The organism is Micromonospora sp. H61, from assembly GCF_018070325.1.
Lineage (GTDB): Bacteria > Actinomycetota > Actinomycetes > Mycobacteriales > Micromonosporaceae > Micromonospora > Micromonospora salmantinae.
On the sequence record NZ_JAGPXY010000023.1, the window covers coordinates 1 to 57,671 of the forward strand.

Sequence of the window (57,671 nt, forward strand, 5' to 3'; positions counted from 1 at the left end):
AGGGGGTGGTGAAGGTTTTGGTGATTGTTGCGCAGAAGGCGGGGAGGTCGTCGGGTTTGCGGCTGCTGGTCAGGTTGCCGTCGGTGACGCACTCCTCGTCCACCCAGGTGGCTCCGGCGTTTGTCAGATCGGTACGCAGGGTCGGCCAGGAGGTGATCCGCCGGCCCCGCACCACGTCCGCCTCGATCAGCGTCCACGGGCCGTGACAGATCACCCCGACCGGCTTGCCCGCGTCGAAGAACGCCTTCACGAACCGCACCGCGTCCGGGTCGCCCCGCAGAAAGTCCGGGTTCGCCACCCCTCCGGGCAGCACCAGCGCGTCGTAGCCGGCGGCGTCGGCCTTGTCGACTGTCACGTCCACGTCGTACGTCTTCGAGTGGTCCAGGTGGTTGAAGGACTGGATGGAACCGGGCTTCAGCGAAACCAGCTCGGCCGTCGCGCCGGCGTTCTCGACCGCCTCGCGTGGCTGGACGTACTCGACCTCCTCGACGCCGTCGGCGGCCAGGAAGGCGATCCGCTTGCCCTGCAATGTCGCTGCCATCTCGGTACATCTCCTTTCCGGGGTACCTCAATCCCCTTCCCGCCCTCGAACGCCCGAAACAGGTCGGACAGGGCTCGGACCGGTCAGGGCCCATCGAAGGCGACCTGACCAGCGGCGGGACCGGTTGGCGCGCAGGTTTGTCCGGCAGGCCGCTGGGGACCCGGGGAGGCATGGCAGGAGCAGCAGCGGAGCAGCGCCGGTTCGCCACCGTCGTGGAGAGCTGGCTCGGACGCCCAGTCCTGATCGTCGGTGACGCCATGTTGGACGAATGGCGGTTCGCCGACTCCGACCGGCTCTGCCGGGAGGCGCCCGCCCCGGTCCTCACCCTGCGTCGGCGGATCTCCGCCGCGGGTGGGGCGGCGAACACCGCCGTCAACGTCGCCGCCCTCGGCGGCCGGGCGGTGCTGGTGGCACCGGTCGGCGCCGACGTCGCCGGGGACGAGCTGCACGACTGCCTGGACCGCGCGAGCGTCTGGGACCGCACTGTCAACCAACCCGGGCGACCCACCCCGGTCAAGCGGCGGATGTTGGCCGGCAACCAGATCCTGCTGCGTGAGGACTCCGGCGACCCGGAGGACGTCCTGGACCACGACGGGGTGAGCCGGCTGCTCACCGCCCTGAGCTGCGCCACCGAGGAGTTGCGCGCCGCCGCCGGTGGGGAGGCGCCGACCCTGGTGGTCTGCGACTACGGCCTGGGCGCGCTGCCCGCGCCGGTCCGCGCGTGGCTGGTCGAGAACCGCCAGCGGTACGCCACTGTCGCGCTGGACGCCCACGACCTGGCCGACTGGCGGGGCCTCGCGCCGACAGTGGTCACCCCCAGCTTCGCCGAGGCGACCCGGCTGTTGGCCCGGGCGGGCGGTACGACCCGACTGACCGGCGGGACCGAACTGCACCTGGAACACCCGGACGGCGATCCGGTCGACGGGCCGTCCGAGATGACTGTCGGCGCGGCCCCGGGGGCGGTACGCGCCGACGACACCGCCGCCGAGTTGATCCGGGCCGACCGCCCGGGGCCGGTCGGCGAGCCCACCCCCGGCGAGGGACGGGTGGCCCTCACCGGTGACGGGCTCAGCGTCACCGGCACCGGCGTCACAGTGAACACCCGGGCCGGAGAGGGCGTCGACCGGGCCGTCCTGGCCAAGTCGCGGCTGGCCGAACTGCGTGCGCACACCGGTGCCGACGTGGTCGCGGTGACCCTGGACACCGAGGGCGCTGTGGTCGGCGGCGCCGACGGGGAGCCACGACGCAGCCACAGCACTCCGGTGCCGGCAAGCCACGCCGTGGGCGCCGGCGACGCGTACCTCGCGGCGATGACGTTGGCCCTGGCCGCCGACGCGCCCCTGCCCACCGCCGCCCAACTCGCCCAACTCGCGGCCACCATCACCGTCTCGGACACCGGCACCTGCGTGTGCCGACGGGACGACCTGCTCGCCGCGCTGGACCAGCCGACCGACATCACCAGCCACCCGGCGCTGGTCAGCGGCGACGAGTTGGACGCGATCGTCGCCGAGTACCGCGAGGCGGGACGATCGGTGGTCTTCACCAACGGCTGCTTCGACGTGCTGCATCGGGGGCATGTGCGCTACCTGGAGCAGGCCCGCGCGTTGGGCGACCTGCTCATAGTGGCGGTCAACTCGGACGGCAGCGTACGACGGCTGAAGGGCCCGGACCGGCCGGTCAACCCGGTCGAGGACCGGGCTGCCCTGCTCGCCGCGCTCGCCTGCGTGGACCACGTGGTGGTCTTCGAGGAGGACTCACCCGCCGCGCTGATCGAGGCGGTCCGACCCGACGTGTACGTCAAGGGCGGCGACTATCCGCCGGAGCTGGTGCCGGAGGCGCCGCTGGTGCGCCGGCTGGGCGGCCAGGTGCGCACCCTGGGGTACGTGCCGGACCGGTCCACCTCCGCGATCATCGAGCGGATCCGGTCGCACAGCCAGGACCCGTCGCCACACCTCGACGACCGGGAGCCCGACCCGTCGCTGCGCACCCGCACCCAGGCGTCGTGAACCGCCCCCTCGACCTCGGCACCCCGGAGGAGTTCCGCGCCGACCGGCTGGTGGACGTGCTGATTCCGACCCGGAACCGGCCCGCCGAACTGGCCGTCACCCTGGGCGGGCTCGCCGCCCAGGACGGGGTACCCGGCTTCGGCGTGGTCGTCAGCGACCAGTCCGACGGGGATCCGGCGTACACGCACCCCGCCGCGGCCACAATGGTCCGGGCGCTACGCCACCGGGGCCACCCGGTGCTGCTGACCCGCCGGCTGCCCCGACGGGGGTTGGCCGAACACCGGGCGTACCTGCTCGCCGCCTCGGCCGCCCGGTACGTCCTCAGCCTCGACGACGACATCTGGCTGGAACCCGGTGCGCTGCACCGACTGGTCACCGCGATCGGGGAGCTGGGCTGCGGGTTCGTCGGCAACGGCGTGCACGGGCTCTCGTACACCGATGACGTGCGACCGGAATCGCACGGCCACTACGAGGAGTGGGCCGGCCCGCCCACACCGGAGCGGATCCGACCCGACACCCCGGAGTGGAACCGGGCCCGGATCCACTCGGCCGCGAACCTGCTGCACATCACCGAGCAGTTGGCGCTGCCGCCGGGCGCGTGGCGGGCGTACAAGGTCTCCTGGATCGGCGGGTGCGTGCTCTACGACCGGGCCAAGCTCGTCGACGCCGGTGGCTTCGACTTCTGGCGGCGGGTGCAGGAGAAACACCAGGGCGAGGACGTGGCCGCGCAGCTCGCCGTGTTGTCCCGTTACGGCGGTGCGGGCATCCTGCCCAGCGGCGCGTACCACCTGGAGTCCCCCACCACTGTCACCGACCGGGACGTGGAGGCGTGGGAGGTCGTCCTCGCCGACGAGGACACCCCGCAGCCGGCCTGACCTACGGGGTGAGCAACTCCCGGGCGGCTTCCAGCACCTCGATCACCGGTACGTCGGTGACGAAGGAATCCCGGTGCGGGCAGTCACCGTCGCCGGGCCGGTGCGGATAGATGCCGGGTGTGCAGTCGACACCGCAGACCGGGCAGTGCACCGTCCACGAGCTGATCGGCCGGTGCCGGCTCCTCAGCGGGCTGGCCCCGTTGATCAGGTTGCCGACCCAGAAGATGCCCACAGTGGGCGCGTCCACCGCGGCGGCCAGGTGCAGCGGGCCGGTGTCGTTCGAGACGACCAACGCGCAGTCGGCGTAGCAGCCGACCAGCCCGCCCAGGCTGAGCGTGCCCACCTGTGGGCGCACCGGCACCTGCGCCGCAGCGACCACCCGGTCCACCACCTCCTGCTCGGAGGGCGTGCCGGTGACCAGCACCTCGTAGCCGTCCTCGTGCAGCGCCCGGGCCACCTCGGCGAATCGCTCGGCGGGCCAGCGGCGACGGGTGTCGGTGGCGCCCGGATGCAACGCCACCCGGGGACGGTTGGCCGGGCCGAGCACCTCGGCGGCCTCGGCCCGGTCGGCGTCGGTCACCGCCAGCGTCGGCGTGATGGTGGTGGCCGGCGCTCCCGCCAGCGCCACCACCTCCAGGTAGCGGATCACCTCATGCTGGTAGTAGACGTAGCGCAGCCACCGGTCCAGCGGCGGCGCGTCGTCGGCGCGCAGGCCCACCGTCAACCGGGCACCGAGCCGACTGATCAGCGGGTTGGAGTTGGCACCCCCGCCGTGGATCTGCACCGCCAGGTCGAATTCCGCACCGGCGGCAGCGGCCACGAAGTCGTCCATCGACGACTCCGGCTCGCCCGGCTCCGGCGTACGGATGCCGGCTGCCGGCGGCACCACCAGCACCCGGTCGACCGGGCCGGGCCGGTCGCGCCAGAGCTTCGCGTGCCACGGCGCACCGAGCAGCACGATCTCCGCCGAGGGGTACGCGCTGCGCAAGGCGTCCAGCGCCGGCAGGGCGAAGATGAAGTCGCCGAGCGCGTTGGCGCGCAGCACGGCGATCCGCCGCACGTCGGGAAGGCGCTCGGCGGTCGGGCCGAGCACGGACGGGGTGACCACCCGGCCCGCTACGGCCGGTCGATCTCGCCGGCGGTGTCCGGGCGGTGCAGCTCCCGGTCCGCTGCGGGATCGGCTGGCATCGGCGTACCCGTGGAAAGGTCGCCGGAGCGCGACCCGGTGCGACCGACGGTGATGGTGCGCGGCGCGGGCCGGGTCGCCCGCGGCAGCCGGACCCGGAGCAGGCCGTGGTCCATCACCGCGTCGATGGTGTCCGGGTCGACCCGCGCCGGCAGGTTGACCCGGTATTCGAAGCCGCGCGTCTCGAAGCCGCCGGGGATGCCCTGGTCGGCGTTGACCTCCGCCTCCGAGCGGGCCCGCACGCACAACTCGCGGTCGTCCAACTCGACGGCCACCTCCTCCGGCGCCACTCCGGGCAGCCGGACCACGACCTCCCAGCCGTCCGAGGTCTCGGTCAACTCGACGTCGGACGCCCCGCCGCGACCACCGACCAGGCGACTCAACTCGGAGCGCAGCGACTGCAACTCCCCCATCGGGTCCCAGCCCTGCTGCCGGCTACCGCGCCACCCCCGGCCGAAGCCGCCGAACTGCTGCTCGCTCATCACACCTCTCCGATCCGCTGGGTGGCCGTCGGCGGCCGTAGTGAGCTGGGCGCGTCCAGGCCGGCATCGCTGTCGACGCCCACACCGAGTCGGTCGACCAGCTCGCCACCGAGCCAGGCGCTGATGCCGAGAATCGCCAGCGCGACCACCTCGATGGCGACCAGTGCCCCGCCGGCGGCCCGGGAATCCGCGTTGAGCCGCACCGCCCACACGGCGGCGAAGAGCAGAATCACCGCGACGTTGGCGCCCGCGTGCAGCAGACCCACCCGCTTGGCGCGGGTGCCGGTCGGGATCGCCAGCAGGTCGAACGTGCCGGCCGCCGCGGCGAGCAGGCCGCCGATCAGCCCGACGGTGATGTTCCAGTACGCGACCTCGCCGAGGAAGTCGGGACCACCGACGGTGTCCACCACGTCGAACAGCACCGCCGTGGCCAGCAGCGCGACCGGGAACATCACCAGCATCGGATGGACTGGGTGACCCAGCACCTTGAGTCGGCTCTCCATCTCCCGGCCTCCCACTGGTCGGCGTCCTGCGGAACGGTCTCGTGCGGCGAGCGCGTCGGGTGAGGCCGTACCCCCGGCAACCAGGCACAAACCTCGCGCTGGTCACGGCGGCCTAGGCTGACGACGGTGGTGCCCGCCACCGGGTCAACGGCTGAGGGAGGATCAACGTGACGGTGGAGATCACCTCGCACGAGGAGTTGCGCGAGTTGCTCGGCGTGCCCAACGCGCGGGCCGCCGACAAGGAACGCACCCGGCTGCACGAACGGGACCGCGAGTGGCTCGGCGCCTCACCGTTCTGTCTGATGGCCACGGCCGGCGCGGACGGCAGCTGCGACGTCTCGCCCAAGGGCGACCCGGCCGGGTTCGCCCTGGTGCTGGACGACACGACCATCGCGCTGCCCGAGCGGCCCGGCAACAAGCGGGCCGACGGCTACCGCAACATCCTCGACAACCCGCACATCGGGTTGCTCTTCCTGATCCCCGGGCGGACCGACACGCTGCGGATCAACGGGCGGGCCCGCCTGGTCAGTGACGCGCCCTGGTTCGGCGACATGGTGGTCAAGGGGCACCGGCCGGTGCTCGCCGTAGTGGTGGAGATCAAGCAGATCTTCTACCACTGCGCGAAGGCGTTCCTGCGGTCCGCGCTGTGGCGGCCGGAGACCTGGCAGCCGGAGGCACTGCCGTCCCGGGCACGCCTGATCAAGGAGGTCGAGGCCCCGAGGGAGAGCCTCGAAGACCTGGAACGGCACTACGGCCCGGAGTACGCCACGAAGATCTACGTCTGAATCCGCACCGAGTGACCCGGGCTGGTGCCGGTCAGGCCGACCAGCCGGCCGGGTTGCCGAACGATTCCCGGGAGATCCCGGAGCCGGTCTCCGGCCACGCACCGAACCGGTCGTTGTGCAGGTGCGCGAAGAGATAACACATGCCTTCGCAGTCGGCGTCCAGCAGCGCCATCGCGGGGTTGGCGCGGACCGCTTCGTAGTACGCCCGCCCCAGGGCGACGATGAAACCTCGGGCATAGAGGAAGCCGTCGTCCGACCCGTCGGTCACCTCGTGGATGTCCTCCCGATCGATGTCGTGCAGCTTGCGCTCCACCACCCGGTCGAGGTCGGTCAGCTCCCGCCCGGTCATCTCGGCGGTCAGGTGCCCGAGGCGATCCAGAAAGGCATCAAGCCAGGCGTCGATCGCGTAGGACGGGCCGTCATCGTCATCGCCGCCGTCGTCGGCGGGGTCGCGCTCGATGAGGGCCTGCCGCAGCGCCAGGGGCTCGGCACCCAACTCGGCCCAGGCAGCTTCGATGAGTGCCCACAGCCGGGCCTCGTCGGCGGGGGTGGGCAGCGCCCCAGGGGCATCGGTGGTCACGGTCACTGCCGGACCCTAACCACCACCACCGACGGTTTCAGGACTCCGAATCGGCGGACACCATCCACAAGTGACCGTCCGGGTCCGCGAAGACGCCCGCGTACGCCCAGGGTTGGTCTGCCGCCTCGGTGATGATCTCGGCGCCGGCAGCGCGCGCCCGCTCGACGAGCGCGTCCGCTTCGGTCGGCGAAGCGACGCCAAGGTTGAGCAGACATTCGCTCTGGCCCCTCGGGGCGACCTCGTGCCGGCCGATCACCCAACCGAAGCCGCCGGTCGGGATGAGCATCAGCCGCAGCCCGTCGTTGACCACGAACTGCAACGGCTCCGGGATGCCGTCGTCGGCCAACTCGCCCACGGCGTCGAGGCCGAGCCCGTCGCGATAGAAGCGGTAGGAGGTGGCCCGGTCAGCGATGGGCAAACTCACGATCACCGGCGCGGAAGTCATGGGTGGACGCCTCCAAACTGTCGGTCCGGGTAGGTGAGGCATCAGTGTGTCGCTGAATTAACGTTGGACTCGTGACCGTAGACGAGTGGTTGACTGCGACCCGCACCTCCTACGACACGGTCGCGGTCAGCTACGCGCACCTGGTACGTGACCTCCTGGCGGAGGCACCGTACGAACAAGCCGCGCTGGCATCGTTCGCCGAGTTCGTACGGGGTGCCGGCGGCGGGCCGGTCGCGGATGTGGGCTGCGGGACGGGGCGAATCACCGCCCACCTGCACACGCTCGGCGTCGACGCCTTCGGGATCGATCTCTCGCCCGGAATGATCGACGTGGCCCGCCGTGACCATCCTGAGCTGAGGTTCGAGGTCGGCTCGATGACCGACCTCGATCTGGCCGACGGCTCGGTCGCCGGCCTGGTCGCCTGGTACTCCCTCATCCACATCCCGGACGACCAGATCGGCGTCGTGTTAGCGCACTTCCGGCGGGTGGTGCGCCCCGGTGGCCCGCTGCTGCTCGGCTTCCACGTGGGCGACGAGACCACCCTCAAGACCGACGGCTACGGCGGCCACCCGATGAACGTGCGCGTCCATCGTCGGCAGCCTGCCCAGGTGGCGGCCTGGCTACGCCAGAGCGGGTTCACTGTCGACTCGCAGACCACCGTCACCTCGGCGGAGAGCCGGCTCGGCGGCATCATCGTCGGACGACGGGAGCCCTGATCGCCCGTTGTCAATCCTTCCTCGTCACTGTTAGCCCGCCTGCCCAACCATGCCTGGCCGTACGACGTGGACCTTCGCATCGTGGTCGTCGACACCGAAACCGGCGCCAGCCGCACCATCACCCGGCACGACGGCGTCCCCCTGGTGAACGCCGTCGCCGCAAGCTGCGCCATGCCGACCTCCGCGGCCCCGGTCAGCATCGGCGACCGCCGCTACCTGGACGGCGGCATGCGATCGACCCTCAACCTCGACCTCGCCCCGGAAACGGCCCGGCCATCGCCCTCGCACCGAGCACCGCCGCGATCGGCCCGTGGGCGCGTATCGACAAACAGCGAGCGGCGCTCGGAACGGGCCGCCGGGTGGAGTTGCTGCTCCGGGATACGGCCTCCAAACGAGCGCAGGGGACCAGTGTGATGGACGATCCGTCGTGCCCGCGCTCGTGGCCGCAGCCCGCGATCAGGGCCGACGCGAGGCGCCCCGAGTGGCCGTCACCTTGCGAAGACAACGCCGGGGCGGGAAGCGCGAGGCTGATGCCTCAGCCTTCGGGTCGTGGCGGTCATCCACCGTCGAACGTGACGAGTCCTTGGAATCGAGGACCCGCAACGCGATGGCCAGGACTTATGCCGCTATCGCAAGTAAGTTCCACCTTCTCCTAAATGTACCCAAGTACGGCTAAAACCCCTCTCGACCGACCAATCGGTCGAATACGCTACGACTCGCCCAAGAAGTAACGTCAGGTGACTAATAGGTAGCTCTGGGTGCATCCGGGGTGGCTCTGGAGGGGTCATGAGTAACAATCGACGGCTGCGGCGCAGCCGGAACCATGGCCGGGCCGCTTCAGGGCTGAGCTCCGCCCTACTGGTAGTCGGAATGACGGGTGGACCCGCAGCCGCAGCTCCGCCGGTGGAGACGAAGGCGTCCGCACAGGACGTACACATCGGTACGCCCGGTCCGCTCGGCCAACACGGCGCGTGGCCGTCATCCTGGTCAACTGTTCGCCAAGACGACGACGGACCCGGCGATTCGTGGGACCAGTATCCCGACGGGCAAACGGACTACGGCCCACAGGGCTGGCAGAGCCCATGGGGTGGTCACGACAAGGACAAGGGCGACTACCCGCACGACAAGCATGGCACTCAAGGCCCCCAGGGTGCCCAAGGTGCCCAGGGCGACGCAGGCGCTCAAGGCGCGACCGGCGCTCAAGGCCCGCAGGGCGACGCGGGTGCTCAAGGCTTCCAAGGTGCCACCGGTGCTCAGGGCGACGCAGGCGCACAAGGCGCGACCGGCGCTCAAGGCCCGCAGGGCGACGCAGGCGCACAAGGTGCCACCGGCGCCCAAGGCGCCCAGGGCGACGCAGGCGCACAAGGTGCCACCGGCGCCCAAGGCGCGCAGGGCGACGCAGGCGCTCAAGGCGCGACCGGCGCTCAAGGCCCGCAGGGCGACGCGGGTGCTCAAGGCTTCCAAGGTGCCACCGGTGCTCAGGGCGACGCAGGCGCACAAGGCTTCCAAGGTGCCACCGGTGCTCAGGGCGACGCAGGCGCTCAAGGCGCCACCGGCGCTCAAGGCCCGCAGGGCGACACGGGCGCTCCAGGCGTCCAAGGTGCCACCGGTGCTCAGGGCGACGCAGGCGCACAAGGCGCGACCGGCGCTCAAGGCCCGCAGGGCGACGCAGGCGCACAAGGTGCCACCGGAGCCCAAGGTGCCCAGGGCGACGCAGGCGCACAAGGCGCCACCGGTGCTCAAGGCCCGCAGGGCGACGCGGGTGCTCAAGGCTTCCAAGGTGCCACCGGCGCTCAAGGCCCGCAGGGCGACACGGGCGCTCCAGGCTTCCAAGGTGCCACCGGTGCTCAGGGCACGCAAGGCGACACCGGTGCTCAAGGTGCTCAAGGCTTCCAAGGCGCGACCGGCGCGCAGGGCACGCAGGGCGACGCAGGCGCTCAAGGCGCGACCGGCGCCCAAGGCGCGACCGGCGCGCAGGGCACGCAGGGCGACGCAGGCGCTCAAGGCGCGACCGGCGCCCAAGGCCCACAAGGCGACGCAGGCGCACAAGGCGCCACCGGCGCCCAAGGCCCACAAGGCGACACGGGCGCACAAGGCGTCCAAGGCTTCCAAGGCGCCACCGGCGCTCAGGGCGACGCGGGCGCACAAGGTGCCACCGGCGCCCAGGGCGCGCAAGGCGACGCGGGCGCACAAGGCGTCCAAGGCTTCCAAGGTGCCACCGGCGCTCAGGGCGACGCGGGCGCACAAGGTGCCACCGGCGCCCAGGGCGCGCAAGGCGACGCAGGCGCTCCAGGCGTCCAAGGCTTCCAAGGTGCGCAGGGCGCCCAGGGAGACACGGGGGCACAAGGACTTCAGGGCGTACCAGGACCGCAGGGCGCCACGGGTGCCCAGGGCCCGCAGGGCGTGGCGGGCAACGGAATCGAGGCCGCCTACATTCAGGGCCCGCTGACCGTGATCGCAGACACCCCTGTCGATTTCGGCTGCCAGGCCGGAGATATCGCTGTCGGAACCGGATACCAGCTCTCGGGAGCAGGCGTCAACCCTGTGCTCATCCAGCCGCTCTCAGTCAGTGGCTACCAGTTCACCTTCACCGGCGGGGGCGCCGACATCTGGGTCTCCTGCATTTCACTCGCCACACCGCTGGCGTTGACGGCTCCGTCCAACACCTCGGGCCGGGCGACGTCAAACAGTAGCGACACCAACCGGCCGAACAGCAGGTCGAACCGCCCCGTCACCGTCGAGGAGGAGTAATGAACATGCGTCAGATATTCGGGTCGCTCGCCTGCGGTGCGGTCCTGCTGACCGGAGTCACGGCATGCAGCGACAAGCCTGCCGAAAAGCCGCAGACGAACAACGCCGGCAGCACCGACCAGACGAACGGTGCCGAGACTACGCCGGCGGATCTGCTCAAGCTCGGTCTTGAGCAGGGCCAGGCCGGCAACTTCGACGCGGCAAAGGCCACCTTCGAGAAGCTGCTGGACGCCGAGGCCGACAACAAGTTCGCCTGGTTCAACCTGGGCTACATCGCCCAGTCGCGCAATCAAGCCGACGAGGCGATCAGTAACTACGACAAGGCACTGGCGGCCGACGCCAACTACAAGCCGGCCCTTTACAACAAGGCCATAGCACTGGAAGGCAAGGCGCCGACGACGGCGATAGACATCTACCGCAAGGTCGTGTCGATCGACGACAAGTCGTCAACCGCCTACCTCCGACTGGGCATGTTGCTGTCCCAGTCTGGCGAGGACGCAGCAGCGCGGGACGCCTTCAAGGCGGCGATCCGTCTGGACAAGGGGCTCACCTCAGCCGTTCCCGCGAAGTACCGCCCGACCCCTACCGCTCGATCCTCGACTTCGGCGGGTCGGTGATTGTCTCCATGCGCACACCTCGCGTAACGGTGTTCACGGGGAGCAACCGCACCCGCTTCATCGACGAATGCTTCGAATCGCTCGTCGCGCAGACCTTCACCGACTGGGAATGGGTGGTCATCCTCAATCAGGGGTCGCGTTGGCGACCCGAGAGGCACGACGATCGGATCCGGCTCATTGTCCAGGACAACCTGAACGGCGTCGGCGCGGTGAAGGGGTACGCCTGCGCCGAGGCTGCCGGTGACATCCTGGTCGAGCTCGACGACGACGACCTGCTCAGCAGCGACTGTCTGCAAGAGATCGTCGACGCCTTCGACTCCAACCCGGAGGTGGGGTTCGTCTACAGCGACACCGCGCAGATCCAGGAGGACGGTGGCCGCTCTGAGGACCGTTTCGCGAGCTCGTTCGGCTGGCGGCACTACGACGACAAGGTGGACGGCCGAGAAGTGCTGGTCTGCCGGGCACTGCCGCCGACGCCACACAACGTGAGCTACATCTGGTACGCACCGAACCATGTACGGGCGTTCCGCCGGGACATCTACGAGAAGGTCGGCGGGTACGACGAGTCGCTCGACGTTGCGGACGACGCCGATCTCATGGCTCGGATGTACCAGGTGAGCGAGTTCCATCACATTCAGAAATGCCTGTACCTCCAACGCATGCATGCCAAGAACACGCAGCGCATTCCAGATGTCAACGCTCGCATCCAGCAGCGCACGGTGGAGATCTATGACCGGAACATTCAACATAATGTGCTGGCCTGGTCACGGCGGCAGGGGCTCCTGGCGCTCGACCTGGGCGCCGCGCACAACAAGCCGGAAGGGTATCTCGGTCTGGATTGCCACGACGGGTCGGGTGTGGACATCGTCTGCGACATCACGAAAGGCGTGGACCTGCCGGACAACAGCGTCGGTGTCATTCGAGCGGTGGACTTCCTGGAACACATCCCGGACAAGATCGCACTGTTCAATGAGCTGTACCGACTACTCGCACCGAATGGCATGCTGTTGTCGCTGACCCCCAGCACCGACGGTCGAGGCGCCTACCAGGATCCGACGCATGTGGCGTTCTACAACGAGAACTCGTTCTGGTACTTCACGGACGCCAAGTATTCTCGGTTCGTACCTGAAATCAAATGCCGGTTTCAGGCGTCGCGGCTGGTGACGTACTTCCCGAGCGAATGGCACCAGGCGCACAACATCCCGTACGTCTCGGCGAACCTGATAGCGATCAAGGACGACGTCGTGCGCAACGGCGGCCTGCTGAACATTTGACCATCACGCGGCTTAGCTGGCGCTGGGACCCGGAGCGCCAGTTTGGAACGACGAAGATCGTGGCCGATGAGGGCCTGGTGGGTAGGCCAAGGCACCCAACCGCGTGACCATTCGTGGCCGACGGTGACTGTCCTGGGCATCGGCTACCGGCATGGGCCACGCGTTAGGGACCGAGGCCCCTAAGCTATCGCAATGCCTGAGCATGGCGTGATCGATCTCGACGAGCACAACCATGTGCCGACCGAATCAGGTCCCACCACTACCCGTCGTCGTGCGCTCAAGAAGGCCCAACTGCGCCTCGTCGCCGTCTTCCTGGTCGGCTTGCTGCTGGGCGGGATCAGTGTCAACGAGTTGCGAGACTTACGTGAGCAGCGGGAACGGGCCGCGTCGGTCGCACTCGTCGTCATGCCGGGGTCGGCCCGTTCCGATGGCGTCGTTACCAAGGGCGTCGCCGAAGTGGACGGGTCGGTGGAAGTGACCAACTTTGGCCCTCTGCCGGTCACGATACGCGCGGTGCAAGCGCAGACATCTGGCGTCCTGATTCAGAACGTCGGCCAGTCCCAGCCGTTGCGCCCCGGCAGCACCCGCTGGCTCGACGTCAAGCTGCGGCTTCAGTGCCCGCTCGAAGTCCGGGACGAACCGTTGTCGATGCGCATCTCAGTAGAGACCGCCGATAGGCAGATCAAAGAGGTCCATCACCCCGTAGCCCTGCACGCAAGCGGCTGGCACTTCCAGGCTTCGCTCCTGTGCTTGCGAGCAGGTCTAGATGGGTGAGACGTGACAACGGGGGGCCAAGAGCCTGAGGGGATCCCGCGGTCGTTGCGCGGGATACGGACTGTCTGCGGACTGGCACGTCCGGCGGCGCTGCCGTGGACCTTGAGAAACGGCAGAAGCCCAGGCCAATGACCTGGGCTTCGCTACCGAGCCGCCTGACGGAATCGAACCGTCGACCTACGCATTACGAGTGCGTCGCTCTAGCCGACTGAGCTAAGGCGGCAACGATCAGCAAGTGTACGGCACCCCGGCGGCACCGACCGAACGGGATACCCCCGCCGTGCTGGCCAGCACCAACCGGACATCGGCCGCCATCTGGACGCTTACCGGACAGCGGATGATCGGGTCCGGGACTACGCTGCGGCGGGTGAGCGACGAACGCGACCACCCCGAACGTCAGGACGAGACGACCGAACGCCCTGACCGCGCGCCGGCCGGTGAACGCGCCGCCCATCGGCCGCGCAGCACCGACCCGCTGGAGTTGGGCTTCACGCCGCGCAAACCGGTGCCGTGGCTGGCGCCGTTCCTGTTGATCAGCACCGGCATCCGGACGCTGCTGGCGGTGCTCTTCGGGGCGTACCTCGACAAGCGCGAGTTGCAGAACGCGTTCGGCGACGGCGTCTTCCGCCAGGTCGGGCCGGACGGTGGGCTGTGGCTCGACTACGTGGCCGACCTCGGTGACGGCTTCAACGCCACGTACTCGGTGGCGTACCTGCTGGCGCAGCCCGAGCTGACCGTCGACGGGCACCGCCTGCCCCGGGCGCAGACCCTGGTGATGGGCGGCGACCAGGTGTACCCATCGGCGGCCTACGCCGCGTACGAGGACCGGTGCAAGGGCCCCTACCAGGCCGCGCTGCCGGTAGCGCCGGCCGAGAAGCCGACGCTCTTCGCGGTGCCGGGCAACCACGACTGGTACGACGGCCTCACCGCGTTCCTGCGGTTGTTCGTCCGCTCCCGGGACCGCAACTTCGCGGGCTGGGGCACCGGGCAGTCCCGGTCGTACTTCGCTGTGGAGTTGCCGGCCGGCTGGTGGTTGCTCGGCGTGGACGACCAGTCCGGCTCGTACCTGGACGACCCGCAGCTGGCCTACTTCGACGAGGTGGCCCGGCGGCTCGGTCCGGAGTCGAAGGTGATCATCGCGACGCCGGCGCCAACCTGGGTCAAGGCCGCCGACAACCCCACGGCGTACGACTCGATCGACTACTTCATCCGCACGATCATCGACCCGACCGGGGCGCGGGTGCGGCTGTTGCTCTCGGGCGACCTGCACCACTACGCCCGCTACTCAGGGCCGGACCGGCAGCTGATCACCTGCGGCGGTGGTGGCGCCTACCTCTACCCCACGCACAAGCTGCCGGAGCGCATCGAGGTGCCACCGCGGGACACGCTGGCCCGCAGGGCCAGCTCCACCCAGCCGTACGACCTGGTGGCCCGTTACCCGGACGCCGCGCGGTCGCGCCGCTACGGCTGGGGCATCTTCCCCCGGTTGCCGTTGCGCAATCCCGGCTTCACCACGTTGCTCGGCACCCTGCACACCCTGCTGATGCTGGCCATGGCGGGCGCGACGGCGAACTGGGCCGACAGCACCAACCAGCGGCTGTTCAGCGTCCCGCTGGTGGTGATGGTGCTCGTGACGGTGATCGCGGCGGCCCTGTTCGCCAAGCCGCCGAGCGCGAGCGGCAAACGCCACGTGCGGCACTGGATCCTCGGCGTGGGCCACGGCGTCGCGCAGGTGGCTCTGGGGGCGGCCGGCACCTGGGTCTGGTTGGCGCTGCCGTTCTACGACTGGCCGTGGCCGCTGCCGGCGGTCGCCGCGGCGGTGCTCTACGGCCCGGTGATCGGCCTGGTCGCCAGCCAACTGGTGGCGGCGTACCTGCTGGTGGCGGGCTCTTTCGGAGTGAACGTCAATGAACTCTTCGCCGGTCAGGGCATCGAGGATTCGAAGTCGTTCCTGCGACTGCGTATCGACCCGGACGGCACGTTGACCATCTACCCGCTGGGGGTAGACCGGGTCTCCCGCGACTGGCAGGTGAACCCCGACCAGTCGCCCACCCAAAGCTGGCTGATCCCCAAGACCCCCCTAACCCCCCACCTAACCGAACCCCCCACAGTCCTGCACTAACCCACCCCCACCCACCCCCACCCGAGTTGATCAAGAGGTTTGCGTCATGACCGACCCGATTCCTGACGCAAACTTCTTGATCAACTGGGCTAAGCGGCGGGCGGGAGCCGGGGAGCCGGGCCGGAGAGGAACGGGCGCGGGGTTAGGGGGTGTATTGCTGGTCGTGGGCTTGGCGGGAACCGCAGACGTCGGCGCGGGAGCACATTGAGCGCGAGCCGTCCGCGTCCAGGCGTACCGTCACCGCGTCTCTCGGGACGCTGTGGCCGACGACCCGGCCGTCACCCTCGGGGGTGGAGACCCGACTGCCGACCGACGGGGCGGTCTCCTGAAAGCGCTGGTACAGCGGGTGCTCGTACTTGAGGCAGCACATCAGCCGCCCGCACGCGCCGGAGATGCGCAGCGGGTTGAGAGGCAGGTCCTGGTCCTTCGCCATCCGGATGGTCACCGGCTCGAAGTCGGTGAGGAAGGTGGCACAGCACAGGTCCCGACCGCAGGAGCCGATGCCGCCCTGCACCCGCGCCGAGTCGCGTGCGGAGAGCTGGCGCAGCTCCACCCGACAGTGCAGGGTCGCGCCCAGGTCGCGGACCAGGGACCGGAAGTCCACCCGGTGCGGGGCGGTGAAGTAGACGGTGCTGCGCTCACCGCCGCTCTCGGCGGAGCCGAGCACATGGTCGACCGCCACCACCTTCATCGGCAGGCCGTGCGAGCGGATCAGCCGTTTCGCGGCCACCTTGGCCTCGGCCTTGCGCCGACGCAACGCCTCGTCCCGGCGGAGGTCGTCATCACCGGCCAGCCCGACCAGGCGGGGGAAGCCGTCGGTCTCCTCGGTCACCCACTGCGCGGCCCACACGCACTCCGCCACCTCGGGCCCGTCATCGGTGGGCACCAGCACCCGGTCGCCCACCTGCGGACGCAACTCGCCCGGGTCGAGGTAGTAGAGCCGCCCGTACCGGTTGAAGCTGACCGCGCAGAGCATGCCCATCCCCCCACCCTACGACGGGTCACGGCGCAAGGCGCACCGCCCGCCTACGCGCCGCTGCCATTCATGACCGTCGACTCGACCTATTGCCGGGCGTCCCGTCGTGCCGTTGCTGCTCGCCCGGACGGTTGAATCCGGGGCCGGGCAGGAGACAAGACGTGCCTCGGCGGCGTTGAGTGGAGGAAGACCTGCGGGGGGTGCACGGGGAAGACCACGGCGTCGCCGTGGGCGCCGGCTCAGGTCAGGCGCCCACGAGCGACGCCGTGGCCTGTCCGAGGCAACGCGGCCACGGCCGGAGGATCGAAATCCGGGGCAACACCGCCACGGCCGGAGGGCCGGGCTCCGTTACCAGCCGACCCGGGTGGGCTGGTCGTAGCGGGGTCGTCCGTCCGTTGGCGGACGCCACGCGGTCTCGGCCAGGCTCGGCGCCCACTGACGCAGCAGCGTCTCCGCACCGTCGTACGCGACGCAGAGCACCGCCAGCACCCGTGCGGCGATCTCGGCGGCGTCGGCCACACCGGGCCCGACCGGCCCGGGCCGCGTCGACGCGCCGGTCGCGGTGGCGGCGACCACGGCTACCGCTTCGGCCGAGCGGAGCACGTCGGCCAACGTGCGGGCCAGCGCGAGACGGCTGCCCTCCACCCAGTCGGCGAGGGCGTCGGCGTAACCGGCTGTGGATTCGAGTCGCCCGACCAGGCTGTCCGGCCCCTCGTCGAGGTGGCGCAGCAGCGCCGCCCGCTGTTGCCCGTACGCAGTGGCGGCCGGCCCGGACCAGAGCACCGAGTCGGTGAGCGCGGCGGAGACGTCGTCGTACCCCCGGACGAGCCGGCGCACCGCGTAGCCGGCGCTGGCGAGCGGCACCGGGTGCAGGTCGAGGAAGCCGCGGACCGCGTCGCCCGGCAGCACCTGCATGCGGCGCAGCAGCGGCCAGACCCGGTGCCCCTCGGGGACGCCGGCCGCGATCAGTCTGTCCACCCGGCGGAGCAGGTCAAGGCCGGGTTCGGCGAGCCGGTCCAGCGCGTCCATCACGGCTCCCCGGTGAGCCGGCGGCGGGCCGCCCGGTCGACCTCGGCGTAGCGGTCGGCGGCCTCCCGCACGGCAGCCGCGGCGGCGGCCAGTCGACCGGCCGCGGCGCGGGCCTCCCGGGCCCGGTCGTCGGTGGCGGTGGTCCACTGCCGGTGCAGCGCCCGACCGATCTCGCCCGGGCGGCCCGGTGCGTCGGCGCCGAACGCGGCCTGGGCCGGATCGCCGGCGGTGACGGTGTGCGAAACGACTGTGAGCGTGGCGCTCGCCTCGTCCAGTCGGGCGGAGAGCGCGCGCAGTGTGTCCATCTCAGGCCCCCGCGAGCGGTCGGTAGGCGGCGAACGTCTCGTTGTGCAGCTTTTCCCGGGCCCATTCGGCGGCGTCGGCCGCCGCGGTGACCGCGGCCTGCACGGAACCGGCCACGTCGCGCGGGCTTCGGCTGTGCAACGGCCCGAGGAACCGGACGTCGGTGATCCGTCCACCGGCGGTGACCACCACCTCGACCAGGCCGTCCGGCGAGCGGACGGTCACTTCGACGGTCGACACCGCCTGGTCGAACTCGGCCTGGAGGGACTCGATCCGGCGGTAGCGTCGCACCGCCTCCTCGATCCAGGCTTCGTCGATCTCCCCCCGCGGCATCGGCCGACTCCTCCCGGGTGATCCATCACTCAGTGTGGTGCCACCGTCACCACGGCACAGGGACCGTACCGCACCGCAATCGGGCCTGTCGATGCCTGTGGACAACGGCCGGGAAGTGCGGGTCAGCCCTTCCAGAGGGCGAGCATCATCGCCTCGACCGCGATCCGCGGCTTGACGTTCGCCTCGATCGCCGCACGGCAGGCGAGCACGGCCTCCAACCGGCGCAGCGACCCCTCGGCGTCCCACTTCTGCGCGCCGGCGCCGGCCAACGCGGCCGTGTCGGTGTGCACCGGGGCGACGGGTGCGCTCAGCGCCATGGTGAGCGCGTCCCGGTAGAAGCCCGCGAGGTCGACCAGCGCCCGGTCCAGTGCGTCCCGTTGGGCCCGGGTGGCCCGGGACTTCTGCCGCTTCTCCAGCTCCTTGAGCTGCCCGGCAGCGCCTCGCATGGCGCCGGCCGCGCCCCGGCCGGTGCCGCCCGCGCCGAGCGCGGTCTCCAGTGCCGCCCGCTCGGTCGAGTCGGCCTCGGTGACCGACGCCTCGGCCTCCGCCTCGGCCGCCTCGATCAGCGCCGACGCCGCGTCGAACGCCGCGCCGACACCGGTCAGCCGGCGGGGCACCGCGAGCACCGCCTCGCGTCGTTTGCGGGCCTCCGGGTCGCGGGCCAGCCGGCGGGCCCGACCCACGTGACCCTGCGCGGCCGCCGCCGCCCACTGCGCCACGTCGGGGGCGATGCCGTCCCGACGAACCAGCACCTCGGCCACATCGGCGGCCGGCGGCTGCCGCAGGGGTACGACCCGACAGCGTGACCGGATGGTCACCGAGATGTCGTCCGGGTGGGTGGACGGGGCACAGAGCAGGAAGACCGTCCGCGGTGGGGGTTCCTCGATCGCCTTGAGCAGCGCGTTGCCGGCGGCCTCGGTGAGCCGGTCGGCGTCCTCGATGACCACCACCTGCCAGCGCCCACCGGACGGGGTGCTGGCCGCGCGGAGCACCAGCGCGCGCATCTCGCCGACGCCGATGGAGAGCCCTTCGGGCACCACCATCCGCACGTCGGCGTTGGTGCCGCCCATCGTGGTGTGGCAGCCGGGGCACTCACCGCAGCCGGTGCCGTGCGCGCACTGGAGTGCGGCGGCGAACGCCCGCGCGGCGACCGAGCGGCCGGAGCCGGGTGGCCCGGTGAAGATCCACGCGTGCGTCATCCCGGTGGACGGGTCCACCCCGCCGGTCACTGCGTCGTCGGCCACGGACTCGTTACCGCTGGCCGGGCCGGCGGCGACCAACGCGGCCGCCCCAGCGCGCAGCACGGCGGCTGCTGCGGCGGCGGCGCGCCGCAGCTCGACCACCGCCTCGTCCTGACCGACGAGGTCGGCGAAGACGTCCGGCATCAGGTCTTGTGCTCCATCGTCACCAGCTCCGCGTCGGATAACTCAGGCTGCACCGAGGTGTCCGGGCCCTGCGCCGGCCGCGGGTGCACGATGCCGCCCGGCTTGCCGAGCATCTCCTCGACCCGCCGGACCACCAGCCCGGTGATCTCGTCGGCCGGCCGGGACGCGTCGAGCACCAGGTAGCGCTTCGGGTCGGCGGCGGCGAGGTCGAGGAACGCGTACCGGACGCGCTCGTGGAAGGCGACCGACTCGGCCTCCAGCCGGTCGGTGCCGGTGTTGCGCGAGGCCACCCGGGACAGGCCGGTGCGCGGTTCGACGTCCAGCAGCACCACCAGGTCGGGCTTGAGCCCACCGGTGGCCCAGGAGGAGAGCCAGGAGACCTCGTCGACGGGCAGCGTCCGGCCGGCGCCCTGGTACGCCAGGGACGAGTCGACGTACCGGTCACTGATCACCACGCCGCCCCGGACCAGCGCGGGTCGGACGACTGTGGCCACGTGGTGCGCCCGGTCGGCGGCGTAGAGCAGCGCCTCGGCCCGGGGGGATGGCGCGTCGTCGCCGGAGGTGTCCAGCACCAGCGACCGGATTCGCCGGCCGACGCCGGTGGCCCCCGGCTCGCGGGTGACCACTACCTCTCGGCCGTGACCGCGCAGTCGCTGGGAGAGCGCGGTGAGCTGGGTGGACTTCCCCGCGCCCTCGCCGCCCTCGAAGACCACGAAGAGCCCGGCGGAGACGAACGGCTCGGCGGGCATCAGCGGACGGCCCCGGATGGAGCCCCACAGGTCGGCGAGGACCGGGACGCCCTTCTTGTCGTCCATCTGGCCGAACGCGCTGATCCCGGCGAAGATGCCGGCGGCACCGGCGGCGAGCAGCAGCAGTCGGGTGGAGGAGACGGAGATGCCGAGGTCGGCGATTGTCAGTTTGCGGGAGCCGCCGACACCGACCAACACGCTGCTCAGCCCGATGGCCAGGATCAGCACCAGCCGGGTGCCGATCTGCACCACAGCGAAGACCCGGCCGCGCACCTCGTCGGCCACCTCGCCGCCCAGCAGCGTGGTGCCGGCCAGGAAGGCCATCCCGGCACCGGCGCCGACCAGCACCGCGCCGACGATCGCCATGGACAGGTGGATGGCGAAGGCGAGGGTCATCACCGCGGCGCTGGCCAGCACGATGCTCATGCCGAACCAGCGACGCCGGGACATCTCCTTGACGATCATCGGGCCGAGCCCGATGCCGAGCGCCAGGCCGACGAAGATGGCACCGAAGAGCAGTGAGAACGCCGCGTCGCCGGCGCCCAGCGAGTTGGCGAAGAACTTGGCAGTGCCGACCACGATGCCGCCACCGGCGAACGCGCCGAAGATGCCCAGCACCAGGCCACGGACGAGCGGGGTCTCGCCGATGTACTTCCAGCCCTCGGAGAACTGCCGGAACATGCTCTGCTCGGCACGCTCGGCCTCACCGCGTTGAGCCTCGCTGATCTCCTTGATCCCGAATGCCACCACCAGTGCGGTGGCGAGCCGGGAGAAGGAGTTGATCCAGAGCGCGAGCTGGGCCGGCTCGGCCCAGGAGGGCAGGTCGCCGCCGACGGCACCACGGACGCCACGGTCGAGCACGGCAAGGCCGATGGCGGCGGCGACCGGGGTGAGGCCGTAGGTGGTGATCAGGGTGAGCTGGTTGGCCGCTTCCAGCCGGGCCCGCGGGATCAGGTTCGGGACCGCGGCCTCCTTGGCCGGGATCCAGAGCAGGGTGAGCGACTCGATCAGGAAGGTGGCGATCAGCGCCCAGCCGACCACCAGGCCACCTGCGGCGCCACTGAGGGCGTAGAGCGGAATGGAGGCGAAGAGCACGAAGCGCAGCAGGTCGCAGATGACCATCGTCCAGCGCCGGTCGAACCGGTCGGCGAAGACGCCGGCCACCGGGCCGAGCACCAGCGCGGGCAGCAGCCGGATCGCGGTGACCCCGCCGAACGCGGCGCCCTGGGCGGTGCTGCCCTGCACCTGCGAGGCGGCGAAGAGCGCGGTGGCCAGCAGGCCGAGCCAGTCACCGAAGGAGGCCGCGCCGAGCACGATCCAGAGCCGTCGGAACGGCCGGATGCGCAGCACTGACCGGATCGCGGCATAACCGGACGGATCAGCCTGACCGCCGTTGGGCTGCTTGGCGGCGCTGCCCGACTGGTCACCCGAGCGCGACACGCCGGGCGACTCGCCGCTGTTCTGGCTTTCGATGGCCGTACCTCCACGTGCCGGCCCATCGCTGGGCACCTCCGGTGCAACACTCTAGACCCGGTGGGGGCCACCCCCCGGGCGACATTCTCCTGCTCGCTGAGCCTAGGCCGCCGGAGGTACCGACCGCAGCCCGGACGTACGCGAGGGTATTTCGCATTCTCCGTCAGACAGTTAGCGTGCACACGTGGCCATCGAAAGCGACAAACTTCGCGAGCGCCTGGATCGGGCGACTGCCCACCTCGACCCCCCGTACGCGGTGGTCGACCTCACCGCCTTCGACGCCAATTCGGTCGCCCTGGCCGATCGCGCCGCCGGAAAACCGGTCCGCCTCGCCAGCAAGTCGGTCCGCAGCCGGGAGCTGATCAGTCGAGCCCTCGCCCGGCCCGGCTGGCAGGGCGTGATGGCTTTCACAGTGCCCGAGGCGATCTGGCTGGTCCGCGCCGGCGTCAGCGACGACGTGCTGGTCGCGTACCCGAGCGCGGACCGGGCCGCCCTCACCGAACTGGGCGCCGACCCGACGCTCGCCGCCGCGATCACCCTGATGATCGACAGCACCGGCCAACTCGACCTCATCGACGCCGTCACGGCACCGGGGCAGCGCGCCGAACTGCGGCTCTGCCTGGATCTGGACGCCTCCTGGCGACCGCTGCGCGGTCGGGTGCACGTCGGCGTCCGCCGCTCACCGGTGCACAGCGCGCGGGCGGCCGGCGCGCTCGCCGCAGCCGTCGCCGGTCGGCCCGGCTTCCGGCTGGTCGGGCTGATGTCGTACGAGGCGCAGATCGCCGGCCTGGGTGACGCGCCGCCGGGCAGGACGCTGCTGGCGGGCGCGATCAGGCTGGCCCAGCGCGGGTCGTACCGCGAGTTGCTGGCCCGCCGTGGCGCGGCGGTCGCCGCGGTACGCGAGCACGCCGACCTGGAATTCGTCAACGGCGGCGGCACCGGCAGCGTTGCCGCGACCAGCGCCGATCCCGCGGTAACCGAGATCACCGCGGGATCGGGCCTGTACGGGCCGACGCTGTTCGACGCGTACCGCGCCTGGCGGCCCACCCCTGCGGCGTTCTTCGCCTGCGCGGTGGTCCGCCGACCGACGCCGGAGCTGGCGACGGTGCTCGGCGGTGGCTGGATCGCCTCCGGCCCGGCCGCCGACAGTCGACTGCCCCGGCCGTGGCTACCGGCGGGGCTGAAGCTGGTTGGCACCGAGGGCGCCGGCGAGGTGCAGACTCCGCTGTCCGGAGCGGCGGCGGCCGGGCTGCGCATCGGCGACCGGGTGTGGTTCCGGCACGCCAAGGCAGGTGAGCTGTGTGAACGGGTCAACGAGCTGCACCTGGTCGAGGGCGACGCGGTGGTGGCGACCGTCCCCACCTACCGGGGTGAGGGGCAGGCCTTCCTCTGAGACCGGACAGCTGCCCTCACCGCCGGCCGAGGCCCGTTCGCCCCGCGCCGACTCAGGCGGGTTGGGGCGCCCCAGCCTGCTTGCCGACTGTCGACCGGCCGTTGTCCGGGCCGTCGACCTGGCGGTGCAGGTACTCCCGGATCAACGCCTTCGCCTCCAGCAGCACCCGCTCGTCGCCCTCGGGCTTCCGACGGAACGCGAGCTTGATCAGCGCGTCCGCGGCCTCGACCGCGATCTCCAGCACGAAGCGCAGCTTGGGCACGTCGGTGAGCCCGAAACGCTCGGTGAGCACCCGGGCCAACTGATCGGCGATCACGCCGTTGTTGTCCCGCTGCTCGTCGAGCAGGTGCAGGTCGACCACGTCGCCGAAGTGCAGGGTACGGAAGCCGGGGACGGTGCGGTGCATCGTGATGTACTCGTCGATGCCCGCGTCGACGCCGTCCCACCAGTGGGTCATCTCGTCGGAGGCGAACCGCTCGTCGAGGCGCTGGAGGTAGGACTCCATCGTCCGCAGGGTCAACGCCTGCACGATCGCCCGCTTGTCCGGAAAGAACTGGTAGACCGACCCGATCGCCACCTCGGCCCGCTCGGCGAGCAGGGTGGTGGTCAGCCCCTCGTACCCCACCTCGTCGACGAGTTCGGCGCAGGCATCCAACATGCGCTGTACCCGCGCGACACTTCGACCTTGCACCGGTACGCGGCGCAGCGGCCCGGTCGTGGCGGCTGGTGTGGACACTCTGCGCCACCCCCCTTCGACGGATGAACATATCTCCACGTCACGAGTCCGTGACTACCGGTACAACGAGCGGATCGCAATTGCGGTATTTACCAGCTAGAACGTTCCTGATATGAAGTCAGTTCATATTCATGAATGGAGTGCGCATGGTCCGCACCGCACCGCTCGGGGCTGGATGGTCCAACTGGGCCGGGAACCAGCGTGGCAGCGCCAGCGCGATCCTGCGCCCCGGCTCGCCGACCGATGTCGCAGAAGCCGTCCGATCTGTTGCCGCCGACGGCGGTCGGATCCGGGTGACGGGCAGCGGTCACTCGTTCACCGCCGTCGCGCTCGCCGACGACCGTCGGATGGACCTGTCCGACCTGGACACCATAGTCAGCGTGGACGTCGCCCACCGACTGGTCACAGTGCCGGCGGGAATGACCCTGCACGCGCTCAACGGCCTGCTCGCCCGGCACGGCCTCGCGCTGCCCAACCTCGGCGACATCGACGCGCAGACCGTCGCCGGTGCGATCTCCACCGGCACCCACGGCACCGGAGCCGGCTACGGGTGCCTCTCCACCTTCGTCGAGGCGATCACAGTGGTCACCGGCACCGGCGAGGTGCTGCGCTGCTCCGCCGACGAACATCCCGACGTCCTCGCCGCCGCCCGGGTGTCACTCGGCGCGCTCGGCGTCCTGGTCGAGGTGACCCTGCGCTGCGTGGACGCCTTCGTCCTGCGCGCCCACGAACGCCCGGCCGAGCTGGCCGACGTGCTCGGCGAACTGCCCGAGCTGATCGGCCGACACGACCACGTCGAGTTCTACTGGTTCCCGTACACGTCCCGGGTCCAGGTCAAGGCCAACGACCGGGTACCCGCCAACGACAGGCCGCTGCCCCGCTGGCGTGGCTGGGTGGACGACGACTTCCTGTCCAACCGGGTCTTCGCCGGCGCCTGCCGACTCGGCCGGGCCGTGCCCGCGCTGGCCCCGGGGATCAGCGCGGTCTCCGCCCGCGCCCTCACCGAACGCCAGTACACCGGACGCTCCGACCGGGTCTTCTGCACGCCGCGCCGGGTCCGCTTCGTGGAGATGGAGTACGGCCTACCCCGCGAGGCGTTGCCCGAGGCGCTCGCCGCGCTCCAGCGGATCGTGGACGGCCTGCCGTTCAAGGTGCTCTTCCCGGTGGAGGTGCGGTTCACCGCCGCCGACGACATCTGGCTGTCGCACGGCTACGGCCGGGACAACGCCTACATCGCCGTGCACCAGTACGTCGGCATGCCGTACGAGCCGTACTTCCGGGCCTTCGAGCAGGTGGCCGCCGGGCTGGGCGGTCGCCCGCACTGGGGCAAGCTGCACTACCGCGACGCCGCCTCGCTGGCCACTGCGTACCCCCGCTTCGCGGACTTCCAGGCCGTCCGCGACCGGCTCGACCCCCACCGCGTCTTCACCAACCCCCACCTGAACCACGTCCTCGGGGTCTGACGGCCTCGGTCTAGGGGATCTTGGAAGGAAACAGCCCTTCCAGGGGCACATTCTTTCCAAGATCTCGTAGAGCGGAGGGCTACTCCGTGCTGGTCGCGGCCTTGCGCGGGGCGGCCTTCTTCGCCGGGGCCTTCTTCGCCGCCGTCGCCTTGGCCGTGGTGGCCTTCTTCGCGGCAGTGGACTTGCTGGCGGCGGCCGTCTTCTTGGTGGCCGTCGCCTTCTTCGCGGGCGCCTTCTTCGCCACCGCCTTCTTCCGCGGCGCTGGACCCTTCGCCCGCTTCTCGGCCAACATCTCGGACGCTTCCTCGATGGTCAGCGCCTCCGGCGTCTGCCCCCGCCGCAGCGACGCGTTGAACTCCCCGTCGGTCACGTACGGGCCGAACCGGCCGTCCTTGATCACCAACGGCTTCTCGGTCGCCGGGTCCACACCCATCTCGCGCAACGGCGGTGCCGCGGCTCGCCGTCCACGGGCCTTCGGGGCGGCCAGCAGAGCCAGCGCCTCGTCCAGGCCGACAGTGAACATCTGGTCCTCGGACTCCAGCGAACGGAACTCCTCGCCCCGCTTGACGTACGGGCCGTAGCGACCGTTGTTCGCGAAGACCTCGACGCCGTCCGGCGCGACACCGATCAGCCGGGGAAGGCTGAGCAGCTTGAGCGCCTCCTCCAGAGTCAGCGAGTCCGGGGTCTGCGTACGCAGCAGCGACGACTTCCGCTCGCCGCTGGACACGTACGGGCCGAACCGGCCGGACTTGAGCACGATCGGCTCGCCGGTGCCGGGGTCGTCGCCGAGCTTGCGCTCGCCGCTGCCGCCCAGGAACAGCTCGTGCACCTTCTCCGGGGTCAGCTCGTCCGGGGCCAGGCCCTCGGGGATCGGCGCCCGGTCACCCTGGGTGCCACCCTCCTCGCCCTCACCCGAAGCCGGTGCCGGCTGCTCGCCGCCGGGCAGCTCCCGTTGCAGGTACGGCCCGTAGCGGCCGACCCGCACGACGACCTCGCGGCCGTCGTCGTCGGTGAAGAGCGGGATGGAGTTGACGCTGCGGGCGTCGATGTCGCTGAGGTTCTCGGTGACCAGCTTCTTGAGCCCGCCGGAACGGGCGATGTCCTGGTCGCCGGCACCGTTGGAGCTGCCGAAGTAGAACGCCGTGAGGAAGTCGACCGCCGCGTGGTCACCGCCGGCGATCTCGTCCAGCTCGTTCTCCATGGTGGCGGTGAAGTCGTAGTCGATCAGGCGTGGGTAGTGCCGTTCCATCAGCCCGATCACCGCGAAGGCCAGGAAGGTCGGGATCATCGCCTGGCCGCGCTTGGTGACGTACCCCCGGTCCTGGATCGTCTGCATGATCGACGCGTAGGTGGACGGGCGGCCGATGCCCAGCTCTTCCAGGGCCTTGACCAGCGACGCTTCGGTGTAGCGCGACGGCGGCTGGGTGTGGTGGCCCTGCGCGGCCAGCTCGTCGGCGGTCAGCGGCTGGTCCTTGACCAGGGTGGGCAGCCGGCGCTCGGCGTCCTCGGCCTCGGCGTTCTCGTCGTCGCTGGACTCGACGTAGGCGCGCAGGAAGCCCGGGTCGGTGATGGTCTTGCCGGTCGCGCCGAAGTCGGCTTCCTCCTGCGAGGTGGAGACCGCTCGGATGCGCACCGACACGCTGGAGCCGACCGCGTCGGTCATCTGCGAGGCGATGGTGCGCCGCCAGATCAGCTCGTAGAGCTTGAACTCCTCGGCGGACAGCTCCTTGGCCACCTCGCCCGGGGTACGGAAGTTGTCCCCCGCCGGGCGGATCGCCTCGTGCGCCTCCTGCGCGTTCTTCACCTTGCCGGTGTAGCGGCGCGGCTCCGGCGGAACGCTGCGCTCGCCGTACAGCTCGACGATCTGTCGGCGGGCCGCCGAGATGGCGGTCTCCGACAGGTTCACCGAGTCGGTACGCATATAGGTGATGTAGCCGTTCTCGTACAGGCGCTGCGCGGTGCGCATCGTCTGCTGCGAGGACAGGCGCAGCTTGCGGGCCGCCTCCTGCTGGAGGGTCGAGGTGATGAACGGCGCGTACGGGCGACGGCGGTAGGGCTTCTCCTCGACCCGGGTGACGGTGAACGGCCGCCCCTCCAGCCGGGCCGCGAGACCCCGGGCGCCACTCTCGTCGAGGTGCACGACGCCAGCGCCGGGCTTCACGCGACCGGTGGTCGGCTCGAAGTCCTTACCGGTGGCGATCCGGTCGCCGTTCAGAGCGATCAGGGTGGCGTTGAACGCACGCGGGCCCTCACCGGCGTTGGCCACCGCGAGGGTGGCCAGAATGTCCCAGTATTCGGCGGTGCGGAAGGCCATCCGCTGCCGCTCCCGCTCGACCACGATGCGGGTCGCCACGGACTGCACCCGGCCTGCCGAGAGCCGCGGCATGACCTTCTTCCACAGCACCGGGGAGACCTCGTAGCCGTACAGGCGGTCGAGGATCCGGCGCGCCTCCTGGGCGTCGACCAGATCGCGGTCGATCTCCCGGGGGTTGGCCACCGCCGCCTGGATCGCCGGCTTGGTGATTTCGTGGAAGACCATCCGCTTGACCGGGACCTTGGGCTTGAGCGTCTCGACCAGGTGCCAGGCGATGGCCTCGCCCTCGCGGTCCTCATCCGTCGCCAGGAAGATCTCGTCGACTTCCTTGGCCAGCTTCACCAGCTTGCTGATCTGCTGCTTACGGTCGGCGGAGACGACGTAGAGCGCCTGGAAGCCGTTGTCGACGTCCACCCCGAGCCGGGCCCAGGGCTCCTTCTTGTACTTGGCCGGCACGTCGGCGGCGTTGCGCGGCAGGTCGCGGACGTGACCGAAGCTGGCCTCCACGACGTACCCCGGGCCAAGGTAGCCCGAGATCGTCTTGGCCTTCGCCGGTGACTCGACGATGACCAGACGGGTGGTTCCAGCGTTGCTCGGCACGTCTCTCCCCGACCTCACTCCTGCTCGTGGCCTGCCGGCGCCCGGACAGCGACCGCTTTCGACCCCGCCGTCGCACCGGCGGTCCGGATGTCCAACGTAACGCGCCGCCCGCGTTTCGGGTTTCGCGGGCCGCAAACCGCTTCGACGCGGTCGTGGACGCCGCCTCGCCGCGCTCGGCACTGCCGGACGGCGCCACCGTACACCGTGGGTAGGGCTCGAAGCGGGTCACTGTGACGATGGCGGACCCATGACCGAGGCCCGACCCGCCCGTTTTCCGCCTGGATCGACCCGCCGGCTGTCCGGCACCGGACACCCGGCCGCCCCACCCCCGGGCCGCCGCCCAACCCCGTCGATCATGGACTTACGGTGGGCGTTTTAACCCCGGAAAGGCAATACGTCCCCCACCACAACTCCATGATCGATCCGGTGAAGGTGGGGTGGATCAGGTTGGCCAGGCGTCGGCAGGCGTCGCGGTCGGCGGCCCGCCGACCAGCTCGGCGAGGCGGGCCAACCGGCGGCGGCCGGCGATCCGGTACGCCGGGCCGCCCTCACCCGGGCCGAGCAGCGTCCCGGCCAGCCCCGCCGAGGCGAGCGCCACACCGATCGGCTCCCAACACTCCTGGTCGTCGGCGCCCAGCCGCAACAGAAAACAGTCCGGAGGCTCCGGCGTCCCGGCGGCGGCGAGCCACAGCCGCAACCGCCGGCCGGTCAGGTGGAACGCGGCCGGCGGGCGTTTCGTCGTACCGTGCAGCCAGGCGGCCGCGAGCGGCTTCAAGACCCGGGTGTACGACGTACGAACGGCGTGTCGCGCGCCCTCGGTCGGCTCCCAGCTCGCCGCCAGCCCACGCGACGCCAACTCGGCGACGAGCACGTGCACCCGCCAGGCGGCGTCCACCTGCACCGAGAGCCGGGCGGTGCCGCCCATCCGGACCACCTCACCCGGCCCGGCGAGCAGCCCGGCCAGATCGGCGACGGTCGGTTCGGCCGCGTCCGCGCCGAAGAAGACAAGTTGCCGGCCCGCGTCGTCACCCTTCTGAGCTGAGCCGTCCTGCGACGGGCGGTTCTGCGGCGCGCCGCCGCGGCGTCGCCCGGGAGTGGGCGTGTCGGACTCGGGCGCGGGGAACAGCGCCGGGGGCGGCTGTGCCTTCCCGGTGTCACCGAGCCCGCTCAGCGACACTCCGGCACCTCGTCGAATGCCTGTTTCAACTCCTCGGAGTTGAGCTTGCTGGTGTCCAGCGCGCTGGCGTCGTACTCCTTGTTGAGGGTCGCCACGGCGGCCCGCACGCCGTCGTAGAAGACGGTCGGCTCGCCCGTGCCCAGGCCGTCGATGGTGTCCCGGGCGCGACCGTACGCGTCCCGCATCTTCCCCAGGGAGTTACGGAAACCAGCGGAGATGGCCTCCCCGTTCTCGGCCTCCGGGATGCCCGCCTTCTCCACCTTGCGGCGCGCGGCCTCGCTGGCCTGCTCCGCCCCGTCGAAGAGCCGCACCAGGTTCTCCTTGGCCTGCGCCGGCGTGGTCTGCGCGGTCATCTGCTCATCGGTGCTGCTGGTCAGCTTGTTGATCTCGGAGCGCCACGGGGTGAGGGCACCGCAGACCGAGGCCGCCCAGGCCCGTGGGCTGGGACCCCCGCCGCAGCCGGCCAGGACGACGATCGTGGCCAGGACCACCGTGAACTTTCCGGCGGCAGACGCCCGGCACGTACGCATGCGTTGCAGCGTACGGCCTTTGGCCAGGTGTGGCATCGGGCCGTTCCTGGATCAGGCGTTTACCGTCTCCGGGCGGTGATCGGTGCTGCCCGCGCCGGTGCTGCCATCGGCGTCCGAGTCGGACATCGCGATGCCCTTGCGCTTGCTGAACACCACCGACGCCACGATGATCAGCGTCGCGACCAGCGCGATGCCGACCCGCAGGCCGACGTTGCGCTCGTCGCCGACGCTCCAGGCCACCACGGCGGGAGCGATCAGCAGCGAGACCAGGTTCATCACCTTGAGCAGCGGGTTGATCGCCGGGCCGGCGGTGTCCTTGAACGGGTCACCGACGGTGTCGCCGATGACAGTGGCGGCGTGCGCCTCGGAGCCCTTGCCGCCGTACGCGCCGTCCTCGACAAGCTTCTTGGCGTTGTCCCAGGCCCCACCGGAGTTGGACAGGAACACCGCCATCAGCGTGCCGGCACCGATCGCACCGGCCAGGTACGCCGCGAGCGCGCCGGGCCCGAGGCCGAAGCCGACAGCGATCGGCGCCAGGATGGCGAGCAGGCCGGGGGTCATCAGCTCGCGCTGCGCGTCCCGGGTGCAGATGTCGACGACCTTGCCGTACTCCGGGCGCTGGGTGCCGTCCATGATGCCGGGCAGCTCACGGAACTGCCGGCGGACCTCCATCACCACGGCGCCGGCCGAGCGGGACACCGCGTTGATGGCCAGCCCGGAGAAGAGGAAGACCACCGCTGCGCCGATGATCAGGCCGACCAGGTTGCGCGGGTTCGCCACGTTCAGCGCGTTGAGGATCTCGTTGCCGACGTCGCCCACGCCGGCCGTCGCGTACGCGCTGCTGAGCGTGTCGGTGTACGAGCCGAACAGCGCGGTCGCGGCGAGCACCGCCGTGGCGATCGCGATGCCCTTGGTGATCGCCTTGGTGGTGTTGCCGACCGCGTCCAGCTCGGTCAGCGTGCGAGCGCCGTGCTCGTCGATGTCGCCGGACATCTCGGCGATGCCCTGGGCGTTGTCGGAGATCGGCCCGAAGGTGTCCATCGCGACGATCACGCCGACAGTGGTGAGCAGGCCGGTGCCGGCCAGCGCCACAGCGAACAGCGACAGCGTGATGGAGCTGCCGCCGAGCAGGAAGGCGCCGAAGACGCCGGCGCCGATCAGCAGCGCCGAGTAGACAGCCGACTCCAGGCCGATGCTGATGCCGGCCAGGATCACTGTCGCCGCACCGGTCTGCGAGCTCTTGCCGATGTCCTGCACCGGTCGGCGCTTGGTTTCGGTGAAGTAGCCGGTCAGCGCCTGGATCGCGGCGGCCAGCACGATGCCGATCACGACCGCGCCGATGGCCACCAGTCGCGGATTGCCGGTGGCGTCGGTGAGGCCACTGTCGAACTCGCCGAACGTCGCCGGCAGGTACGCGTACGCGGCGATCGCCACCAGCACCGCGGAGAGCACCGCAGACAGATAGAAGGCCCGGTTGATCGCGGTCAGGGCGTTACGGTCGGACGCGCGCAGCCGGGTGATGAAGACGCCGACGATCGCGATCAGCACGCCGATGGTGGAGATGATCAGCGGGAAGACCAGGCCCTGCTCGCCGAAGGCGGCGCGGCCGAGGATCAGCGCGGCGACCAGCGTGACCGCGTACGACTCGAACAGGTCGGCGGCCATGCCGGCGCAGTCACCGACGTTGTCGCCCACGTTGTCGGCGATGGTGGCGGCGTTGCGCGGGTCATCCTCGGGGATGCCCTGCTCGACCTTGCCGACCAGGTCGGCGCCGACGTCGGCGGCCTTGGTGAAGATGCCGCCGCCGACCCGCATGAACATCGCGAGCAGCGCGGCGCCGAAGCCGAAGCCCTCCAGCACTGTGGGCGCGTCACCCCGGTAGACGAGGACGACCAGCGCCGCACCGAAGAGGCCGAGGCCGACGGTGAGGAAGCCGACGACGCCGCCGGTCCGGAAAGCGATCTTCATGGCGGCCTCGCGGCCACCTGCTCGCTCCCGCGCGGCGGCGGCCACGCGCAGGTTGGCGCGGGTGGCCAACCACATGCCGGCGCCGCCGATGAACGCGCTGAACAGGGCGCCCACCACGAAGAAGAGCGAACGGCCGATCTTCACGGCCAGCTCACTGCCATCGGTGTCGTGCACCGGAAGCAGGAAGAGCAGCACGACGGCGACGACGACGAAGATCGCCAGGGTGCGGAATTGCCGGAGCAGGTAGGCCGAGGCGCCCTCCTGGACCGCCCCCGAGATCTCCTGCATTTTCTCGGTGCCCTTACCAGCGGCCAGCACCGTTTTCGTCAGGGCGGCAGCGAAACCGAGTGCCACCAGCGCGACAACCGCGGCGATGACGACGTAGGTGACATTGCTTCCGGTAAGGGAAAGCCCGCCGCCGTCGGCGGCCAAGGTCTCGGACATCTGTGTCCTCCTGTTACCGAACAATCGCGCCGGTGAGTGGAGACGCACTGACCGACGCCTGGATGCGGACTCGCAAGCGCGCGCCAACCCACCAGCGGACCAGCGATGAACACCCATACCCGCTGGCTGCGGGATAGGTCACTTGCTGACAACCCGGGTACTGTAGCCCTCCGCAGTGTTGGAGGTCACACCCAGGTGGCACCGTGTCGCGATGATCTTCGTCGCTGTGTTATGAAACGAAATCTGATATAGGGCCCCATCCATGCAAAGAAGGCCGCATCCCCGGCAGGGGACGCGGCCTACGCAGCGGAACTGATCAGCGGCCGACGGGCCACACCATCCGTACCTCGGTGCCGATGCCCTCGTCGACCGGGCGCACCTGGAGGTCCTCGACGAAGCCGGCGAGCAGCGCGAAGCCGACGCCGGTGGTCAGCGCCTCATCGGTCAGCGACTCGTTGGCCAATTCGTCCGGCGGCAGCGCGGTCAGACCGATACCCGCCTCGATCGGCGCCCGGTCCACCACCCGCACTGCGTACGAGCCACCGTCGGACATCTCCACCAGCACCGGGTCGGCCAGGCCGTACTGCCGGTGCAGGGCCACCGCGCGCGTGCACGCCTCACCGATGGCCAGGCGCACCTCGTCCAGCAGGTCCTCACGCACCCCGGCCCGCCGGGCGACGGCGACGCCGACCAGGCGGGCGGTGCGCACGTGCACCGGGGCGGGCGAGAAGGAGAGCTTGACTGTCGCCATCACGCGCCGGCGCCCGCCGAGTCGGCGCTGATCGCCGCGTCGACCGTCGGGTGCAGCGGAAACACCTGGTCCAGCGCGGTGATCCGGAAGATCTTGAGCAGCGGTTCCTTGTCGCAGACCAGCGCGAACGAACCGGCGGCCGAGCGGAGCCGCTTGAGCGCGCCGACCAGCACGCCCAGACCGGTGGAGTCGAGGAAGTCCACCCGACCGAGGTCGACCACCACGTGACGGGCGCCACCGTCGATCAGTTCGAGGAGTCGTTCACGGAGCCGGGGCGCGGTGTAGACGTCCACCTCACCACCGACCTCGAGCACCGTGTGCTCTCCCACGGTGCGGGTCGCCAGTGACAGCTCCATCGGTCCTCCTCGCCAGAGCCGTAAACTCTCGTGGGCATCTAACCACTACCGCCGGGACGGCCTGCGGACGCCAGCGGAGGCTTCCCCTTACCCCGGTGTCCGACTTTTCATCTCCGAACACCAGTGCGAGAGTGCAGGGCGTGACCTCCAACGACTTCAGCTCCGCGCGCGGCACGCCGCGCCACGACCTGGAGTCGTCGTCCGCGGCCACCGTATCCGCTGGTCCCGGCCCCGGGCCAGCCCCGGCCGACCTGCTGCGCCGGCTACGCGCCCGGGGCGCCGCCGACCCGGTCACCCACGTCGAGCGGGTGCCGGCCCGCGCCGGGGTGCCCGCGCCGTGGCCGTCGTGGGCACCGGCGGAGTTGCGCACGGCGTTCACCCGACGCGGCGTGGTCGCGCCCTGGCAACACCAGGCCGAGGCGGCCAACCTGGCGTACGAGGGCCAGCACGTGGTCGTCGCCACCGGCACCGCGTCCGGCAAGTCACTGGCGTACCAGCTGCCCGCCCTGGCCACAGTGCTCGCCGACCCCCGGGCCACGGTGCTCTACCTGGCGCCGACCAAGGCGCTCGCCGCCGACCAACTGCGCGCCGTCGCCGCGCTGGAGCTGGAGGGGGTACGCCCCGCCTGCTACGACGGGGACACTCCGCGCACCGAGCGGGAGTGGATCCGCCGGCACTCCCGGTTCGTGCTGACCAACCCGGACATGCTGCACCACGGCATCCTGCCCGGGCACGCCCAATGGTCCGGCTTCCTGCGCCGACTCGCGTACGTGGTGATCGACGAGTGCCACACCTACCGGGGCGTGTTCGGCTCGCACGTCGCGCACGTGCTGCGTCGGCTGCGCCGGCAGTGCGCCCGGTTCGGGGCCACCCCGGTGTTCGTGCTCGCCTCGGCCACCTCCGGCGACCCGGCCACCGCTGCCGGACGGCTGACCGGCCTGCCGGTGACAGCGGTCACCGAGGACGCCTCCCCCCGTGGCGGGGTGACCTTCGCGCTCTGGGAACCGCCGCTGCTGCCACCCGACTCGTCGGCCTCTTCTCCGGTGCCGCCGCAGGCGACCGGCGAGCACGACGAGCTTCACCAGGTCCGTCGGTCGGCGCTGCGCGAGACCGCGGACCTGCTCGCCGACACGGTCGCCGAGGGGGTACGCACCCTCGCGTTCGTCCGCTCCCGCAAGGGCGCCGAGGTGGTGGCCGCCAACGCGCGTCGAGCGCTGGACGACGCGGTGCCGGGGCTCGGTGACCGGGTGGCCGCCTACCGGGGCGGTTACCTGCGGGAGGAGCGGCGCGAGCTGGAAAGGGCCCTGCTGCACGGCGACCTGCTCGGCCTGGCCTCCACCAACGCGCTGGAGCTGGGCGTGGACCTGGTCGGGCTCGACGCGGTGCTGATCTGCGGCTACCCGGGCACCCGGGCGTCGCTGTGGCAGCAGGCGGGCCGCGCCGGGCGTTCCGGGCAGGAGGCCCTCGCGGTGCTGGTGGCCCGGGACGACCCCCTGGACACCTACCTGGTGCACCACCCGGAGGCGATCTTCGGCGCGCCGGTGGAGGCGACGGTGCTCGACCCGGCCAACCCGTACGTGCTGGCACCGCAGCTGGCCTGCGCCGCGGTGGAGGCGCCGCTCACCCCGGCCGACCTGGTGCTCTTCGGTGAGGGGGCGAAGGAGGCGGTCGACCAACTGGTCGCGGCGGGGGCGCTGCGGCAGCGGCCCACCGGTTGGTACTGGCGGCACCGGGAGCGGCCCGAGGTCGACCTGCGCGGCGAGGGCGGCGCCCCGGTCGCCGTGGTGGAGTCGTCGACCGGTCGGCTGCTCGGCACTGTCGACGGCGGCTCGTCGCACTTCCTGCTGCACTCCGGCGCGATCTATCTGCACCAGGGCGTCTCGTACGTGGTCGACCAACTCGACCTGGCCGACGGTTGCGCGCTGGTGCGCGCCGAAGAGCCGGACTGGTCCACCCACGCCCGCGACGTCACCGACGTGTCCGTGGTGTCGGTGCGCTCCTACGTGGACGCCGGGCCGGTCGGCATGTTCCTCGGCGAGGTGGATGTGACCAGCCAGGTGGTGTCGTACCAGCGGCGGCGGATCGCCACCGGCGAGGTGATCGACACCCGACCGCTCGACCTGCCCGCCCGGGAGCTGCGCACGGTGGCGGTCTGGTTCACCCTGTCACCGCAGTCGTTGGCCCTCGCCGGGGTCCAGCCGGCCGACGTGCCGGGTGCGCTGCACGCCGCCGAACACGCCGCGATCGGCCTGCTGCCGCTGATGGCCACCTGCGACCGGTGGGACATCGGTGGGCTCTCCACCGCGCTGCACCCGGACACCGAGGCGCCGACCGTCTTCGTCTACGACGGGCATCCGGGCGGTGCCGGGTTCGCCGAGCGGGCGTACGGAACGGCGGCGGCGTGGCTGCGGGCCACCCGGGACGCGATCGCGGAGTGCGGCTGCGACGCCGGCTGCCCGTCCTGCGTGCAGTCACCGAAGTGCGGCAACGGCAACAACCCGCTCTCCAAGCCGGACGCGATCCGGGTCCTCGACGTGGTGTTGGCGAACCTGCCGGACTGAGCGGCTTGCATGAATCGGCATGGCACGGGGCACAATGATGTGGGAGCGCTTCCATCGATGCCAATGTTGCTGATCGCCCCCCGTGCCCGAGGAGAAGCTGTGGCCGACACCATCGCCGAGACCGTCGACCTGCTCTACACCATCGACCAGGACAATCTCACCCTCGACCAGCAGATCGCGCTGGGGTCGGCACTGGCCGCCCTGGCCCAGGCGGAACGGCTGGAACAGATCAACGAGCGGCTGCGCGGCATCCACCAGGTCCTTAACACCTGGGCGCTGCGGGCCGCGACCTCCGTCGACAGTCGCTGAGGTCTCCCGGAGCGATCCTGCCAGGGCACCAGTGATCACTCCGGGCTGGGTAGTCGTCCGGCGACCTCGACGGCTACCCAGCAGCAACTGATCATGGACAGCGGGGAGGGCGGCACTTGTCGGGCTGTGCGAGACTCCGGCGCACCAACCCCCAGAGGAGTACACATGCAGCTCGACAACTTGCAGGGCCAGCACCAGTTCCACATCCGCCAGCGACTGCGCATGATGGTCAACCAGTACGAGGTCCGGGCGGTCTCCCCCGACGGCACCGAGGGTGAGCTGCTGGCGTTCGCGCAGCAGAAGCGGCTCGCCTTCAAGGAGCAGGTGACCATCTACACGGACGACTCCAAGCAGCAGCCCCTGCTCGGCTTCAAGGCCCGCCAGCGCATCGACCTCGGCGCCACCTACGACGTCACCGACGCGGCCGGCAACCCGATCGGCCTGTTCCGCAAGGACTTCGCCCAGTCGCTGCTGCGGTCCACCTGGCACGTCGAGCAGGGCGGCCTGCCGCAGGTGACGGGCCAGGAGCGCAGCATGCCGGTGGCACTGCTGCGTCGATTCGTCGACTCGCTGTCCTGGCTGCCGTACCACTTCGACTTCACCGCGAACGGCCAGCCGGTCTTCACCGTGGTCAAGAAGTGGGGCCTGCGCGACAAGTACGTCGTCGAGGTGCAGAACCCGCAGATCGACCGTCGCCTGGTCATCGCGATGGCCGTCGCCCTCGACGCGCTCCAGGCCCGCTGACACACCCGGCCCGGACCAGGGCGGCGCGGCGACCCTCCACGGTCGCCGTAGCAGCCACCCAATCCTCGGCTGCCGGCCGGGACCGGGACCTCGACCAGGTCCCGGCCGGCAGGCCGCGCTCTGCTCTGGCCGCGCCCGGCCGGCAGGCCGTTGGACCGCGCTCCCGGGCGGGAGGCCGTCGGGGACCGCGCTCCCGGGCGGGAGGCCGTTGGACCGCACGCCCCTGCCGGCGCGCCGTTGGACCCTCCTCAGGCGCGAGGCCGTTGGTGACTCGGCCCCTGACGGGTCCGGTCTCCCTTTGGAGCTGATGTCGTAAACGCATCACCCTTGATGTCCTAACCGATTCAGCTCCACAGCACCCACCAATCCCACCAGGGCCGTTGGCTCCTTGAGCAGGCGCCGGCCAGTGCGGGTCAGCCCCGCACCGGGCCGGCGCGGGCGCTCGCCGCGGCCACCCGGGTCAGGCCGGGTAGTGGCGTGAACGCCACCTCGACCGTCACCAGCACGTCCAACCCGTCGAGGTGGCAGCCGACCAGCCGGCCATTGTTGCGACCGGCCAGGTCAGCAGCGGACGCGCAGGCCACCACGTCGCCGTCGAGCGCTCGGGCCGCCCCGGCCAGCGCGCCGAGGTCGGCTGCTACCGCCGCCCGCTGACTCGCCATTCCGGCGGCGACGATGGCGGCGCCGAACGTCCCGAACACCACGAATACGAGCCCCATCGCCAGCAGCAGGACCGTCGCGCCACCTCGCTGGCGGTCCGGCCGGCCAGCAACCAGCCCTCCGGCAGCCGGTTCTCCACCGGCGCGGGGTGATGGATCTGTTCGCACTACCAACTCCCCTCGTGAGCGCCCGGTTCGACGGCGGCGACGGCGGTGGCGACCACTGTGATTCGCGGTAACCGGCCGCCCAGCGTCCGGACGGGGGCCCGTACCGTCGCCTGCACCCGGTCGCCGTCGACGGACACCGAAACCGTCGCGCCCGGCGGCGCCGCACGGCCACCCTCCGCGCTGCCGTCCGCGCCCCGGGCGGCGGCGAGCGCAGCCTCCCGGGCCGCGTGCAGGCAGCCCGCCTGTGCGCTGACGGCGTTGACAGCGGTCAGGCCGACCAGCAGGAGCAGGAGCAGCGCCGGCAGGCCGGCCGCCAGTTCGGCGGTGAAGGACCCCCGGTCCCCGCCAACGGTCCGCGCGAGGACGTGAAGTCTCCGCCCGGCGCGTGCCGCCAGCCCGGGAACACTCGACCCTGGATCGCGGCCGGCCGGCCGGCGCTCGATCACTTCAGTGCCCGGTCGATGACGGCGGTCAGCGCCGACTGGACGTTGCCGGAGGTCAGCACCTTCAACAGGATCCCGGCGAAGGCGACCGCGGCGAGGGTACCCACGGCGTACTCGGCCGTGTTCATCCCGGCATCGCCGCGCAGGCGAGCGATGAGTTTGCGCATGACTGTTTCCCTTCTCGATGGGTCAGAGCACGTCGCCGAGGACGGCGACGATCACCGGCACGAGTCCGGCGAGAATGAACGCCGGCAGGAAGCAGAGCCCCAGCGGCAGAACGATGAGCACACCCGCCCGGCGGGCCGATGCCTCGGCAGCGGTGGCCCGGTCGGCGCGCAGGTCGTCGGCGAGCCGGGTCAGGGCGCCGGCCAGGGCGGCACCACTGTTGGCCGAGCGCAACGCCGCCGCGGTGAGGCGCTCCGCGCCGGGCACGCCGTCCAGCGCGGACCATGCCTCCGCTGGGCCACCACCAAGCAGCAGCGTGCGGCCAACACGGGCCAACCGGCCGGCGAGCGCCCCGTCCAGTGCCTCGGCGACGGCCAACACCGAGCGATCCACCGGCGCACCCGCCCGCATGGCCGCGGCCAGAAGGTCGGCGGCGAGCGGTAGGTCGGCGGCCTCCTGCTGCCGCCGCCTACGCACAGCGGGCGACTCGATCCGCCGCAACAGGACATCGAGCAGGAACGCGGCCGGAACAGCGCCGAGCAGCCCGAGCCAGCCCTCCACGACGATGGCCACGGCGAGCCCAGCCAACACCGCCACGAGGCGGATCGCGTCCGGCCGCCGCCTGGTTGAGCTGGGCTGGCTCACCGAGCTGGGCTGGCTCGCCCAGTGGGCTTGGCTCGCTGAGCTGGGCCGGTCGGCTGCGCTGCGCTGGCCGGCCCAGCTGCGTTGCCTCCCGGAGCTAGGTTGGCCGGCGGCGCCGGGCTGGCCGGCTGGGCCTCGGGCCCCGCCGGGCTGGCCGGCTGGGCCTCGGGCCGTCATCCGGCCCGCCCCGGTGTCGCGCCCAGCCGTTCCGTCCAGAGGAGGCCCACGACCTGAAGGGCGACCGCGACAACCGCGCTAGCGCCGCCGATCGTGCTGTGCAGGAGCACCCACATGGGGTCGACGCCGATGCCGTACCCCAGCCCGATCCCGCCAAGCGGCAGGGCCGCCAGTAGCCAGGCCGTGGCCCGGGCACCGGCCGCCTGGGCCGCCGCCGCGGCCAGACCCCGGTCGGTCGCCCGAGCGTCCGCCTCGATCCGCTCCAGAAGCTCCGCCAACGGCGCACCGGTCCGGTCGGCCAACCGCACCGCCGCCGAGGTCAGCTGACGTAGGCGGCTCGCCCCGTCACCCTGAACGGCCGTGACGCCGAGCGTGTGTGGGACGGGCAGGCCGGCCCGCAAATCCGCCGCGAGGCCGCAGAGCTGGTCCAGCCCACGTCGTCGGTCCCGCTCGGCGCTCCGGTTCACTCGCCGACGCAGCGCGGCGCGCACGGCCAGCGTTGCGTACCCGGCCATCGCGACCGCGGCCACCGGACCGCCGACCACGGCACCCACACCGCCACCGAGCAGACCGACCACCGGCAGCACGCGGGTCGTCGATCGCGAGATGCGCACCGACGGAGGCGCACCCGGCGTCCTGTCGGTCGGGCTGACGCGCCCGTGGGCGCGGCAATCGACGATCGCGCACCCGTCGGACGCCGCCCCGGCGGACGCGTCGCCCCGACAGCCGGCGTCCAGGTCGCCGTGCCCATCGGCGGTTGCCGGCCCGGAGACCTCGTTCCGACCGGCCGCGTCCACACCGCTGACACCGATCGTGACCGTGGCCGCCGGCCGTTGTTCGACGTCGAGCATGGTGGGGGGCGCTTCCGGGCGGGCGGTGCCGGTCGGGCGTCGGGGATCCCGACGGGCCGGCGGGCGCGTCGGGCCCAACGGACGCGTGAACCTGTCTGCCGCTCCCGGCCACCTCGGGCTGCGGGTGACGTCCCGGTCGGGCCAGCCGAGTGCCGTCCGTCTTCCGTTGGCACCCGCAGTAGTCGCCGACTCGCACGCGACGTCGATCGGATGACCGTTGGTCGGGGCGGTGCCGTCGACCGGCCCGTCCGGCGTGCGACCGAGTTCCCTGATCCACTGCACCAGGGCGTCATCCGGATCGACGCCGCCGGCCCTCCGCCCCGGTGCCAGCACGCGACGTCGACGGGACCGAATGCTCCGCACCGGCCACGCCACCAGGGCAGCGGCGACCAGGAGCAGTGCCGCCACCAGCATCGTCTCGCCGGTCATGCCGGACCCGCCGATCCGGGCCATGGCTCGCTGAGGATGGGCGGCACCGCCACCCCACGCTCCCGCAGCAGCGCCCCGAGGGCACGGGCGGCGAGCCCGAGCCCACTGCCGCGTACCCAGGCGGGCACCACCGTCACCAACCGTTCGGGCCCCTCGGGCAGCAGCAGGCAGACCGACTCCAGGACACGACCCCGGTTGCTTCGTCGCACCTGGAACAGCACCTGCAACGCGGCGGCCACCTGGGCGTGCAGCGCGGCGCGAGGCAGCCCACCCAACATGCCCAGGGCCTCCAACCGGGCCGGCACGTCCGACGGTGTGTTGGCGTGCAGGGTGCCGGCGCCCCCGTCATGGCCGGTGTTGAGCGCGGCCAGGAGATCGACCACCTCACCGCCCCGGCACTCCCCGACCACCAGCCGGTCCGGGCGCATCCGCAACGCCTGTCGGACCAGGTCCGCCAGGCTGACCACGCCCGTGCCCTCCACATTGGCGGTACGCGCCTGGAGCCCCACCACGTGCGGATGCCCCGGGCGCAGCTCGGCGGCGTCCTCCACCAGCACGATCCGTTCGGTGGCCGGCACCATTCCCAGCAACGTGTTGAGCAGCGTCGTCTTGCCTGACCCGGTACCCCCGGTCACCAGGTACGCCAACCGGGCCGCCACGACGGCAGCGAGCAGTGGTGCCAACGGTCGCGGCACGGTCCCCTGGCGCACCAACTCGTCGAGGGTGAACGGCCGGTGTCGGAAGGTCCGCAGCGACAGATAGGGACCTTCGGTCGCCACCGGCGGCAGCACGGCGTGCAGTCGGGTGCCATCGGGAAGCCGCGCGTCCGCGTACGGGGAGCCGTCGTCGAGCCGCCGCCCCGCGCTGGCGATCAGCCGCTGCGCCAACCGGCGGACGTCCTCCACCGAGCCCATCGGGACGGCGACCTGCTGCAGCCCCGATCCGCGGTCGACCCAGACCCGGGCGCCGTTGACGAGGACGTCGGTGACCTCCGGGTCGGCCAGCAGCGGCGCCAACGGCCCGGCGCCGACGAGGTCGTCGCTGTCCTTGGGGGTCGGGGCCGAGCACTGCGGCGGCGGGCTCGGCCCGTACCGCGGAAACGATGGCCGCCGCGGTGACCGGGGTGGTGGCTGCCGCGATCCGCTGCCGTACCCGGGCGGCGAGCGTGCCGTCCTCCGGCCCGGCGGTCATGCCGCACCCGTAGCCGGCACGCCGGTGAGGTCGGTGACGATCCGTTGGCAGAGCGCGGCAAGTGGGCCCTTGCCCCCGGCGGCCGGCGCCTCGCCCCGTTCCAGCCCACGGCAGAGCCCCGGCTCGGGGCGCAGCGTGCCGGCCAAGGGAAGGCCCAGCGCGCGTGCCACCTCGGACGCCCGCAACCGCCCTGGCGCAGGCCCGCGCACCACCACCGAGAGCGCAGCGCAGTGCGGGGCGGCTGCGGCCACCACCCGAGTGGCCGCAGCGGTAGCGCGCAACTCGGCCGGCACGACGACGAACGCCTGGTCGGCGGCTTGCAGCGCCACCACTGCCGCATCGTCCAACTGTCGGGGCAGGTCGATCACCACGAAGTCCCGCCCACGCCGGGCCGCGTCGACGGTCGCCGCCCTCGCCGTCGGCGGCAACGGCAGCATCTCGCCGCGGTCCCAGGAGAGCACCACGAGATCACCCCGGCTGGGCAGGGCCTGCACCAGCGCCGGGGCGTCCACCCGTCCGTCGGCGCTGGTGAGCGACGGCCAGCGCAGACCCTCCAACTGCTCCCAGCCCAGCACGAGGTCGAGGCCACCACCAAGTGGGTCGGCGTCGACCAGGAGAGTGCGCAGCCGGGCCCGCGCGGCGGTCACCGCAAGACCACCGGCGAGCACACTCGCGCCCGCACCGCCCCGACCCCCAAGGACAGCGACGACCCGGGCGCCGACGCCGGCCGGACGGCCCGGATCATGCTCGGCGAACCGGTCGACCAGCCACGGCTCCGCGGCCGGCAGCGTGGCGACGTGCTCGGCCCCGATCAGCTCGGCGATCTGCCAGCCGGGGTCGAGCTGACCGGCCCGGCCGAGCAGCACCAGCCGGGGCCGCTGCGGCAACCGGGCGCGCAGGCACGCCTGCGCCTGGTCGGCGCCGAGCAGCACCAGGGGTGCGGGAAGCCAACGGGTACGGGCAGCCGCTGGGTCGCGGGCCAACTCCACCTCGGTGCCGCCGACGGCGGCGAGCCGGAGCACATCGTCGAGCAGATCGTCGTCGCCGGTGACGACCAGCGGGAGCCGGCGGATCGGCGGAACCGTGGTACGGGGTGGCATCGCGGCCTCCAGCGGTCGGGCTCTGGTATGCCGCCGACAGTGCTCGGAATCCGCCCCACGAGCCGTCGCGATGTCGTCGCCTGTGGACAACCTGGTGGCCTGTGGAAAACCCCCGCTGAGAAAGTTGATCTGCTACGGGCGCGGGCAACTCCGCAGCTAGCGCCGCTGAGCAAAGACAGCGGGGCCGCTCCCAAAAGGAGCGGCCCCGCAAGACGGTGGTCAGCTGGGCTGATTCGACCAGGCGGTATCGAGGATCACCTTGTACGAGCTGATCCGCACGGGCGACAGCGTCAACAGCTCATCGGCGAGCAATTCGCCCGTCTTCGGATCGAAGATCAGAAGGGATTGCTGGTCGTGTTCGCGGTCGTCGAAGGTGACGGCGACTCCTTTGCGGCCGGCACGGTCCGTGACCTGCCCCCGCCAGCGGAAGCCGGGCACGTCGGCCAGGACCCGCAGGACCGCCGCTCGGGTCGCACGCGGTACGACGTACTGCCCGTAGAGCGTGCCGACCCACTTGCTCGCCGCCCCCGCGCCGTACTCGACCTTCAGCCGCTCCCGGAGCTCCGACGGGTCGGCCGACAGTGGCCTGAGCTCCTCGGGCGACAGCGGAATGACGTCCGGTGCGGGGGTGCCGGTGGCTGCTGGCCGCGCAGCGCTCTCGCGCTGCCAGTAGTCCCGAGACTCCTGGTCGGGGTACTGCGGCTCCAGTTGGGTGCTGACCTGGTTACCGGTCCCGTCGGCGGCCTGCCAGAGCTTCGTCTCGCTGGCGAAGGCCACGTGGTGGCGGCCGTCGGCGGACGTCATCACCGGATCGCCCCACAGCTTCGTGTGGTGATACATGTAGCGGCCGCTCTGGTGGTCGTACGCCGCGTCTTTGATCTTGTCGGCCAGCATGCGCAGCTGCGGGCCGGCGGCCGGCGGATCCGCGTCGAACTGGTACGCGACCGGCACGAGCACCAACCCCGCTGCCGCCGCCGGTTCGCCCGGAGTATCCGGTGCGTCCCCGACGAACGGCTGGAGCACCGCCACGACACCGACCGCGACCGCCAGCGTCCCGGCCGTCAGGACCAGCCGGCGGGTCGGTCGTACGCGACGACGCCCGGCGACCGTTTCGGTAGCGTCGGCGCGGTCGATCAGCTCGCGCGCCGAGACCAGCGGTGGCCCGACGGAGGCGTTCCGGGCCGGGTCGGCCGGGCCGAGAAGAGTACGGGTGCGCTCTGCTCCGAACATCACAGATCCTCTCGAATGGTCACCAACACCGGGCTACGCCGGGTCTGCGCGGGCCGGTCCGACATCGCTTCGGCAAGACGGCGGCGGGCGCGATGCAGGCGCACCGCGGCGGTCGCCCCGGTGCAGCCGAGAACCTTGGCCGCCTCGGACACCGTCAGCTCCTCCCAGCCGACCAGCCGGAGGATTTCCTGGTCGAGGTCGTTGAGGGTGGCCAGAGCAGTCCAGATGTCGGCGACCCCGACGCTCGTGTCGGCACCCGACGATCCGGCCAGTCGCTCGAGGTCGACATCGGTGATCGAAAGGAGGTCCGGTGCGGTGCGTCGAGACCGCCACTGGTTTGCCAGAAGGCGCCGGGCCACCCCGTACAGCCAGGGCAGGCTGCGCTCCGGCACCTCGGCGCGGCGACGCCAGGCGACGACGAAGACCTCCTGGGCAAGCTCCGCGGACGCATCCCGGTCAGCGAGCCGGCGCAGACCGTATCGGACTATGTGCTCGTACTCGGCGGCGTAGAGACTGGTGAACCAGCCCTCGTCCCGCTTCTCCGGTGGACCCACCCGAACCCCCATTGCCTCGGCGACTCTCACAGTGGCTTGTGTCGCTGGGGGGCCCGGGATTACCGGGCGGCCGAGGGCGGGTGCCGCCCAACGGAAAACGAACGCGGCGGTCAGTCGTCGATCGCCTGGTAGACAGTGGTCCAGAAGTCGTGCCACATCGCCAGCCGCTGGTCGCCCGCGTGCGCCCGCTGCATGAACACGATCGTCGTCAGGTCCTCGGCGGGATCGTTGTACCAGGCGGTCCCGTAGAAACCGGGCCATCCGTAGCTGCCGACCGAGGGCCCGAGGTGTGTGCGGCGGGTCCGGACCGACATCCCGAAGCCCCAGCCGATGGCGTCGAAGTACCCGGGCCAGAACCCGGAGACGGCCTTCTGCGTCGGGGTCAGGTGGTCGCTCGTCATCAGCGTCACCGCCGGCCGCGACAGCACCCGCTCGCCGCGGTGGGCGCCGCCGGCGAGCAGAGCCGAGGCGAAGGCCAGGTAGTCCTGGGCGGTCGAGACGAGCCCGCCGCCACCGGACTCGAACATCCGCTGTCGACTGAACCGTCCGTCGGGCGCATCTTCGACGACCGGCTCGCCGGTGGCGGCGTTGTCCTGCTCGTACGCCGTCGCGAAGCGTCCGATGCTCTCGCTACCCACGTTGAAGGCGGTGTCGGCCATTCCCAGCGGCTTGCAGATCCGCTCACGCACGGCATCCCCGAAGGACATGCCGGTGGCTCGGGAGATGAGCACGCCGGTCACGTTGGCGGCGGTGTCGTACATCCAGCGCTCACCTGGCTGATGGACGAGCGGAAGGTCACCGAGCTGGCGGATCCACTCGGCCGGCGACTGATATTCGAGTGCGTCCAGCGCGTCGGCGATCGGGACCGTTCCCGGCTCGGCGGGGACCATGCCGGTGCCAAGGGTGCCGTCCAGGACGTCCCGCAGCGTAATCGGGCGTTTCGCCGGGACGGTGTCGTCCAGCGGGCCGTGCGGATCAGCGAGCACTGTCATGTCGGCCAGCTCCGGGAGGAGATCGTCGACCGGGTCGTCAAGGCGAAGGGTGCAGTCCTCGACGAGGGTCATCGCACACGCGGCGACGATCGGCTTCGACATCGAGCCCAGGCGACAGATCGTGTCGACCGCCATCGGCGTCTGCGACCCGGGACCCTCGAACGCGAGACGACCCGTCGCCTCGACGTGCACCTCGCCGTGCCGGGCGAGGACGACCACCATGCCCGGGACGAAGCCGGAGTCGACGCGGCGCTCAAGCAACCCTTGCAGCCGAGCCAGCCGTTTCGACGAAAAGCCGCCAGCAGCCACCTGTTCCTCCTCGGCTCGTCCCGTTTGGCAAATTACACGGCAGGCGGCGGTCGCACCGTCCGCGACGGGGTGGAAACGAAACCCCATCCGAGCGGTACTGGCCCCTTGACCAACCAGCTACTGGCACCAGGCGGGCCGAAGGCAAAGATCAACTGGTAGCTGGTCAGCGACAGTGGCAGCACCTCGCTGGCAGGCTGAGGGCATGGTGTTTGCCGACGATCAAGAACTGGGCAGGGTGATCGGGAATGCCGACTTGCCTACCTGGTCAGCAGGCCGGGCTGCGATTGGGTCAGTCACCGTTCGCGGAGACCTTCAGGCACAGGGTCCATCATGTCGGTTTCCACGAAAGAACTGCTCGCACATATGCCGACAACCCAGCAGTCATCCACGAATCCTTGGTTAACCGCTCGGACCGAATGGGTGCCGCGTGCAGGAGGTTCGCGCCGTCATCAAGCATCAACCCTGGCTGGGGCGTCATACGGCCGAGCCGGCTGCAACGGATACCTTCTGCATGAAGCTCTCTGCGTACGTCGTCTACCGAGTCCGGGGCTACAGTGCAAACAAGGCTCCAATCGCCCCACCCGATGGCAAGGTTGATCGGAGCCACACCGTGCTTTCGAGCCGACGACCGGACCGACTCGGCGAAGTCAATGGCATCCACTTCGATTATTGCGCCGATCGAGTTCCTTGCGGCGATGTGCGTCACCGTCACGGCCAACCCGTCGGAGTTATCGGCACACGATGTCACACCCGGCATTCTTGAAAGGATGGGGCCAGCCGAAACCTGCGCAGCCGGAAGAGCTACAGCCTTGGGGAACGACTGCACTCCACTCTTCGAATCGAGATACTCCGCCCAAAACTCTCCCACAGGGCCAATAACCATAAGGATATCCTCCGGCATTGCTCCTGCGCGCGACAGGACTCGCGGATGACATATCCCCATGGCCGTCGCTGTGACATTAAGCCTGGCCGACTCCTTGATGTTGCCGCCGATCACGGAAGCCCCGCAGGCATCCGCAGCCTCATCGATGCCATCGAGGAGACGCCTCAGCTCGCCCAGGCGCATTCCAGGCGGCAGTTCCAGCGAGTCAAGTAGAGCGACGGGGCGAGCACCAGCGGCGGCTAAATCGCTCATGTTGATAATGACCGAAAGCCAACCCCAATAGTAGTAATCCTCGTAGCCAAGATCGAAGACGGCGGGCGGCGGGCACGGATCCGTCGTTGCTACTAGCGATCCTTCCCCAAGCCCAAGGTCATTGAGGACGACAGCGCTGTCATCGCCAAATCGCCCAAATCCGCGAGATCGGTAGCGCGGCGCGAAAACGTGCTCTATTAGCCACGCCTCACCACAGTCGTCCAGGCGCGAGCCATCGTTCACTTGAAGTACCTTCCGGCGAACAGTTCTACTGCTAAACCACCCAAAATCGCGGCCAACGCAATGAGCACGGCGTTACCAACGCCAGACTCGAAGGGTGCCACGCTCATCCATATCGCACCGGCCGAGAGACCAGAGAAGGCCGCAAAACGCCCCCAGAAGGAAAAAGAGCTCGCGTTTTGCGCACGATGCCTCCGGCTAAACGCCGCCATAACGCTGACATCTAGGAAACGGCCTAGAACTCGCTGAGCCCATAGATGATCGAGGGTAGCACGCTTGTCGACGTTGCGAGGCTTGAAGTCACGACTTGATATTTTCCGTGTTATGCCATCAATAACGCGGATTACGTGCCGTCGCCTAGGAGCGTTTAGTCGACCGGGAGCTTGCATGAAAGCCAGCGCGACGATGCAATCAGGCATTAGGGCAATAAAATCGCTGTCCCGGTTCGATGAGCTATTCGGCCGCTCGACGAAGTCGTATCGGAACTGGTCGAAAAGTTCCCGTCTCGGCCGCCTCCGGGCCCAACGGGTCAATCCGCGTTCGGCCCTCACGACTGCATCCGCATATGTCTGCAAACGTTGAACGACGGGCGTGCCTTGATAGGAATGTAAGGCTAGGAGAGCGTACCCCACCAACGTGGGGGCCTGAAGCGATTCCGTCAGGTCGTAGCCCCGTTGCCGGTCTGCCAGAAACTTGAGGCCAGAAGCGCATTCGTCCATCGGGTAGAAGCTTTCATATCTACGGAGCGCATAGAGAGACGCGGCCGTAGCGAGCATAGTTGCATCTGGCTCTTCATCTGGCTCGTACCTATAATCCGGCCACCCGCCACTCGGCAAAGAAGCGGATACCAGGCGTGCATACGACCCGGGTGTTCCGGCTAGAACCGGTAGGTGCGAGTCTGTTGCCTCGACGCAAGCTGCGAGCTTGTAAACATTCAGGTGGTCCCGCTGTCGTTGGAAGCGGCTTGTTGGGTCTTCGACGCGGGCGATGACAGCCGTGGCCTCGCGAAGTAGCGAACTGCCCGGATTCCGCCCAGCGATCGACAGCGCCTCGATGCCAGCACTCGTGCCATAAATCCCATATTGGGTTGGAGACCAATCGAAGTGCTGGCCCCAGCATCGCTGACTCGTCTCGGACCGCTGAACCGGCGTGCGCTCGAATAGCTGTGCGATCTCTTCCTGCGCTTCCTTGGCCGCCGACAACCGGAACTTGTGTCGGCGAAAACGCTCACGAGCCGCCATGCTCAGGTTTTCGAACGGCCCCATTGTTACGATCGCTGCTGAGAAGTTGAATTTAGGATGCTGAACATATCGTCATATAGCTTGTCGGCGGCCCGAAGCTCGGAAGACTCACGCCAGTTCCATTGCTCCTCAATGCCGAGCGCTCGCGCCACAGCAAGACGAAGCATTTGCGACTCCAACCTCGTCCCACTGGACGGCTGGGCAATCATCGCCCCACGAACTTCATCAAGCCAAAACAGATACTCCCTGTCATCCAACCGATCATTCGCTCTAGAAATATCGTTCGGGATTGCCTGCCAGTCATAGTTCGGTAGCTCCACAAGAACATCTCGAGGCAACACGACAAAATGGAGGTGTGCATGCTCCACCGTGCATGGTATCCGCGTTCCTGTCCGCGAGGCTCCGTGCTCGAACGCTACGATAGTTCCGCCCGCCAACTGCCGGAGAACACGACGCGCCGTTCTGACGGCCTCTTGGAAGGCAATCACTCTTGACTGACTGGCGTCAGCCATACGTCGGCAGTGTTCGACGGGGCAAAGCAAGGCATGAGCTTCGCCCAATCCGCCAATGCTTGGAATCAGAACGAAATGCGGGTTCAGATCAATCACTCGACGCTTGTAGGACGCGTCCCTGAAGCTCAGATGAAAAAGGTCGGCCGCCTCATTTCCGGCGATCTGACCGCACAGAAAGCAGTTATCTTGCGATCCGGAGACAAGATCGGGAAGCATAGAGGAACGTTACCAGCCTCCGGCGCGCTCTTGGTTCCCCCCCGACGTGCATCTCGACCAGCCCAACTGGGTACACGTGGTCGTACTTGTTGGGCTGCCGCTCGGCCAGACGTTCGTTCGGCCGCCGCTGCTCAGGTTCAGAATTTTCGTGCACCAGATTGCCAGCCTGCAAGATCGCGATAGTTATGGTGCCTCTCATGCGCAGTCAACCTCGCCAACATGCTCCGACTCCGGACCGACGCCATCGGACTGTGCTACGAGATGTTCGCCGCAGTTCAAGCCTTCCGTTGCCAGCCAGCCTCCGCCACCGCCCGACCTGTGGAGTGACTGGGACTAGTTGCTATGGCTGCACCGCAGGTCGCGAGGCTCGGCCGGCGGCGGAGGCCTGTAGCTGCCGTTGGTTGCTTCACTCATGCTGTTCGGCGACCAGACGGACATGCCGTGACCCTGAGCCGGAGCCGGTCGGCGCTGCCGCTTGACGCCAATAGCACCACAACCCGCCCGGGCCCGGTCGTCCGGCTCGTCCCTCGCATCGGCGCGACCGTCGAGCCGGGTCACCTATACCAACCGCGAGGTCGCCAAGCTGTTCGGCCTCTCACTCGGCAGCACCTACCCACTCGTCCGCGACGGCACCAATCCCGCCACCCGCCTCGGAGGTCGGTGGCTCATCAACCGCATTCGCTCCCACGCCTGGTTCGACGGGATTGCCGAACAAGGACGGGATTGCCGAACAAGTCGGCCGCCACCGGCGCCGAGCAAAGACGGAGAGGCTGATGGGCCACATCATCAACGCTGCCGCTGGCACCTACTGGGCCAACTGGCGCGACGCCGCCGGACGACAAGGCGAAGACCTTCCGGAGCAAGAAGGAAGCGCGCACCTTCGTGGCACAGACGGAAGCCACACTCAGCCTGGGCACCTACGTGGACCCGCACTCTGGCCGTACTCGCTTCGATGCCTCTACGCGCTCGGTTGTTGGATGCCTTCACGCTACCTGCCGCCGATTTGCTGACTTCAGGCCCGGAAGATCCGGCGGAGAGCGCCTTCGACGGGAAGGGGAGGGCCTGTGAACCGGGCCGGAAGCGCTCCCGGGAAAGGGACGACCCCCGTCGGGGGGATGCGGGCTGAATCTGTCGGCTGCTGCTGGCTGGTAGCGGATCATGTCGGGGAGCAGGTGCCGACAGTCGTCGTCTGGCGCTCGGCATCGACCCGCGCCAAGGGTGCCGCTGCCTTCTCGCTGCCTCGCTGCCTCGCTGCCTGACGCCTCGCCAACAAGGCGCTTGCGGCAGATGTCGCAGCGTCCGCCGACGTCCACCGGGTCCGACTTCCGGGCGACACCCGTCCGCACTAGTTCAGCAGAGATCGCCTGCCTAAGTGCGAGGTGCCCGCATTGACGGATATGTCGGCGCGGTGTAGCCGGGTAGCGCAAGCGTGGGGCTAAAGCCTTGGCCGAGAGCAGTGCTATCGGTGCCGGACAGCGGAAGGAGGGGCCGCCGGAGGTAGCTGCTCCGCGCGTGAGGCTTGGGAAAGGCGTCCAGCCCGCTCCATTGTCATTGTCCTACCCAGACGCACTAGTCATGATGTCCGCGAGGCTCTCGTTGCCTTCGAGCCGGCGGGCGATCTCCCTCACGCCGAGCTCGGCTAGTTTCTCCGCCGTGGCGAATGGGCGGTGCGTTTCGCCGATGCCAAGGATGTCGATGAGGTCGCGGATGCTGCTTCCACTCTCTAATGTGCCGAGCGCGTTGAACTTGGTGTTGTAGCCGCCTGGCGGGGCATCTGCCGGATCAAGGCCAGCCGCCATGGCGTACGAGATTGCGAATCGGTACGCGTCCGTCTGATTCGCGAACCGCCGGTCTGCGACCAGTACCTGGATGGCCTCGTCGCCTTTGGCGGTCAGACCAATCTGCTGCTTATCTTCCTGATCCTTTCCCACGGCTACTGAGTCCTCTCGATCGTGGCCATTTCGGGATCATCGCTCGGCCGGTAGATCCTATACTCGTGCCCGATCCGGTTGCCCATAATGTCCCGAGCCTGCCCCTCTGTGAGCTCGCCTGACTGCACGAGCAAGATCGCCTGGTTGCCCAGCTCTGGCACCCAGGTCTTTAAAACGTTGGCACGGTGCTCTAGGTCAAGACGCGCCAGCGGGCTGTCCAGAACCACGGGGCCGCCCCGTACGGCGGCTCGCTTGAGCGCACCAATCAACGAGAGGGCGACGAGCTGCTTACCGCCCTCACTGGTCTTCATGGCCTCACCCCACTGACCGACAAGGTCAACCCTGTAGTCGCGGCTGATACGGAGCCCCTGGTAGGCCTGTGGATCGCGGACAAGCGTCACGAACATCTCGCTGGCAGCCTTCTCCACCTCAGCCCGCGTCCGCTCCTGGTAGCGCTCAATCGTCCGCGTCAGCAGCGTGCGCACGTACTCGAAGAAGAACGCCTCGGCTGCAACCTCTGGCTGGGCGCCGCCCCCAAGGCGCCGCAAAATGCCGGCGAGCTTGTCCTGCTGCTTGTTGATCTCGTCCTGTTTTGGCTTTTGGTTCCTGAGGATCTGCCCATATCGCTCGATCGCTACTTCGAGCCGATCCTGCTCTTCACCAAGTTGACGGACCGTGGCCGCATCGTTGTCCTTCAGGCGATCCTTCAGACCGTTGAGCCTGCGGTTGCGTTCGAACTGGGTAGCGACAACCTTGTTGAGCTGCTCCTGCTTCTGCTGGTACGTCTTGGCAGTCGTCGTATCGATCAGCTCCCGGATCCGCCGCTCAAGGCGGAGATCTGGCCCGTCGCCTGCCGATTCCTTCAACCGCTTCAGCTCGGCTTCGGCCTCCGCCAAATCCATCTGGGTCGACTCGTCCGGCGGCGGCAGTTCCTGCTGACAAGCCGGACAGATTCCACCCTGGATCTGCTTTCGCAGCACGTCGACGCGATCACGCGCGACCTGGATTGCCTTCTGCTGCTGCTGGGCCGCGTCGTTCTTCGCCACGACTTGCTGCAAGGCCCCGTTGAGCTTGCCGGCGGCAGGTGCGAGCCAGCCGGTTGTGAGCAACCGTCGCATGTCCTCCCGGAGCTGCTCCTCTTCCTGCTTTCCGCCCGCGATCAGGACCTCCAACCCCTCCATCTCACGAGCGTCGGCCTTCAGCTCTTCAACTCCCGCGATGCGCTCCTTGACGTCTTCCAGAGCTGACTTGGCCTTGCTGAGCGAGTCCTCGATCTCTTTTCGGTCCTTGTCCAAACTCTCCTGCTTGGACTTCAACTCGCGGATTTGCTTGCGCGCATTCTCGACGTCTTTCTTGTTCTTAAGCGCCTTAGCCTGCCTTTGAAGTGCGTGCTCGGTCAAAGTCGCAACGTCCCGCTCGGCCAGTTGCAACGCCGGGATCCCGAGTACGTTATCGATGCTCTCTCGGAGGAGGTCTCGCTCACGGTCCGTGTTCAGTCGGTCGTAGAAGTCCTTGAGCAGCTCACCATCGAACAGAAAGAACTCGGAGATTTGCGGGTGCAGCAGACGGCCGATCTCCGCGTCGATTGAAGCCTGCTGAATCACCGTTGAGTCCACACGAAGATCGGCGGATAGCTTTGGCGGTCCGCCTTCGAACCTCGCCATGCGCACGAGCCGGTACCTGTGTCCATTTGCTGTGAACTGCATGCACACCTGCATGTCAGTCTCGCCGTCTCTCGACGCCGGGCGGTTCATGTACTCGGACAGATGCCGAGCGGCTTGGGCGGGCGTACTCCCCGATTCAGGGCTCCCGTACAAACACCACCGCAGCGCCCGGAACAGGCTGGTCTTGCCAAGTGTGTTCTCGCCGTGAATCACGACGATGGGGGCGCTGGAATCAGTCCCTAGGTTAAGCGTGTCAATCTCACGGTATGGACCGAAATTCTTGAGGCTGACGCTCTCGAATCGCAGGCTCATTCGGACAACTCCACCCGGTCGAGGATTCGCTGGCTGACGTGCTCCTGGAGCGCTCTGAGGTCGCGCTTGAACTTGGTCCGGTCATCGTCGAACTGGTGGCGCCAGGCAAGAGCAATCAGCTGCTGGTAGTCCTCCGGCTCGAACGCGCCAGCCGCCGCGCCGAACTGCTTGACTACGTCGGGATCGGCGGCGACCTCGTTAAGGGCCGCCAAGGCGCCTTCCCGGCCATGGCCGGCCTCGTCGTTCTCGGGTTGGGACATGTTCAGTCGCTTTCTTCTTCGTAGTCGATCCAGTCAGGCAACGTGACCGGGTCTTGGCTGAGGGAAACGATCACCTTGAGCCGCTCTCTGGCTGCGGTATTTCGTGCCAACCGAACGAACTCCAGGGCCCGCATGGCTTCACTCTTGGTGAGTGCTCCGCCAATCGGATCGACAAGCATGAGGTCGTGAACCTCAGCGCTGACCTTATTCGTACCAGGGGCCTGACGGAGGACGCGCCCGCGACGCTGGATGTACTCGCGTTCCACCGTCGAGCTAGCGAGGATGAGCGCGTGGTCGGTAACCGGGATGTCGATGCCTTCATCGAGGCAGCGGATTGCAATGACGATGCCGCCGTACTCGCCAAGGCTGCGGATGACTGCGTCGCGGTCGCTTGTCATCTCGGAGTAGAACTCAAGTACAGGGAGCCCGGCGGCGAGACACTCCTTGGTGAGCGCCTTTAGCTGCTTCACGTCATCGCAGTAGACAAGCCAGCGATCGCCGGCCTGGTACTCCCGCTGTAGGATGTCGGCTGCCATTGGCACCTTGCCGCGAGCCTGCTTTAGGACGCGCGCGCGTCGGATCAGGAGCATCTGGAGCGGGCTGTTGGCGTCGTTGACCGAGACGCCTTGGCTGACCATCTGTCCGATCCGCTTAGTGAGGTGCTCGTACTGCTCAATCTCGTCGTCGTCTAGCCGCAGTTCGTGGAGGCGGTAGTCGTACGGGACGAGCAGGCCGAGCATCAGCGCTTCGGCCAGGCCGATCACTGGCATCAACACAGGTCCGAAGAAGTCCATCAGCCGGTTCGTGCCGTCCTCATCGAACTGCCTGCGGAAGGTGGCGCTCAGGCCGAGGGTGGCGCCGCACTTGGTTTGCTCTAGCGCATTCAGCATGCGTTGGCTGCCTGCCCGGTGCATTTCATCAGCGACGATCAGCAAGTGATCGCCGCTCTTGAGCCGGCGGTGGAAATCGTTACTGGCGAAGGTGTGATTAGTCGCCACCACGATCCGGCGATGGTGAGCCGAATTGCCTGGCGCGCTGAAGACGGGCAGCAACTGCTGCCAGGCGGCCTTGTCGCTGCCTGCGCCTGCGGGCAGGATCTGCGCGTCTGGAAGCTCAAGCTCGACTTCACGTACCCACTGGGCGTGCAGGTCGCGGCCCGGCGTCAAAATTACCGTGGCGCCGCCACGGCTGGTCCAGCGTTTGACGCCCTCGATGGCGGTTAGCGTCTTACCGGCACCGGTGGCAAAGTTGACGATGCCATGGTGGCCCTTCGCCTCCCAGTCCTCGAGCACCAATCGCTGGTGGTCCATGAGCGGTCGCCCGGTCGGCTGAGCCTGGCGGCCCAACCGACGCGACCGGACGGCGTTGATGGCGTGGTCCAGGTCGTCATCGGCGATCGCGACGAGTTGCTCGCGGGTGACTTGGTCCATGTGCGCGATGCGTACACCCGGCTCTCGGCCCCGCCACAGCCGCCGGAAGGTGTCGACGTGATCGCGGGTGCGGAGCAGTTCCGGCTCGTTCTTCCAGCTGCAGAACACCTCGAAGGACTCATGGTTGAGGCCCCACGCCCGCCACGTCTCGTTGGCGCTGCCGACGAAGCTGACGCGCTTGCCCTCCGCGTCCTCGAAAATGCCCAGCTTGTCATGGAAGATGCCGCTCGGGTTGTCAGTGAAGGCGATGCGCACGTCTACAATGTCATTGGCGATCAGGGTCGCCAGCAGTCGGGTGGCTGGTACTGCCTCTGGACGCGTCAGCAGCATCTGCAGGTCGGCGCGGACGGTTGACTGGGCGTGGCGGCCGATCTCGTCGGCCTCTTTCATTGCGGCGAAGTCCTCGGGCGTGAGGGCAGGCGAACAGATCAGCCGCATGCGGCCACCTCGCCGAACGAAGTCGGAGAAGGCCAGGGCAACCACGTGGTACAGCGTGCTGCTGAAGTACCCCACCGCCCGGTCGTAGAGCAGGGCCTCCTGGAGGCACGGCACGTAGAAATCATCGAGCAACATGTCGCGGCCCGATCGGTACGCAGGGCCGAGACCCAGGTCCCGCAGCGTCAACGCTGCCCCTCCCCTTCGAGGCGTCGCACGTAGGCTATGTCACCGATGCCTCGGGCTGGCGAATCAAGAAATGATCACAGTCTTCTACGCCGGGCGCAACGTGAGCCATGTCCATCAGCCCTAGGTCTTGTCAGACGTACGGTCTACATTCCACGTGCCTTCGGCAAGATCGATCTGTCTTGCCGCGACTGGACCCTCCTGGCAGCCCGGGTCGAGGCATCTGCTGTGGCAGAGTGGAGCCGTGAGGGACAACGGGACGGAAGGTTGAGACCACCCGCCCCAGGAGCGCCGCGGCGAGTGTCGCAGCGCTCCTGGGGTCATCTCATGCGGCAGCAGCGGTGGCGCCGACGCTCTCGTCCGGCTGCTCCTCCTCGCGGATGGTCGAGTCGCCGGCGCCCTCCTCGGAGAGATAGGTGTCGAGGATGTCGAGTGCGGTCTCCAACCGAGTCGACCACTCGGAGCGCTCCGAGACGTAGAACCGCGCACGGTCGTCGACGCTCTCCACCTCGCACGACCCGATGACGAACAGCATCACCTCGATCGCGGCCCGCAGTCGAGGCGTGGCGTCTTGGCCTTTGTAGACGCGGGTGTAGAAGCGATGCGAGGTGTTGAGCCAAACCACACGCGCTCCGCCGAGCTGCTCGACTCGGTAGAACGGAGCACCCGGGCTGGACTCCTCCTTCACAACGTACGGCCGCTCGATCGTCTCAGCCTGAAGCTCCTTCACGACCTCGATTTTCGGGCGGCCGGTCCTTTCGGCCACCTTCTCGGCCTGACGTTCAAGGTTCTCCTTGCCGCGCTGCTCCAGTCGTTCCCGGTCGGAAGGCGGCGTCTTGGAGAACTTCTCCGCCTCCGCCATGGTCTTCTCAGATGGCGTCGGCGCCTTGGAAGAGCCGCTGCCGCGCAGCTTCGCTTTCTCTTTGTCGTACTTAGTACGCATCTGCTGCACAGCCTCGATGAGGCCGTGCTCCTTGAGCTTGTCCCACATGCGGTCCGAGATGACCACGGACTGCTTGCTGGTGGTGATTGAGAACTCTTCGTCGAGCGACGGCGGGAAGTCCAGCTCGACGCCCACGTAGCGATCGTCGTTGTTGAAGTAGAGGACGCCGCGCTTAGACCCCACTACATCGATCTGGCGGTGGTTGCGCATCACGATGATCCCGTTGTTATCCGCACGGATCCGGAAGCGTTGGTTGTTCTTGCCGCGCTCCTTGCTCTTGTCCACCTGGCCGAATCGGGGCGGCATGTACGAATAGCGCAGAACGACAGGGCACTCCACGCCCTCGGAATTCGTGACCGTGAAGCGGGCCTCCGGCAGCGCCTCAGCGCGCTGGAAGTCCTCGTCGTAATAGAGCGCACCGGGCGTGAGGAACAGCGGGTCGATGGGCTTGATCTGGGTGCCGTCGACGAAGATATCGAGGTTACGCAGGTAGTCGCGGTACGTGACGGCGAAGTGGGGCACCAGATTCTGCTTCAGGCCCAGAGCGGTCGTCCAAGTGAGCCGGTCGAGCTTCTCCATGAGCACGATCGTGCCGCTGGACGGCTCGAACTTGAGATCCTTGAGCCGGACGGCGAGCGCCGGGGGAAGCGGCGTCACCTTGCCCTCCGGGATGACAATGCGGTGACCGTCGTTGTACTTGCCCTCGCTCATTTCGTCGAGGTCGAGGGTGACGCTCGAATACTCCGATGCCGTTCCGGTCTTTGAGAAGACGGTGAAGCGGCGGCCCTGGCTGACCGCTGAGCTAGGCAGACCGTAGCCGTAGCGGCCGAAGCCGTTGCGGTCGTTCTCGCGGTGCGTGCCACCCCAGGCCATGGCCAGGCGGATCATGTCCGCCTCCATTCCGTGACCGTCGTCGGCGACGGCAATCCACGTTGGCTTCTTCCCTGCCGTGTCCCACAGGACGTGGATGCTGTGGGCTCCCGCCTGGTCGGCGTTGTCGATCTG

Annotated in this window: 51 protein-coding genes, 1 tRNA gene and 1 pseudogene (1 of these 53 running past the window's edge); 15 read left to right on the forward strand and 38 right to left on the reverse strand. The window is 69.5% G+C overall.

The window, feature by feature from the left end; all coding sequences use genetic code 11:
- Window positions 1-541: type 1 glutamine amidotransferase domain-containing protein (locus tag KBX08_RS14170; RefSeq protein ID WP_151497169.1), on the reverse strand; the 541-nt coding region annotated here is incomplete at its 3' end.
- A 170-nt stretch (window positions 542-711) separates the two neighbouring features.
- Between KBX08_RS14170 and rfaE2 the strand changes: the two genes are divergently transcribed.
- Window positions 712-2,547 (forward strand): D-glycero-beta-D-manno-heptose 1-phosphate adenylyltransferase, encoded by a 1,836-nt coding sequence (gene rfaE2, locus KBX08_RS14175; protein ID WP_210783959.1) that lies wholly within the window; start codon window positions 712-714, stop codon window positions 2,545-2,547.
- Window positions 2,544-3,422 (forward strand): glycosyltransferase family 2 protein, encoded by an 879-nt coding sequence (locus KBX08_RS14180; RefSeq protein WP_210783960.1) that lies wholly within the window; start codon window positions 2,544-2,546, stop codon window positions 3,420-3,422. Before rfaE2 ends, KBX08_RS14180 begins: the two co-directional genes overlap by 4 nt.
- A 1-nt stretch (window position 3,423) precedes the next feature.
- Here the strand turns inward: KBX08_RS14180 and KBX08_RS14185 are convergent, their stop codons facing one another.
- Genes KBX08_RS14185 through KBX08_RS14195 form a run of 3 tightly spaced genes read right to left on the reverse strand, consistent with a single transcriptional unit; the run spans window position 3,424 to window position 5,593 of the window.
- Window positions 3,424-4,530, reverse strand: a complete 1,107-nt coding sequence (locus KBX08_RS14185) for a glycosyltransferase family 9 protein (protein WP_210783961.1) — start codon at window positions 4,528-4,530, stop codon at window positions 3,424-3,426.
- Window positions 4,531-4,538: 8 nt separating this feature from the next.
- Complete coding sequence (locus tag KBX08_RS14190) at window positions 4,539-5,090, reverse strand: Hsp20/alpha crystallin family protein (protein WP_210783962.1); 552 nt, start codon at window positions 5,088-5,090, stop codon at window positions 4,539-4,541.
- Window positions 5,090-5,593: a DUF2231 domain-containing protein gene (locus tag KBX08_RS14195; RefSeq protein ID WP_210783963.1), complete on the reverse strand. Its 504-nt coding sequence runs from the start codon at window positions 5,591-5,593 to the stop codon at window positions 5,090-5,092. Before KBX08_RS14195 ends, KBX08_RS14190 begins: the two co-directional genes overlap by 1 nt.
- A 167-nt stretch (window positions 5,594-5,760) precedes the next feature.
- On the opposite strand from KBX08_RS14195, the gene KBX08_RS14200 reads away from it, so the two are divergent.
- Window positions 5,761-6,378 (forward strand): pyridoxamine 5'-phosphate oxidase family protein, encoded by a 618-nt coding sequence (locus KBX08_RS14200; RefSeq protein ID WP_210783964.1) that lies wholly within the window; start codon window positions 5,761-5,763, stop codon window positions 6,376-6,378.
- A 31-nt stretch (window positions 6,379-6,409) separates the two neighbouring features.
- Here the strand turns inward: KBX08_RS14200 and KBX08_RS14205 are convergent, their stop codons facing one another.
- Together KBX08_RS14205 and KBX08_RS14210 are read right to left on the reverse strand one after the other, a co-directional pair.
- A complete protein-coding gene (locus tag KBX08_RS14205) occupies window positions 6,410-6,964 on the reverse strand; it encodes a DUF4240 domain-containing protein (protein ID WP_210783965.1) in 555 nt (184 codons plus the stop codon).
- 31 nt (window positions 6,965-6,995) lie between these two features.
- A complete protein-coding gene (locus KBX08_RS14210; RefSeq protein WP_210783966.1) occupies window positions 6,996-7,403 on the reverse strand; it encodes a VOC family protein in 408 nt (135 codons plus the stop codon).
- Window positions 7,404-7,474: 71 nt separating this feature from the next.
- Here KBX08_RS14210 and KBX08_RS14215 point away from each other — a divergent pair, with 71 nt between their 5' ends.
- Both KBX08_RS14215 and KBX08_RS34885 read left to right on the forward strand, forming a co-directional pair.
- Window positions 7,475-8,119 (forward strand): class I SAM-dependent methyltransferase, encoded by a 645-nt coding sequence (locus KBX08_RS14215; protein WP_210783967.1) that lies wholly within the window; start codon window positions 7,475-7,477, stop codon window positions 8,117-8,119.
- 81 nt (window positions 8,120-8,200) lie between these two features.
- Complete coding sequence (locus KBX08_RS34885; protein ID WP_374101941.1) at window positions 8,201-8,533, forward strand: patatin-like phospholipase family protein; 333 nt, start codon at window positions 8,201-8,203, stop codon at window positions 8,531-8,533.
- Window positions 8,534-9,106: 573 nt separating this feature from the next.
- On the opposite strand, the gene KBX08_RS33820 is transcribed toward KBX08_RS34885, so the two are convergent.
- The gene (locus KBX08_RS33820) at window positions 9,107-10,420 is read right to left on the reverse strand and encodes a hypothetical protein (protein ID WP_247669391.1); all 1,314 of its coding nucleotides are present in this window, start codon (window positions 10,418-10,420) and stop codon (window positions 9,107-9,109) included.
- A gap of 102 nt (window positions 10,421-10,522) precedes the next feature.
- On the opposite strand from KBX08_RS33820, the gene KBX08_RS33825 reads away from it, so the two are divergent.
- The 4 genes from KBX08_RS33825 to KBX08_RS14240 all read left to right on the forward strand — a co-directional run bounded on the left by KBX08_RS33825 (window position 10,523) and on the right by KBX08_RS14240 (window position 13,535).
- Window positions 10,523-10,870, forward strand: coding sequence for a hypothetical protein (locus tag KBX08_RS33825; protein ID WP_238689509.1), 348 nt, complete (start codon window positions 10,523-10,525; stop codon window positions 10,868-10,870).
- A complete protein-coding gene (locus tag KBX08_RS14230) occupies window positions 10,870-11,487 on the forward strand; it encodes a tetratricopeptide repeat protein (RefSeq protein ID WP_210783970.1) in 618 nt (205 codons plus the stop codon). Before KBX08_RS33825 ends, KBX08_RS14230 begins: the two co-directional genes overlap by 1 nt.
- A gap of 8 nt (window positions 11,488-11,495) precedes the next feature.
- Complete coding sequence (locus tag KBX08_RS14235) at window positions 11,496-12,761, forward strand: glycosyltransferase (protein WP_210783971.1); 1,266 nt, start codon at window positions 11,496-11,498, stop codon at window positions 12,759-12,761.
- A gap of 192 nt (window positions 12,762-12,953) precedes the next feature.
- Complete coding sequence (locus KBX08_RS14240; RefSeq protein WP_210783972.1) at window positions 12,954-13,535, forward strand: hypothetical protein; 582 nt, start codon at window positions 12,954-12,956, stop codon at window positions 13,533-13,535.
- A gap of 149 nt (window positions 13,536-13,684) precedes the next feature.
- Here the strand turns inward: KBX08_RS14240 and KBX08_RS14245 are convergent.
- A tRNA-Thr gene (locus KBX08_RS14245) sits at window positions 13,685-13,758 on the reverse strand.
- A 144-nt stretch (window positions 13,759-13,902) separates the two neighbouring features.
- Between KBX08_RS14245 and KBX08_RS14250 the strand changes: the two genes are divergently transcribed.
- On the forward strand, window positions 13,903-15,657 hold the full coding sequence (locus KBX08_RS14250; protein ID WP_210783973.1) for a metallophosphoesterase: 1,755 nt from the start codon (window positions 13,903-13,905) through the stop codon (window positions 15,655-15,657).
- Window positions 15,658-15,799: 142 nt separating this feature from the next.
- On the opposite strand, the gene KBX08_RS14255 is transcribed toward KBX08_RS14250, so the two are convergent.
- The 6 genes from KBX08_RS14255 to tmk all read right to left on the reverse strand — a co-directional run bounded on the left by KBX08_RS14255 (window position 15,800) and on the right by tmk (window position 21,782).
- Window positions 15,800-16,639: a regulatory iron-sulfur-containing complex subunit RicT gene (locus KBX08_RS14255; protein ID WP_210783974.1), complete on the reverse strand. Its 840-nt coding sequence runs from the start codon at window positions 16,637-16,639 to the stop codon at window positions 15,800-15,802.
- Between the two features lie 342 nt (window positions 16,640-16,981).
- Window positions 16,982-17,662 (reverse strand): hypothetical protein, encoded by a 681-nt coding sequence (locus KBX08_RS14260; RefSeq protein WP_210783975.1) that lies wholly within the window; start codon window positions 17,660-17,662, stop codon window positions 16,982-16,984.
- Entirely contained in the window at window positions 17,662-17,967 is a 306-nt protein-coding gene (locus tag KBX08_RS14265) for a type VII secretion target (protein ID WP_112602113.1), read from the reverse strand. Before KBX08_RS14265 ends, KBX08_RS14260 begins: the two co-directional genes overlap by 1 nt.
- Before the next feature lies 1 nt (window position 17,968).
- Window positions 17,969-18,298 (reverse strand): YbaB/EbfC family nucleoid-associated protein, encoded by a 330-nt coding sequence (locus tag KBX08_RS14270; protein ID WP_053659404.1) that lies wholly within the window; start codon window positions 18,296-18,298, stop codon window positions 17,969-17,971.
- A gap of 122 nt (window positions 18,299-18,420) precedes the next feature.
- On the reverse strand, window positions 18,421-19,683 hold the full coding sequence (locus KBX08_RS14275) for a DNA polymerase III subunit delta' (RefSeq protein ID WP_210783976.1): 1,263 nt from the start codon (window positions 19,681-19,683) through the stop codon (window positions 18,421-18,423).
- Entirely contained in the window at window positions 19,683-21,782 is a 2,100-nt protein-coding gene (gene tmk / locus KBX08_RS14280; RefSeq protein ID WP_210784023.1) for a dTMP kinase, read from the reverse strand. The genes KBX08_RS14275 and tmk overlap by 1 nt, the downstream gene beginning before the upstream one ends.
- 307 nt (window positions 21,783-22,089) lie before the next feature.
- On the opposite strand from tmk, the gene KBX08_RS14285 reads away from it, so the two are divergent.
- Window positions 22,090-23,298, forward strand: coding sequence for an amino acid deaminase/aldolase (locus KBX08_RS14285; RefSeq protein WP_210783977.1), 1,209 nt, complete (start codon window positions 22,090-22,092; stop codon window positions 23,296-23,298).
- A 52-nt stretch (window positions 23,299-23,350) separates the two neighbouring features.
- On the opposite strand, the gene KBX08_RS14290 is transcribed toward KBX08_RS14285, so the two are convergent.
- Window positions 23,351-23,956, reverse strand: a complete 606-nt coding sequence (locus KBX08_RS14290) for a TetR family transcriptional regulator (RefSeq protein WP_210783978.1) — start codon at window positions 23,954-23,956, stop codon at window positions 23,351-23,353.
- Between the two features lie 224 nt (window positions 23,957-24,180).
- Between KBX08_RS14290 and KBX08_RS14295 the strand changes: the two genes are divergently transcribed.
- Complete coding sequence (locus KBX08_RS14295; RefSeq protein WP_210783979.1) at window positions 24,181-25,497, forward strand: D-arabinono-1,4-lactone oxidase; 1,317 nt, start codon at window positions 24,181-24,183, stop codon at window positions 25,495-25,497.
- Between the two features lie 79 nt (window positions 25,498-25,576).
- Here the strand turns inward: KBX08_RS14295 and topA are convergent, their stop codons facing one another.
- The 6 genes from topA to KBX08_RS14325 form a co-directional block, all read right to left on the reverse strand.
- A complete protein-coding gene (topA, locus tag KBX08_RS14300; RefSeq protein WP_210783980.1) occupies window positions 25,577-28,411 on the reverse strand; it encodes a type I DNA topoisomerase in 2,835 nt (944 codons plus the stop codon).
- 442 nt (window positions 28,412-28,853) lie between these two features.
- Window positions 28,854-29,588, reverse strand: coding sequence for a hypothetical protein (locus KBX08_RS14305; RefSeq protein ID WP_210783981.1), 735 nt, complete (start codon window positions 29,586-29,588; stop codon window positions 28,854-28,856).
- Entirely contained in the window at window positions 29,579-30,118 is a 540-nt protein-coding gene (locus tag KBX08_RS14310; protein ID WP_210783982.1) for a hypothetical protein, read from the reverse strand. The genes KBX08_RS14305 and KBX08_RS14310 overlap by 10 nt, the downstream gene beginning before the upstream one ends.
- A gap of 51 nt (window positions 30,119-30,169) precedes the next feature.
- A complete protein-coding gene (locus KBX08_RS14315) occupies window positions 30,170-32,530 on the reverse strand; it encodes a sodium-translocating pyrophosphatase (protein ID WP_210783983.1) in 2,361 nt (786 codons plus the stop codon).
- Window positions 32,531-32,846: 316 nt separating this feature from the next.
- Window positions 32,847-33,284 carry an ATP-binding protein gene (locus tag KBX08_RS14320; protein WP_030334228.1) on the reverse strand — a complete coding sequence of 146 codons (438 nt, stop codon included), beginning with the start codon at window positions 33,282-33,284 and terminating at the stop codon, window positions 32,847-32,849.
- Window positions 33,281-33,637 (reverse strand): STAS domain-containing protein, encoded by a 357-nt coding sequence (locus KBX08_RS14325; RefSeq protein ID WP_210783984.1) that lies wholly within the window; start codon window positions 33,635-33,637, stop codon window positions 33,281-33,283. Before KBX08_RS14325 ends, KBX08_RS14320 begins: the two co-directional genes overlap by 4 nt.
- Window positions 33,638-33,825: 188 nt before the next feature.
- On the opposite strand from KBX08_RS14325, the gene KBX08_RS14330 reads away from it, so the two are divergent.
- From KBX08_RS14330 to KBX08_RS14340, 3 genes are all read left to right on the forward strand, one after another.
- Complete coding sequence (locus KBX08_RS14330) at window positions 33,826-36,198, forward strand: DEAD/DEAH box helicase (RefSeq protein WP_247669407.1); 2,373 nt, start codon at window positions 33,826-33,828, stop codon at window positions 36,196-36,198.
- Between the two features lie 99 nt (window positions 36,199-36,297).
- Window positions 36,298-36,507 (forward strand): hypothetical protein, encoded by a 210-nt coding sequence (locus KBX08_RS14335; RefSeq protein WP_030334221.1) that lies wholly within the window; start codon window positions 36,298-36,300, stop codon window positions 36,505-36,507.
- Window positions 36,508-36,672: 165 nt separating this feature from the next.
- Window positions 36,673-37,251: a hypothetical protein gene (locus tag KBX08_RS14340; RefSeq protein WP_210783986.1), complete on the forward strand. Its 579-nt coding sequence runs from the start codon at window positions 36,673-36,675 to the stop codon at window positions 37,249-37,251.
- Window positions 37,252-37,664: 413 nt separating this feature from the next.
- Here the strand turns inward: KBX08_RS14340 and KBX08_RS14345 are convergent, their stop codons facing one another.
- The 17 genes and pseudogenes from KBX08_RS14345 to KBX08_RS14425 all read right to left on the reverse strand — a co-directional run.
- Window positions 37,665-38,027, reverse strand: a complete 363-nt coding sequence (locus KBX08_RS14345; protein WP_282102831.1) for an Rv3654c family TadE-like protein — start codon at window positions 38,025-38,027, stop codon at window positions 37,665-37,667.
- Window positions 38,028-38,077: 50 nt separating this feature from the next.
- On the reverse strand, window positions 38,078-38,473 hold the full coding sequence (locus KBX08_RS14350; protein ID WP_210784024.1) for a TadE family type IV pilus minor pilin: 396 nt from the start codon (window positions 38,471-38,473) through the stop codon (window positions 38,078-38,080).
- A gap of 47 nt (window positions 38,474-38,520) precedes the next feature.
- Window positions 38,521-38,688, reverse strand: coding sequence for a DUF4244 domain-containing protein (locus KBX08_RS14355; protein ID WP_081883916.1), 168 nt, complete (start codon window positions 38,686-38,688; stop codon window positions 38,521-38,523).
- Window positions 38,689-38,710: 22 nt separating this feature from the next.
- Entirely contained in the window at window positions 38,711-39,331 is a 621-nt protein-coding gene (locus KBX08_RS14360; RefSeq protein ID WP_210783988.1) for a type II secretion system F family protein, read from the reverse strand.
- Window positions 39,332-39,501: 170 nt separating this feature from the next.
- Window positions 39,502-40,809 carry a hypothetical protein gene (locus KBX08_RS34705; protein ID WP_307850552.1) on the reverse strand — a complete coding sequence of 436 codons (1,308 nt, stop codon included), beginning with the start codon at window positions 40,807-40,809 and terminating at the stop codon, window positions 39,502-39,504.
- Window positions 40,782-41,925, reverse strand: a pseudogene (locus tag KBX08_RS14370) (TadA family conjugal transfer-associated ATPase). Before KBX08_RS14370 ends, KBX08_RS34705 begins: the two are co-directional and overlap by 28 nt.
- 47 nt (window positions 41,926-41,972) lie before the next feature.
- The gene (ssd, locus tag KBX08_RS14375; protein ID WP_210783989.1) at window positions 41,973-43,076 is read right to left on the reverse strand and encodes a septum site-determining protein Ssd; all 1,104 of its coding nucleotides are present in this window, start codon (window positions 43,074-43,076) and stop codon (window positions 41,973-41,975) included.
- Window positions 43,077-43,295: 219 nt separating this feature from the next.
- Window positions 43,296-44,306, reverse strand: coding sequence for a CU044_5270 family protein (locus KBX08_RS14380; RefSeq protein WP_210783990.1), 1,011 nt, complete (start codon window positions 44,304-44,306; stop codon window positions 43,296-43,298).
- Complete coding sequence (locus tag KBX08_RS14385) at window positions 44,306-44,860, reverse strand: sigma-70 family RNA polymerase sigma factor (RefSeq protein ID WP_307850553.1); 555 nt, start codon at window positions 44,858-44,860, stop codon at window positions 44,306-44,308. The genes KBX08_RS14380 and KBX08_RS14385 overlap by 1 nt, the downstream gene beginning before the upstream one ends.
- Window positions 44,861-44,970: 110 nt before the next feature.
- On the reverse strand, window positions 44,971-46,248 hold the full coding sequence (locus tag KBX08_RS14390; RefSeq protein WP_247669392.1) for a serine hydrolase: 1,278 nt from the start codon (window positions 46,246-46,248) through the stop codon (window positions 44,971-44,973).
- A 241-nt stretch (window positions 46,249-46,489) separates the two neighbouring features.
- Window positions 46,490-47,539: a thiamine-monophosphate kinase gene (locus tag KBX08_RS14395; RefSeq protein ID WP_210783992.1), complete on the reverse strand. Its 1,050-nt coding sequence runs from the start codon at window positions 47,537-47,539 to the stop codon at window positions 46,490-46,492.
- A gap of 1,264 nt (window positions 47,540-48,803) precedes the next feature.
- Complete coding sequence (locus tag KBX08_RS14400; RefSeq protein WP_210783993.1) at window positions 48,804-49,505, reverse strand: hypothetical protein; 702 nt, start codon at window positions 49,503-49,505, stop codon at window positions 48,804-48,806.
- 1,556 nt (window positions 49,506-51,061) lie between these two features.
- Entirely contained in the window at window positions 51,062-51,436 is a 375-nt protein-coding gene (locus KBX08_RS14405; RefSeq protein WP_210783994.1) for a hypothetical protein, read from the reverse strand.
- A gap of 2 nt (window positions 51,437-51,438) precedes the next feature.
- Window positions 51,439-53,412 carry an AAA family ATPase gene (locus tag KBX08_RS14410; protein ID WP_210783995.1) on the reverse strand — a complete coding sequence of 658 codons (1,974 nt, stop codon included), beginning with the start codon at window positions 53,410-53,412 and terminating at the stop codon, window positions 51,439-51,441.
- On the reverse strand, window positions 53,409-53,672 hold the full coding sequence (locus KBX08_RS14415; RefSeq protein ID WP_210783996.1) for a hypothetical protein: 264 nt from the start codon (window positions 53,670-53,672) through the stop codon (window positions 53,409-53,411). Before KBX08_RS14415 ends, KBX08_RS14410 begins: the two co-directional genes overlap by 4 nt.
- A gap of 2 nt (window positions 53,673-53,674) precedes the next feature.
- The gene (locus KBX08_RS14420) at window positions 53,675-55,726 is read right to left on the reverse strand and encodes a DEAD/DEAH box helicase family protein (RefSeq protein WP_210783997.1); all 2,052 of its coding nucleotides are present in this window, start codon (window positions 55,724-55,726) and stop codon (window positions 53,675-53,677) included.
- Between the two features lie 322 nt (window positions 55,727-56,048).
- Window positions 56,049-57,671, reverse strand: partial view of an ATP-binding protein gene (locus KBX08_RS14425; protein ID WP_210783998.1) — the 3' portion only. It continues 222 nt past the right edge of the window; the window shows 1,623 of its 1,845 coding nt (coding positions 223-1,845); its start codon lies off the right edge, out of view — the gene reads right to left on this strand; the stop codon is at window positions 56,049-56,051.

Excerpts from the sequence above, each read along its gene's own strand:
- KBX08_RS14400 (WP_210783993.1), bottom strand. The coding sequence starts at position 49,505 with ATGCTTCCCGATCTTGTCTCCGGATCGCAAGATAACTGCTTTCTGTGC.
- KBX08_RS14340 (WP_210783986.1), top strand. The coding sequence starts at position 36,673 with ATGCAGCTCGACAACTTGCAGGGCCAGCACCAGTTCCACATCCGCCAG.
- KBX08_RS14210 (WP_210783966.1), bottom strand. The coding sequence starts at position 7,403 with ATGACTTCCGCGCCGGTGATCGTGAGTTTGCCCATCGCTGACCGGGCC.
- KBX08_RS14275 (WP_210783976.1), bottom strand. The coding sequence starts at position 19,683 with ATGCCGGACGTCTTCGCCGACCTCGTCGGTCAGGACGAGGCGGTGGTC.
- KBX08_RS14410 (WP_210783995.1), bottom strand. The coding sequence starts at position 53,412 with ATGAGCCTGCGATTCGAGAGCGTCAGCCTCAAGAATTTCGGTCCATAC.
- KBX08_RS14295 (WP_210783979.1), top strand. The coding sequence starts at position 24,181 with ATGGTCCGCACCGCACCGCTCGGGGCTGGATGGTCCAACTGGGCCGGG.
- KBX08_RS14390 (WP_247669392.1), bottom strand. The coding sequence starts at position 46,248 with ATGGGGTTTCGTTTCCACCCCGTCGCGGACGGTGCGACCGCCGCCTGC.
- KBX08_RS14380 (WP_210783990.1), bottom strand. The coding sequence starts at position 44,306 with ATGTTCGGAGCAGAGCGCACCCGTACTCTTCTCGGCCCGGCCGACCCG.
- ssd (WP_210783989.1), bottom strand. The coding sequence starts at position 43,076 with ATGCCACCCCGTACCACGGTTCCGCCGATCCGCCGGCTCCCGCTGGTC.
- KBX08_RS14190 (WP_210783962.1), bottom strand. The coding sequence starts at position 5,090 with ATGAGCGAGCAGCAGTTCGGCGGCTTCGGCCGGGGGTGGCGCGGTAGC.
- KBX08_RS14260 (WP_210783975.1), bottom strand. The coding sequence starts at position 17,662 with ATGGACGCGCTGGACCGGCTCGCCGAACCCGGCCTTGACCTGCTCCGC.
- KBX08_RS14325 (WP_210783984.1), bottom strand. The coding sequence starts at position 33,637 with ATGGAGCTGTCACTGGCGACCCGCACCGTGGGAGAGCACACGGTGCTC.
- KBX08_RS14255 (WP_210783974.1), bottom strand. The coding sequence starts at position 16,639 with ATGGGCATGCTCTGCGCGGTCAGCTTCAACCGGTACGGGCGGCTCTAC.
- KBX08_RS14195 (WP_210783963.1), bottom strand. The coding sequence starts at position 5,593 with ATGGAGAGCCGACTCAAGGTGCTGGGTCACCCAGTCCATCCGATGCTG.
- KBX08_RS14230 (WP_210783970.1), top strand. The coding sequence starts at position 10,870 with ATGAACATGCGTCAGATATTCGGGTCGCTCGCCTGCGGTGCGGTCCTG.
- KBX08_RS14265 (WP_112602113.1), bottom strand. The coding sequence starts at position 17,967 with ATGGACACACTGCGCGCGCTCTCCGCCCGACTGGACGAGGCGAGCGCC.
- KBX08_RS14290 (WP_210783978.1), bottom strand. The coding sequence starts at position 23,956 with ATGTTGGATGCCTGCGCCGAACTCGTCGACGAGGTGGGGTACGAGGGG.
- KBX08_RS14415 (WP_210783996.1), bottom strand. The coding sequence starts at position 53,672 with ATGTCCCAACCCGAGAACGACGAGGCCGGCCATGGCCGGGAAGGCGCC.
- KBX08_RS14235 (WP_210783971.1), top strand. The coding sequence starts at position 11,496 with ATGCGCACACCTCGCGTAACGGTGTTCACGGGGAGCAACCGCACCCGC.
- KBX08_RS14355 (WP_081883916.1), bottom strand. The coding sequence starts at position 38,688 with ATGCGCAAACTCATCGCTCGCCTGCGCGGCGATGCCGGGATGAACACG.
- KBX08_RS34705 (WP_307850552.1), bottom strand. The coding sequence starts at position 40,809 with ATGGCCCGGATCGGCGGGTCCGGCATGACCGGCGAGACGATGCTGGTG.
- rfaE2 (WP_210783959.1), top strand. The coding sequence starts at position 712 with ATGGCAGGAGCAGCAGCGGAGCAGCGCCGGTTCGCCACCGTCGTGGAG.
- KBX08_RS14240 (WP_210783972.1), top strand. The coding sequence starts at position 12,954 with ATGCCTGAGCATGGCGTGATCGATCTCGACGAGCACAACCATGTGCCG.
- KBX08_RS14315 (WP_210783983.1), bottom strand. The coding sequence starts at position 32,530 with ATGTCCGAGACCTTGGCCGCCGACGGCGGCGGGCTTTCCCTTACCGGA.
- KBX08_RS14270 (WP_053659404.1), bottom strand. The coding sequence starts at position 18,298 with ATGCCGCGGGGGGAGATCGACGAAGCCTGGATCGAGGAGGCGGTGCGA.
- KBX08_RS14310 (WP_210783982.1), bottom strand. The coding sequence starts at position 30,118 with ATGCGTACGTGCCGGGCGTCTGCCGCCGGAAAGTTCACGGTGGTCCTG.